This is a genomic window from Enterocloster citroniae, from assembly GCF_040545455.1.
In the GTDB taxonomy this organism is placed as follows: domain Bacteria; phylum Bacillota; class Clostridia; order Lachnospirales; family Lachnospiraceae; genus Enterocloster; species Enterocloster citroniae.
Genome location: NZ_JBEPLZ010000005.1, coordinates 1 through 57,671 on the forward strand (window position 1 = coordinate 1; position 57,671 = coordinate 57,671).

Here is a 57,671-nt window from a genome sequence, read left to right on the forward strand (position 1 = left end):
ATACCAAAAAAAGGGAGGTCATTGCTCTTTTTATTGCAAACTCCCATAAAATCAAGGTTTAAACAATAAAACAGGTAGTGAAACTTGACACTACCAGAATAAGTAAGGGGGTATACCATATGAAAAAAGCAATAAAAACCATGGTGATCGCAGCAATGCTTACGCTCATCTGCTTTATGACCGCGTTTGCACAGGATCCCAACAATCAGTCTCCCATGAATCTTGGACGCCGCATATCCTCGTCCAGCCAGATCACCTGGAACCAGGAAGGCTCCCAGTGGACCTGTACCCTAAACAGCACAGGAGAGCTTTTGAAAAACCGCTGGCTGGCCGTGTATGAAAAGAACGGCAGATACACCGCGGCTGAATTTTATCATTTTGATGAGAATGGGATCATGCAGACGGGTTGGCTGGATGACCAGGGCCAGACCTTCTATCTCAAGCCGGACGGACGCGTGGTCCAGGGCGAATGTGTGGAAACCATCGATGGGCAGGACTATGTGTTTGGCTATCAGAACTTTGTGCTGAAAAACAGGAACATCACCATTGACGGTAAAAACTATAACACGGATGAGAACGGCCGTGTGATCAGCAACATCGCGGACAAGACCCTGGAGAATCCCTTCCCCTCCGGCCAATCGGACCAGCTCACCTACCTGAACACCTACCGCAGGCAGAAAGGCGTGTCTGATCTGTCCTATGATTCGGATCTGACCGGCGTTGCCAAGGCTGCCTACGATTACGGCAGCGGCATCACTTTGTCAAAGGTGTACTCCCTGGCATCCGCCACCGGACATAACATCCGCCACGTTGCGTTTATCCGCGCCACGGCCACCGACAGGGAAAGCTATGTATATCTCACGGAGGATGCAGTTGCCGCTGTCCAGAACACCTGGTTTACACGGGTTGGATATTACAAAAGCAGCGGCACCATCATGATCATTATGGCCGCCTATGATCAGGAGGAAGCATCCATGCTCTCTGCGGATGAAGCCCAGGGCAGGTGGATCAATGACAACGGACACTATAAATACAGAAAAACAGACGGCTCCTATGCCGCCAATTGCTGGGTGAAAAATCCAGGCGATGGTAAATGGTATCATTTTGACGAAAACAGCTGTATGCAGACAGGATGGTTCCAGGACAGTGATGGAAAGTGGTACTATCTCAGCACGGACACCGGAGAAATGCTGACAAACACCACGGTAGACGGATATGTCATCGGAGGGGACGGGGTTATGGTGAGCGGTTCCTGAGTTTCAACAGCTGGAGCAAATTAGGGCGGGGCGGGATTCTAAAAAATCCCGCCCCGTGCTGCTTCGTCCGCACAATTGGCCAGCGCTCTCATATAGCCGTAGGCGTATCCCTGAGGGATCCTTCTTATGGGTCCGTCTACCATAATGGGGTGATGGTCCGGATTGATAAAACCCTGGTAGTCGTATTGCCTGAGAAGCTCAAAAAAAGGATACATATCAAAAAATCCATTGTCTAAAAATGTCTCGTCAAAATGGGGCAGCGGACCGGTTATGTTCCTCACATGAACGGTGGCTATCTTGCTATGCTCCAGCGCCCACCTGGCGTCTTCCATTATATCGCCGAATCTCTCCCCTCCTTCCAGCCAGCACCCGCAGCAAAAGGTCATGACCAGGGAATCGCTGTCAGCGATCCGGAACGCCTTTTTATAATCTTCAAAGCTGCGGATCAGATTGGGAACTCCTCCCACGGTTTCAACACAGGGCGGGTCGCTTGGGTGCAGGGAGATCCGGATGCCCAATTTACTGGCAGTGGGAAGGACACGCTCCATAAAGACTGCAAAGTTTTCCCACAATTCCTCCCTGGTATATCCTCTGGCCGCCGCCCTCTGGTATTCCTGTTCCAGCAGGAGATTTTCTTCCTCCTGCCCTTTGCGTATATAGGCAGACCTGGCCAGGGGCGCGGTCTTGCTGTCCAGAATGGTCTGCAGGTCCACGGTTCTGGTCACCGCCCCCCTGGTATAGGAGGTCAGGTTGGAGGAGTATACAAAAAACGGCATCATATTCAGCTCAATCATATTCAGCCCCAGACTTGCCATGATCTCCAAAAATTCCAGATATGCTTCCAATTCCCTTTCTCTGTTCTCAGTCCCCAGGGCAATGGCCGAATTAAAGGTAAAACGGTTGCTGTGAACATATGTAAATTTAATTCCTCCTGCCTCAATCTGCTCCTTGATCCTTTTCAGGGACTGATGGTCGTGCTGGTCACGGGGCAATGCAAGATACGCGTTCGGAATACCCAGCTGCCGGAGAAACAGGATATCCTCCTCCTTAAAATCCTCTGGCAGCCGCGCGATAAACTGATAATTCCAAGCCATAAAACATGGTCCTCCTACTAAGTTCATTTTTCTCCACAGGCAAAGTCCATCATTTGGATCATCCCCTGTATGTATCCGATCTCGTGTGACCGGGCGCGGTGGCCGTAGTCCGAGTCATAATCCATTTTCAACACATGGTCCTCCATAATGATCCCCTCATACCCCACCTTCCCCAACTCATACAGGATCTCCGCGGGATCATAGTTTCCCTCTCCCAGAAAACACTCCTGAAAGCAGGGCAATGTACCTTGCACATCCCGGAAATGCACGCTAAGTATCTTTTTTCTTACCCCCAGATAACGGATCATCTCCAGAGCACAATCCCTTCCCCCTTTTTCGGAACAGCAGCCAAGGCACAGGTTGACGCCCCATGCCGGACTGTTCCCGATCTCCATGGCCCTCTTATAATCTTCAAGGGAAGTCACCATACGCTGGATCCCCCCGAACCTTCTCAGGGGAGGATCATCCGGATGCAGGGCCAGCATGACCCCTGCCTTCTCTGCTGTGGGAAGGACTGCATCCATAAAATACCTGTAATTGTCAAACAGGTCATCAGCCGTCATTCCATCCACTGCCTCAAACACATCATAATCCAGAAGATGGCGTTTGCGGGCCATCTTCTCCCGGAACGCATTGTCCCCGGGCCGGAGCTGTCTTTCATCAAAGGCAGTGGCCCTTGCCCCGCCGCGGCCCGGCGCCTGTGTGGTGGTCCGCCACACAAAGGTAGGGGAAAAATGATGTCCCAGCATGGGGATCCCCAGTTTTCCCATGTTCCGTATGGTTTGGCAATAGTTCTCAATCTGCTCATCCCTCCCGGGAAGACCCAGGATCACCTTGTCATAAAATATAAGAGGAACATTTTCAATGGCTGTCCACTTAAGGCCGTAGCTCTCAATCCGCTCCTTAAGGTCCTTAAGAGCTTCAAAAGTCCAGATCTTTTCCCCGGGCAGAGCCGGTGTATTCATCTGGATCTCCGATATTCCCAGCTGAAGGGCAAACTTTGCCATCTCCTCATCAAACGTCTGGAACTGGCCCAGCACGACTCTCATTTTGCTATGCATATATCATACCTCCTGAAAATTACTTGTAGCCGCCCAGCATTAAATCAGGTAATCCCAGGGTAAGCACCGGAAAAAGATTTACCAACACAAGCACCAGGAGTAATGCCACATAGTAGGGTAATACGGCTTTAAAAGCTCTCTCAAAACTGATCTCTCCGATTTTCGATGTAATGAAAAGGACGACTGCCATGGGCGGGGTCAAGACCCCTATCATCAGATTCAGCACAAAGATAACCCCAAACTGCACCGGATTAAGCCCTATGGAGAGGGCAATGGGGAACAGGATGGGAGCTGCAATGGTAATGGCGGCAACAGACTCCATAAACGTCCCCAGAAACAGCAGGAACAGGTTGATCAGCAGCAGGATCAGCCAGGGATTGGTGGTCAGTGAAAACAGCCCTTTGGACACGATCTCAGCAACCTGCTGGTCCCCCAAGGCCCAGGCAAACACCTTTCCCGAGGAAACCAGCATCAGCACCAGGCCAATGCTGTTTATGGCCTGTGCCATGATGCCGTACAGATCTTTAAACTTAATGGTCTTGTAGATAAACATACTGATAAAAAGCGCATATACAAGGGCCACTGCCCCGGCCTCAGTGGGCGTGACATTTCCATTCTGGATGCAGAAGATCAGGATGACCGGAGTCATCAGTGCCCAGAAGCCTTTGCGGAACGCATGGCATATTTCCCTGACCGTGGCCCGCTTCCTCACCGGGTAATTGCGTTTGCGCGCAACCGCGTAGACCGTGATGCACATAAACAGCATCATCAATACTCCTACCACAATACCGCCCAGGAACAAGGCGCCGATGGATACTCCTGCCATAATCCCCACATACACCATTGGATTGGACGGCGGGAAAATGGGACCAATCACAGAGGATGCCGCCGTGATGCCCACGGCAAAATCCCGGTCAAAGCCCTTCTCTGTCATTGCCTTGATCTCAATATTCCCCAGACCGGCAGCATCCGCATTGGCAGAGCCGGACATGCCTGCAAAGATCAGGCTTGCAACCACATTCACATGTCCCAGTCCTCCCTTGATATGGCCCACCAGGCAATCTGCAAACTCAAATATCTCATCCGTAACACCTGCCTTATTCATCACACAGCCCACCACGATAAAAAACGGGGAGCACATCACGCTGTAGCTTGCAAGACCTGAGACCATTCCCTGGGGGATAAAGGACATGGGCATTCGGTGGGATAAGAGGATATACACCAGGCTGGTGAGCAGCATGGAATAGGATACCGGCACTCTTAGAGCGATCAGGACCAGAAAAAACAACAGTAAAAACGCTAACAGATCACCTGCCATACCCTTAATCCCCCTTATGTAATAAATCAATCCCCTGCCCGTCTTCCTCCGGCCAGCAGACTATCTTATAAATGTTATAGACCAGCGGCGCCGCCATCAAAGGCGAGCAGATCGGAAACCCTATATAGGATATTCCGTTGGGCCACCCCAACGCTGGTGTGACCACCTTCATCTGGCGCATGGCCAGCCCAAAGCTGTAATAACAGATGGCGCCGATAAGCAGCAGAAGCACCGCCTGGATCAGACAGAATATGACCCTGCGCACAGTCTTTGGCAGTTTTCCATAGATATACTCGATCTGCACGTGATTACCCCGGTAGAGCGTGTAGGTGGCACAGAAAAAACCAAACCAGGGCAGGATGATGATGGCAAGCTCCTCCAGCTGGGCAAAGGATTTTCCAAACAGGTTGCGAACCAGGATCTGAAAAAGCACAATTCCAAGCATCACAACAAAAAGAAGGATCGAGATATCCAAAACCAGTTTTTCAATCTTTTTTAATGTCCCCATATGAAACACCTCCCGGATGACTCTGAGGATCAGGACGCATCCTCTTGCAATTATCTAAGTGACTGAATGACATCCCATATAGACATATCCCACTCATCTTTATACTTTTCCAGGATCACCGGAGTTACCACATCCTTGATGCTCTGGGTATCGATCTCACTGTTCTCAATGACAGTCATTCCATTGTCACGCCATTTTTGAAGAATTGCCTCGTCACCATTGGATTCCAGCTCATTAAAGCGGTCAAATCCCACCTTGATGCCCTGCTGGATGATCTCCTGGTGCGCCGGTGAAAGGGAACTCCACCATTTCTCATTCACATGGGCTGCGCGGAACGAATAGGTGTGATCTGTCAGCATGGCGTAGTCACAGACCTCATAAATCGCGATGGAATCCAGTGTGGATATGGGGGATTCACACGCCTGGGCCGTGCCTGTCTGCAAAACCTGATATAACTCTCCCATAGAAGATGTCATGGGGCTCACCCCAAGGGCTTCAAAGGATGCCACACTGGCCGCAATAGAGGGAAGGCGCATCTTTAACCCCTTGTAATCCTCAGCCTTTATCAATGGACGGTTGGCCGCAACCACACGGGGTCCCCGCATGGCAAGGTGGTCAAAGAGAATGCGGCACCCATATTTTTCCAGCATCTTTTCATTGCACTGGTCCGCAACGGTCTTCCAGAACTCCTCACACTGCTCCTTGGAATCAAAAGCAAATGGGATCTGGGTAAATCCCGCGATCTCGGGGGCAGCGGCAGATACCATAAGGTCCCCCATGATAACCATGTCCAATGTGCCCTCGGACAATGCAATACTCCCGTCTGAATCAGCGGTGTACAGCTGTCCCTGAAGGTAACGCTCAATCTTAATAGCCCCTCCGGACAGACGCTCGATCTCATCACACATCAGATTGTGGGCCTCATCCGTGGCTGCCTGGGAGGAAATAAATCCAACCTTAAAGGTTATGGGTTCCAGTTCAGGCCCCGGCGCTTCTGATGCTTCCGGTTGATCTGATGCCTGGGAAGCCTGGGTGGTTGCAAGAGCAGAAGTCGGTGCGGACGTGGTGCTCTCAGGTGCGGAAAGCTGGCTGCATCCGCATATCATAGAAATGGAAAGTACACAGGTTAACAGGACTTTAAATTTTTTCATCTTACTCTCTCCTTTTATTTTATTTACAATTTTATAAAAGCAAATATGATGCCAAATGGAAAAGGCAGGTAAAGTACCGTTTACTGCACTTTATCCGCCTTTCTACATTGATAGCTTCTCATTTATGAGAATTTTATTTTATAATTGAGAATATGTCTCATCTATGATACGCTTTCCCATGATCAATTCCATCTGTTTCCCAGGAAATCACAAGCCATACTTCTTTATCCTGCGGTAAATAGTGGCCCGGCTGATTCCCATCTGGCTTGCCGCCTTTGCAGGATTTCCTCCGGCTTTATGCAGCTCTTCCTGGAGATAGCGCAGTTCAGCCTCCTCCAGGGGATTTCTTTTGCCCTCCATCACAGGAGGAATACTATGCTGTCCACTGTTTCTTTGCAGCAGGGCGTCTTCAATCTGCTGACCCATAATAATATTTTCAGACGCAACCACACAGACGCGCTCGCAGATATTGCGCAGTTCCCTTACATTTCCGCTCCACTCTGCCTGCTGCAGGCTGGCATAGGCAGACGGATCCACACTCATCTGTCTCTGATTTGTTTTCATGTATTCCCTGAAAAAGCTTTCTGCCAGAAGGGGAATATCTTCCTTTCTCTCACAAAGCTTTGGCAGCCTCAGGTGCAGTACATCCAGACGGTAATACAGATCCTCCCGGAATTTGCCCTGGGCGATCATCTCCTCCAGGTTTTTATTAGTTGCACATATGATCCTTACATCTACCGGAGTCACCTTGTCATCCCCCACACGTATGATCTCCCGCTCCTGCAGCACACGCAGCAGCTTTCCCTGTACCCTGAGAGGGATCTCAGATATCTCATCAAGGAAGATGGTACCCCCATGGGCCAGTTCAAAAAAACCGGCTTTCCCGTTTTTATTTGCCCCGGTAAAGGCCCCGCCTACATAGCCGAATAGTTCAGCCTCCAGCAGGCTTTCGGTCAGGGCTGCGCAATTCACAGCCACAAAAGGTCCCTGGCTGCACAGGCTTTCCTGGTGGATACTCTGGGCAAACACCTCCTTCCCCGTTCCTGTGGCTCCGCAGATCAGGATATTGGCCCTGGTTTTTGCGTATTCCCTGGCCCGTTTTATCACATCGCACATGGCAGGGCTTGTCCCCACAATATCGTCAAATGAGCGTTTTGCCACATGCCCGTGGGCATAGATCTGATTGCGGATCCGTCCTTCCAGCTGCTGGATGTGAGTCACATCCTGGATCATGATCATGCTTCCGTCAAATCTGCCCCCTGACTTCATCGGCACAATATTGACCGCGAAAAAGCGGTTTCCGCAGGAAATAATACTGTCCGTCTCGCTCTTTTTTGACTGCAGGCGCCCGATGATCCCGCTTTGTTCCAGCACCTTAAGCATCAGCTCTTCCACTTTGTCAGATGGAGGAATGTCCCCCAGCAGGATCTTGACCGCTGCATTGTTATAGGCACGAAAATGCAACTCCTTGTCAAGGGAGATGATCCCCTCAAAGGAATGATCCAGAATATTCTTATAGAACTCCGTTTTCAGCCTTTGCCGGCTATAGACCACCGCGCTGTGCTGAGCCTCCACAATGGCGTGCCATGCCTCCTCAAAACTGATATCCTGGAAGATCACGTTCAACCCTTTTCTTTTTCCATAAGAATATCCATAGTTGCCGCAGATAAAGGTATCACATCCATCCTCTGCCGCCTGGTCCATTGCCGCCTCCACCGCAGGCTTAATCTCCTCCGGATCATTGGGGATCGCAACATTGTAGATACTTAACTGTGCACCTCCTATCTTCTTAATGTCCGACAGATTAAACATGATAAAATTGTGGCCGATCAGACCGATCTTCCTTGAATGGAACATGCTGACCGCCCGCTTGACATCCCGTTCCAGGGAGTTAAAGCCAATATGGACCTGAACCACTGGTATCTCCACAATCTTTCGCAGCATGACCCCGGCGCTTCCCCTGGTTATCAGCACATCCGCGTCCATGGGCACATGAAAGTTCTGGAAATTTACATAATCCGGCCTGGCAATCGTCTCCAGGGAAAACGTATACTCCTCATAAGTCCTGGGATTATTGGTTTGATAAACTTTCAATACCTCCTGAAAAATAGAATCCCAGCCCGGAGTAGGCGCGATCAGCACGATCTTCAATTTTATCTTATCCTTTAACATATCTGCCCCCATTTTACCCCTTGATAAAATAATTGTAGCAGATTGTTATCATCATATCTAGTGTGGGGGATTATCTCCCAGAAGCCACTCGCTCCAGGCCATCATGCACGCACCCACTCCGTGCTGGTTGTCCTCCACCACCGGTTCACTCAGATAATATTTCACGCTGCCATCCCTGTCCCTTCGGTTATAGGGCCCCGGTCCCAGGCCCGCGCTTTCGCAGATGCCTCCCAGTGTCCAGGTCCCATTCCTGTTCCGAAGCCAAGTGTCCCCAATACCCTTAAGGATCTGCGCACCTGCTTCAAAGCTGCCGGACCGCAGCATTCCCAGGCGTTCCCCTTTCATACAGGCATATGCCGCCATAGCACTGCCGGATGTCTCCGGATAATTCCCCTTCTCCCCGGGCAGGTCCACCAGTTGGTAAAACATCCTTGTCCCTGGATCCTGGAATTTCATCAAGTGATCCAGCGCTTCCTGGAGCAGCTCAGCCAGACGTTCTTCCTGTTTTTGTTCCACCAGCTCATAACAGTCCGCCAGGCTCATGAGATACCATCCCATTGCCCGCAGCCATACATTGGGAGACAGGCCGGTTTCCGGGTCGGCCCACTCTCTCCTTCGTTCCTCATCCCATGCATGGACATAAAGCCCTTTTTCCGGTACAAACAGTATTCTTCTCACATTCTCATACTGGGACATTGCGTCTTCTGAATTAACGGGATCCTGAAGATAAACCGGCATGGCCATATAAAGTCCGTCCAGCCACACCTGGTTGGGGTAAATATCCTTGTGCCAGAAATTGCCGTTTCTGGTCCTGGGATATTCCTTAAACAACTCCATCTTCTTCAAAAATCGCTGGTGAAACCTATCCTCCCCAGTCAGTCGTTCAAAGACCATATCCGTCCTGGCTCCGCTGATCATGTCCAGATTATAGGGGCAGGGCGCATCATCCGGGAGCATCCTGCCCTCTGTTATTTTAAAAATAACGTCCCGGTAAAAGGAATCCCCTGTGACACAAAACAGGTCATAACACCCCTTAACTATGAGATCATCCTTATAATCCCAACGACTCCATGGTCCGCCCCCGGAAATACCTCGCTTTAAATACTGCCTGAAGTATGTCTCAAATCCTGTGGCCGTCTCTTTCATCGCAACCTCCGTTCTTTTGTATTGTACTCATTAACAAAAGGATGCAGTTGCAGGCAAGGAATATCCTTCTACCTGCAAATGCACCCTTATCCAGCTACTACTCTTCTGTCTCCCTGCTGCACATCTGAAGCCTGTGCTGATATTTCTCCCTGGTAGCCAGACCTCCCCGGATATGGCGCTCGGACTTATTTACGTCCAGTACAATCCTTGCCTGGGCAGCCAGGGTGGGATTGATGTGTTCCAGCCGATCGGTTACATCCTTATGTACTGTGGATTTGCTTATCCCAAATTTCTTCGCCGTCTGCCTTACCGTGGCATTGTGGTCTATGATGTAATTGGCGATGGCTACCGCACGTTCTTCAATATACTCCTTCAAAATGAGTCTCCTGAGGATTTTTTTATATCTTATGCGGGAGATGGTAGGAATAGCACACCCTGTACGGATTATTCTGTGATAAATATTGTAATTGTTCAGGACGGCTCATCTTCCTGAACTGTTACAATATATTAAAAAGCCTTGTAAAACATATGGGACAACAAAAATCCTTTCCGCCTGAGCCATTCCACATCCAAACGGAAAGGCAGTCCGGGCAGGTCGGGGATATGAAACCTTCCATCCCTGTTCTCAATGGTAACTTCCATGCAGTCCAGAACCGGCTGGTTACATACCTCCAGAAACTCCTCCATGGTATCCTCCCCTGCAGTGGCCATGAGAGGACAGGCAAACAGAGGAAGGCCGCCGGAGGAAAAATCCAGTCCGTTATCTGCCGCCATATCCCTTACCATCATCCATTCCTTTACCCCGGAAAAAGTGGAAGGCGTGGGCTGGAAGTGCCTGACGCCCGCTTCCAAATAAGGCTTAAACAGGTAGTGGTTTCTCACAGATTCCCCCGCTGCCACGATTATGGGAAGATCCCGGGCCAACTCACAGTAACCTGCAAAATCATATGCGTGGACAGGCTCCTCAAACCATGCAATGTTATAAGCCTCCACCCTGTCTGCAAACCGCCTGGCACCCTCCGGCGAAAACACATGGTTTCCGTCAATCGCCAAGGACACATCCGGACCAATGGTTGCCCGGACCAGTTTCACCCGCTCCACGTCATAATCCAAACGGGTCCCAAATTCTGTTCCCACTTTCATCTTAACAGTGCGGTAGCCGCATTCCAAAAAATGCTCCATCTCTGCTGCCAGGGCCCTGCCGCTCAGATGAGTGCTTCCCCCGCTGCCATACACGGCCACGCTGTCCCTTACAGCCCCCAGGAAACGGTGGAAGGGCATCCGGACCCGTTTTGCCAGAATGTCGATTAGTATATACTCCAGTCTTCCCACTTCCGCCGCTGTTTCTCCATCAAACCCGGAGTTCCTGCACGCCCAATAGACCTTGTGCATCCACTCCCTGAAAGTCTTTTTCTCTCCTGTAAGAATCAGGGGAAGTATAGTAAGCTCCATAATGCCGGAGCAGGGACATACGCCTATGATTCCGTCCTCTGTGTACAATTCCAGATACTTGTTTACCTTGGAATGGGTAAACGGCCCTCCTGTGGCGTCATAAAAATGCTCCTTTTGGGGAACCGGCGCTATATTTATGACGGCTGCTCCTGTAAAACACAGTATTTCATCTTGGTATTCCATGGATCATTTCCCCCTCCATCCATTCACTAATGATTAAAAATCCCTCTTCAAACACGCCCTGTCCATGCTCTGCAAACAGTCCCACCATGGTTCCCGTATATGACCGTTCCATCATGGCCTCCGTGCATAAACCAGCAATCGCTCCCCGGCCCAGCTCTGTCCAGTCCCTGCTGTTTAAGCTGTAGTCAAAATAATATCCTTCTCTGTCTGCCCGTATCCTGAGCCACAGCTTTTCCCTCTCCCGGTCCAGCCGGATCTCACCGGTGACAGCGCCCAGGTCATGTATGTGCTTATACAGGGTGAGCCTGCATCCTGTTTCATCTTTCACAACCGCCATATCGTAGTGGTTATAGCTGCTGTAATAGGCTGTCATCCCAAATCTCCCCTGCCCGCAGTCTTTTAGGTCCACACAGGAGCGCGCATCTATCACAAACTCCCTCTGTTCCCTGAGAATGCAGGCAGGGCTTCCCGTAGCGTTGTCAAGCCCGGTATCATTTCCCCTGAGCACAAGACGCCCGCCCCCGATTTCATAGCAGTGTGGGTGAGGATTGCGTATGTACCATAGATCCCCGGGCATCCTGTCCGCTCTGAAATCCAATTCCCATTGCTCCCGGACAATTTCCTCTGACTCTGTTTCCTCTGATTTTGTTTCCTCCGCTTTTGTTTCCTCCGCTTTTGTTTCCTCCGCTTTTGCAGTCCCGGTTCCGTCCCCTTCAGGTTCGGCCGCACACATTTCATCCCTCTCTGTTCCGGGCGGTCCATCCATCATTCGTTCCGTTTTGCTGTCCATCATTAGTTCCACGCGTCCGTCCTTTCCCATAACAGGCCATCCGTCCCTCCACACCACAGGGACCAGAAATGTCTCCCGGCCCAGGTTATGAAGCAGGTAATCCCCAAACATCCGGATTCCCAGACACACAGCCCACCAGTTTCCGTACTGGTCCTGAACCAGGTCCCCGTGTCCTACGGCCTGGACCACCCTCCAGTTCTCCTCCTGATGGGATAACAGCGGATTGTGGGGACAGGGCTCATATCCTGATATCAGGTTCCTGGACCTTTGTATCACTGCCCTGTGGCTGTACTGCGTGCCGCCCTCCGCGGTCAGCAGATAATACCATCCATCCCTTTTATAAATGTGGGGACCTTCCGCGCATTTTCCACCACAGCCTTTACTGATCACATATTTATCCGATAGGATCTCACCGGTCAGGGGATCCAGCACAAATGCAATAATCCCCCGTTTTCCTTCCAGACTCCCCTTCCCGCAGTACCAGCAGGTCCCGTCCTCATCCCAGAACAGGGACGGATCGATGCCGTTCTGGTCAATGACCACAGGGTCGGACCATGGCCCGCCAATGGATGGGGAATGCACAATAAAGTTTCCGATCCCGTCCACATCCGTGGTGATCATATAAAACCTGCCCTCATGATGGCGCAGAGTGGGTGCAAAGATTCCCCTGGAGCTGCGCCTCTCCTCCAGCCGTACCTGACTGTCCCTGGTCAGGCAGTGCCCGGCCAAAGACCAGTCCGTCAGATTCCTGCTATGGAACACTGGCACCCCCGGCCAATAGGTAAAGGAGGAGGTAGCCATATAAAAGTCCTCTTCCACCCTGCATATGCTGGGATCCGGGTGAAATCCACGCAGCACCGGATTACGATATCTCATGTTCCTCCCCTGTTCTCCGGGTCCACCTGGCAAAGGAATATTCTCCCCGGTAATTGGAGGAATTATAATGGGGATATTTTTCCGGGATATATTCCCGGTCTTTTATAGCGCATGGACGGTCCTGGGTGTAGATAAACATACGTCCGGCGTCCCATAGCACGATCTCATCCCTGGCATCACCGGTCATGTTGATCACCTCTGCGCACAGATCCGGATGGCCATCGTCCGGGAATGTAACCACCACGTCACCATCACCGTCCAGCATACCTCCGTACTTGATATTTCCGTTAAGGAGGATCAATTCCGTCCCGTCCCCCTGCCAGTTCACAGGCGCTATAATATTACCATTGGATCCCGGCTCCATATGCCACAGCTCATTTCCCTTACAGTCATGGAGATAGATGATACCCTGGTACTCCCAGTAGGTTGTGGTGCAGATCTCAAGTCCTCTCCTATCCGGGCAGTAATTGGCCGCGCTGATCCGCTGTCCGTGCCCGTTCAGGTCCCGGTGTCTGATATTTCCCTGCTTATCCACAATCATAAAGCCTTCCCAGCCGGAAACCATTGCGATCATCTCATCCTCGTCCGGGTCAAATTTTCCCACAATGATCTCGTCCGTGTGGTCAATCTCAATGGGAAGTGTCCAGATCAGGTTCCCGTCACTGCCTATCATATTATAGCAGCTGAAAATTTCATCCTTTCCATCCCCGTTAAAATCATAACCATATGGGAAGTGTCCTGTATTTTTGTAATTAAATTTCCACAAAAGCTCCAGATTGCTGTTATACACCCAGAGGCGCGAATACCGGTCCTTAATCAGGATGTCTGATGGGCGCTCATTGCCTGACACATTTACGATCCTGACAGCATCCACGTTAAGCCGGTCAAATCCGTGCTTTTGGAATTCGATTCCCAGAAGCTGGTCCCCGGGTATCTCATTCATTGGGGTGTGGATCCATTTTCTTACCTCTCCCGTACGGCCGTCCAGCACCATCAGTTTAAAGTCCCTGGCCATGATCACCTCATCATACCCATCCCCGTCAATATCATAGACCTGGAATGGAAGATCGGCTGTGACATTCTGGTTCTCCTTCAGGCCGGAGGGCTCGCCCACCTGCCAGAGGATCTCCCCTGTATCCATATTCACCGCAGTCAGGCAGCTGATATTGGAATAGCGATCCTTATGGACACGTTTCTGGTGCTGGGCCATAACAAAGTACCAGTCATCTCCCCCCATCAGGTGTCCGAAACGTATCTGCCTTGCTGCCCCATAATTCTTCAGGTCGATCACCTTATGAAGCTTTGGCTGCGCATATCTGCTCCGCTTTTCTGCCACCCGCAGTTCTTTTTCCCGTTTTTCCTTAAGAAAGGTTTCGTAGGATTCCTCACTTGTCCGGACCAGGACATCGGTGAACTGGGCCGGCATATAGCTGGAAATCGCAATCTTTCCATAGGCGTAGTCTGAATCCTCCATTGTGAGCACGGTCTCCCCGTTGATCCTGCCTGTGAAATGACTTCCTCTGCACTCTACTTCCAAAAGGTAATGTTCGTCAGACGTAAATGCGTACTCTGCCTCGGCTATCAGGTATCTGTTTTTTTTATGAATCTTCCAGAACTGTACTTTCTGGTCATTGAGATAGAATGCATAATTCATCAGGGATGTCTGGTATCTGAATACCAGCCCGGCTTCCTCCGTGGTACACAAAGGCCGCACCTTGACCTGTGCCGTGTAATCCCTCCATTCCACCTCTCCGGCAACCAGAAGAGGGCTGACATTCTTTGTCAGGGGATTACGCACCCTCATCTGTTCCATATACCTGTCCCCGTCCATTTCCGTGATCAGCCAGCTAGGTCCCCGGTAATTGGCATTTACGATCGGATCATACCACTGGCCCGTGTAGCCCTGAACCGGATAATAATGATATTCTCCCATGGCCGTATGGGCATGGTCGTAGGGAAATGAGCCGATTGGAAATGATGTAAAATCATCCTGTAATAATATGCAATCCATTGATGCATCCTCCTTTATATTGCCGGGGCGTGTCCCGTATGCCTCAGACCCCCCTCCGGCAACCTTTCATGTAAAAGGCGCAGCCAGTCCAGCTGCCTGCGCCTTGTGTCTTACTGTCCTGATTTGTAAGCGGCCTGCTCTTTTGTGAGGAAATCCGCCCACTTATCCAGGCAATCCTGAGAGGTCATCTCACCCAGCATAACGGCCTGGAAGTCAGTTGTCATATCTCCGTTGATAAAGGAGAAGTATGAGGTCAGCCAATACGGATTCTGGATCTGTACAAAATTCTCATCCTGCACGATCTCCATACAGGTCTGCATTGTGTGGTCTGCCTTAAACCAGTCTGTCTCGTAGCAGTCCGTGTTGGTGGGGACCTTAGCCATAAGCTCATCCATATGGTTCATGATATCTGCTGAACACAGATATTTGATCAGGTACATTGCGCCGCTGTAATCAGCGCCCTCGCCTTTGTCGCACACGGAGAAGATGTTGGGCTGCATGGCGGATGTAAAGTACCTGCCCTTGTCATTGGTCAAGGCTTTGGTGATCCCATAGTTTCCATCGCCCAGATTAGCCTTGTGGCTCTTCTCGGAGGATGAGTTGTGCATGATGTACAGGGCTGTGCCTGCGCCAAACTCAGCCACCATCTCATTAAATCCATTGTTGACACTATCCCCGGATACCCATCCGTTTTTATAAATGTCTACATATGCATCCATGGCCTCCGCAAACTCAGGCGCATTGATAATGCACTGCCCGTTCTCATCAAAGTAGGAGCCCTCATAACCCAGGCCGTCCGTGTAGGTAAACAGCCATCCAAGAAGGTTATCATAGGGCTTATTGCCCCGAAGGCTGAAAAAGTATGTTCCGCTGTCCTTATCCGCATATTTCTCGCAGTCTGCCAAAAACTCCTTTTGTGTCTGGGGAACCTGGATCCCCTTTTCATTAAATACCCCTGCGTTGTACCAGGAAAGGTCCTGATTGTATCCGTAGGGAACACCGTACAGGTCCTCTCCTCCTGCCAAGTCCTTTAATGTGGAAATAAGGGATGGGACGATCTTTCCCGAGTCCTCCCATGCCTCAAATTCGGTTTGGATGGGGTGTAATGCATCCATCGCAACATAGGTCATCACATTGGAGAAACCAAGGCTTACCACATCCGGCATGGTTCCGGTTGCCACCGCTGTTGCAAATGCGTCCGGGAAGTCCTTGTTGGCAAATCCGGTATACACAAACTCATACTGATCCTGTGACGCGTTCAGCTCATCAAATATCTCCTCAAACATAACGGATGACTGCTCGTCCGATGCGTGATACCAGAACTCGATCGTCTGCTTCTCACCAGCGGCCGCCGCCGTACCTGTCTCTGTTCCCGCTGCTGTTCCCGCTCCACTGTCAGGTGCTGCAGAAGATGAATCCTTTCCAGAACCGCCGCAGCCGGTCAGGCTTCCTGCTGCCACAGAGGCTGCCAGGATCAATGCTAATGTTTTTTTCATAGTATAGTTCCTCCTACTAATTTTTATTGTGATTTCCTCCATGCCCCGGTATTCTGTCCATAAAGCGGACGTTGTGGCCAAAACAGGTCCGGGACTGGAAAGTGACATTCCATTTCGGGCTGACTAACCCTTCACAGCGCCGCTGGTAGCTCCTCCTGCCAGATTCTTTTGTATAATGGAAAATAAAAGCAGCGCAGGGATCAGGGCAACCACGCAGGCTGCGGCAATTCCCCCATAGTTGGTGTTGGCCTCCCCCTGAAAGATGCTGAGTGCCAGGGGAATCGTATATTTTTCTTTTCTGGTGATAAATGCAGTGGCATACACATACACGTTCCATGAGTTAATAAACGCATAGGCTCCGGTGGCCACAATGCTTGGTTTCATGGCCGGAAGCAGGATCCGGAACACTGCCTGGAGAAGGCTACAGCCATCCACCTGGGCCGCTTCCTCCAATGTCCGGGGGATCGCATTGTAGTAACCCATCATCATAAACATACAGTAAGGAAGGTTTGTACAGGAACAGACAATGATCAGAGAGCGCAGGTCATTGATCAGCTTCAGATTGTTCATGCTCTGAAACAGAGGGATCATCAGCACCACTGCCGGAAACATCTGGGTACATAGAAGAAGCACGTATACAAATGACTTTCCCCTGAATTTGTACCTGGACATGGCATATCCTCCAATCAGTGCCATGACGCTGACCAGTGTGGTAACGGAGATGGATACGATAAAGCTGTTAATAAAATATTGTTCAAAGTGAAGCTTTTTGAATAGGTTCACAAAATTGTCAAAGGTGATATTGACAGGCCAGTAGGTGAGGGGTTTTGCAAACACCTCGGTGCTGGTTTTCAGCGCAGTTACCAGGATCCAGTAAAATGGTGCCAGGGTGATCAGCAGAAAGATTGCCAGAGGCACTGCCAGGAAGAAAAACCTGTTGAGTTTTTGTTTTCTTTTTGTTCCCATCAATACATCTCCTCCTTGCCCAGTTTACCGATTTTAATATAGGTGAACGCCACCACCATCATGATACAGCTTGCAATGGCTGCCAGGGCGGACGCATATCCGTAATTATACTCCAGCTTAAACTTCTGCATAATATACAGGGGCATGGTCATGGTCGCGTTATTGGGTCCGCCTCCTGTCAGGGTATTGATCAAATCCACCGCATTAAAGGTCCAGATGGAGCGCAGCAAGGTGGTGATGACAATGGTATCCTTGATCATGGGCAGGGTGATCTTAAACAGGGTCACCATTGTCCTGGCGCCATCAATTCTGGCGGATTCATAGATATCATCGGATATTCCCGCCAGTGCCGACAGGTAGCTGATGGTAAAGAAGGGAATCCCTCTCCACACATTGGCAATAATGACAGCTGTCATAGCCCTGGTGCTGTCTGAGAACCAGGATATATTCTGGTCGATCAGCCCCAGCTTTAACAGCAGGTCATTGAGGACCCCAAAGGTCTCTCCGTAGATCAGGGACCAGATAATGGCCACCATAACGCCTGCCACTGCCCAGGGGGACAGGACCAGGGCCCGGTACAGGCCTCTTCCCTTAAACTTTTGGTTCAGCAGATAAGCCAGCCAAAATCCCAGTATGGTCTGGGCCGCAACGCTGACAGCCACCCATACCACTGAATTCTTAATCGCTTTCATAAATACTTTGTCTTCCGTAAACACGGTCACAAAGTTCTGAAACCCTATAAAATGTCTCTCATCCGGCTTTAGCAGCCTGTATTCCTGAACGCTCATGACAAACACATTGATCATGGGCCAGAGCAGGAACAGTGACACAAAAAGCAATATGGGCGCAAGCAGTATGTAAGGTGTGGCCTGCCTTTTATAATAGAGATATTTCTCCCGTCTTCCTGTCCTCTTCATTCATAACCTCCTTTTCACCTTTCCCTCTGGTCAAGACTCCCGCATCTTCAGATCACGGGCTGCTGCCGTCAGTTCCAGTTCTTAATCCGGCAGATAAATTTCCCTGCTGAGTAAAAGACCGTCCTTTTCCAGCTTCTCTATATTCATGCGAAGGGGATTTCCCACAAAACCATCCTCCCAGTAAAAACGATTTCCTTTTTTGGTGGGCGGATACAATGTGTATGCCCCCACAGGCGCGCTGATGGGTTCGTGGTACTCAATCCGTTCGTCCTCATTATATAAGCATCCGAACAAAAGATTCAGGTACAAGCGTCCGCCGGAAGAAAATGTCTTTCCCTGGGCCCTGCACATATCCCTGATGGCCAACAGGTCATCCATTCTTGTCATCCTGCCCACGGAAGGCTGCAGATGATCCACTCCTTTTTCCAGATAAGTCTCATATGCATAGGAGATACGCATGGATTCCCCAAATGCCAGAGGCTGATTGACGCCCATCTCCTTCAGTGCCCTGATGCCGTTCATATCATGGGCGTGGATGGGTTCCTCAAACCATTCCAGGTCATATGACTCCGCCATCTTTGCAAACCGCACCGCATCCTCCACCCCAAATACCTGGTTCGCATCCACCGCTATTCCGACTTCACTGCCCACAGCTTCCCTGACCTTAGCGATCCGGCGGATGTCCCTCTCCATATCCCTGCCGCAGTCACTGCCCACTTTAAACTTTACTGTCTTATATCCCTCCGACACATATCTGGTCATATCATCCACCAGCTCATCATCGGTCAGGAGCAGGGAACCTCCCCCTTTATAACAGACAGCCCAGTCCTTATCAGCCCCCAGAAAACGGTGCAGGGGTTTTCCATGTCTCTGGGCAAGGATATCCAGCATCATCAGGTCCACCTGCCCCACATCCACTGCCTGGCTGCTCTGAAAACCGGCATTGCGTACCTGCCAGTACAGATCATGCCGCCAATCATTGTAACTTTTTTTTCCACCGCCGAACAGCTTTGGAAGCATGGTCTCCACAAACCCTCTTCCAATGGCCAGATGGTGTGCGCAGCATCCTTCATCATCATATAAATCCAGGAAACCCGTTTCCGGTGCAAACTTTCCCATCCCCCCTGTCCCGTCCTTAAACGGTTTGTAAAGAGGAATTTGTTTCATACTGTAATATACGGCCTTTGTAAAACATATTCTGTCTGCAAATTCAAACATTTTTCTTCCCCGTTTCATATGTTTTTAACTGAAAATCATTATATCAGAGCTTTGTTTTTGTGAGAATTGACATATTATACGATATCCGAGACATTTTTTAATCAATATATCTATTTTCTCATTTAGCCGTTCAATTTATTTCATTTAAAAACAAAACGCTTCATATCATCTCACCGCTGAAATCTATATGCAGATATAGAATAAAAATTTTTATTTATTAATCCCTTAAAAACAGCAAAACAGCCTAAAACAGCGCTGCATCCGCCAGTTGCCTGAGGTCTGCAACGCTGTTTTAGGCCGTACTATGGTCAGATCCCATACTTCTTCATGTATCTCCAAAGGGTGGAGGTGCTGATATTCAGATGCTTTGCCGTAAGCATCCTGTTCCCGTTATATCGCATCAAGGCATCCCGGATATCCTTTATCTTTGCCTCCTCCAGAAAACCTCTGTCTGATGATGTCTGGGGTATCTTTACCTCCTGCTCCGACAGATCGTACAGGGAGTCCAGAAGGTCCTGAACATATTCCCCTGAGATTTTCCTCCTGGTGGCTGTAAGGATCATACGCTCACAAAAGGATTCCAACTGGACGTCATTGTTATCCCACTGGAAACTGAGGATCTTTTCCCTGGCCTCCGGTGTCAGCACATGGTATCTGGTATGACGTTCCAGGTATTTCTTATAATATTCATCCAGCAGGATCTCCAGATCCATTCTGCGCTCCGAGGCTTTGGGAAGTGTGATCCCAAAGGCCTTTAGCAGGTAGTACAGGTCTTTGCGGAACCTTCCCTCATTGACCATTTTTTTCAGATCCTTGGAGGTGCACGCAATGATACGGGTATCCACCCGCTGCACGCTTTCATTTTCAATGTCCAGGAGACCAAACCTTTTTTTGCGGATCGCGCTGAGAAGATATCTCTGCACGGGCAGCTCCAGCTTATCCACAGCGCGTATCACCAGGGTTCCGTCATTTGCCTTAAGTAACGCACCTCTCTGCTTTTTATCAAAGCCGGCTTCCGAGATCCCAAATAAAGCGTGCATCTGGCGCTCCACCGGTATATTGCCCGCGTTCACCACCACAAAGGGACCGTTTTTGCGCAGGCTGTAATTGTGGATTCCCTGGCAGAACTGTTCCAGTTCTTCGTAGGAATATCCTTCCACCAGGATGGGGCTGCTGGACTGGGCGTAGATTTTGGCCAGGGCCACGGCATCCTTAAACCCCGGCCGTTTGAGCAGCATATGGTCCAGATTCTCATGGGCTACAAACCCGGCCAGAAGTTTTTCCTTCATTTTGTCCTCCGACCAGTCCAGCCTCATGGTCCGGTTGCAGGATATGATAGCGCCTGTAATCACCTGCTCTACCACAATAGGCTCCGCGATCACCACCATGGCGTTTTTCTCATTGCTGATAAAGGCGGAATAGGTTTCCTCTTCCCCTGCCAGCACTTTCCCGATCTTTTCCCCGTCCATGAATGGCATGATCTCTGATATGTGCTGGCCGGCAGCTGATTTGACGCTGGTTTTAAGCATTTCCTCCATCACCCGGTTCATGGTCTGGATCTGCCCGTCCGCCCCGATCTTTACAATACCGTTAAAGGAGCTGTCAAGTACTGTGGAGAACTGGGCGTAACTGTGCTTTTCAGACTCAGCCATTTCATACATGGTCTCTGCCTGGTTGATGGCAATTTCAATGGATTCTCCTGTGGTTGAGAGGAACACTGAGGGAAAATCCTTCTGCGTGGCGTAGCGCACACATTTTTCTCCTCCTATGAGCACATCGATTCCCTCCGCAATGCCGTGCTCCACCAATTCATACCAATCATCCTGATTCTCCAGATGATAGGTGGTGATCTTTACCTCGTAGAGCTGCTCAAAATAAGTGGTGTCACAGAGCATTCCCTCCCAGCAGAAGATCCCTATTTTGGGAAACGGTTTGTTTACCATCTTCTTTGCCTTAACGATAAGCAGTCCCAGCTCCTGGGCGGTCATCACCACCTCAACCGTGGGAATGCTGGTATAAAGCTTTACGTCACTGGCCTGATGTCCCCTGGCCACAACAATGTTCGCCCCCAGTTCAATGGCTTTCCTGGTTTCCTCCACCACATTGTCAATGGTGGTGGGCTTGTTGACAATCACATGGTTTTTCCGTTTGCTGAGAATGGCCTCCGCCTGACGGCACATGGTCTCATTGGGTAAAAATACAGCAATCCCTGACACGCTAATACCTCCTGGTTATTTCTTCTTCAGCTTCCCCTCCCATATCCCGGCAAACTCCTCAAACCGGAATTCCTGGGTATGTTTCATATAGCACAGCAGCCCGGCGCCCTTAAAGACAGCCTGCATTTCAAAAACAGCCATGTTTTCGCCCAGCATGTCTGATCTTATGTAAAGGGAGCAAAAATCCAGCCACTCCGCCTTTGTGACACAGGCATCATTGTACTGAGGGAAGCTTCCGGGCCGGGCGGTTTCCCATCCCACCGGCAGTTCATATACCTCATCCCCTGTGCAAAAACAGATCCTGTCGCTGAAAAACACTATCTTTTTCCAGACGCCTGCATCTTCGCACCAATACTCTTTTCCCCAAAGGTCGGAGCCTGCTTCCTTGGCATCCTTGCTTCTGGCATTGGCGGACAGGAAATCCCCGGGGCATTCCCCGGACCAGGTCATGCCGCCAGCCCCGGCATCCTCCGATGATCCCCTGCCCGCGCAGGACCGGCCGCGGTAACCGGCCAAGGTGTCCCCACAGGACAAACCGCCTGGACATGGTCCATCGCTCCCACGGGACGGATTTCCTGAATGTCCCCGGGAGGACAGTGCTGGAAAGATATTCCGGTACAAGCTGTCGTAGATCGCCTGGTTTCCCTCAGGCAGGCTGGTGGTATCCGCGGTGGTGATCACGGCCAGGTCATGATCCGGATAGCACAGGACCAGCTGTCCGCCCTTGCCGTAACAACCGAATCCGTGATGGGTCAGGCGCCAGAACTGGTAGCCGTATCCCTGGCGTTCTTCCTTCACAGCTCCCCTCATCCGGGTGGGAGTCTGAAAGGAGACAGCCTGTTTCATATATCCCTTTGGCAAGAGCTGCTTTCCCCGGAACACTCCCCCTTCCATCAGCAGCCTGGCAAATTTGATCATATCCCCTGTTTTAGCCATAAGGCCGCTGCCCCCCATGGCCTCATTAAACTCATTCCTTATGAAATATGCCTCCTTAGAAAATCCGATCTCGTCCAGGCACTTCTCCCTGAGATACTCCATGATCTCTTTTCCTGACAGCTTTTCCACCAGCGCACAGAGGGTATGGGAGGATGACGTGTCATACATAAAGACCATCCCTGGCTCATGATGGGGCTGTGTATGGAAAAAACTGGGCACCCATGGCTGTCCGGGGTCCCTTTTGTACGTGGTCTTATCATAGCAGGTCTGCATCCTCAGCATATCCCTGATGGTCATCCTGGCCAGCTGAGGAGGAATGATGTCCGGGGCATATTCCGGAAAATACTGCAGGATTGGATCAGACAGCCCGATCCTGCCCTCTTCACACAAAAGCCCCACTGCCACTGATACAAAGCTTTTGCTCACGGAGAACATGCGCTGCAGAGTATGCGGCCCAAAGGGTCCGAAATACCGCTCACCTATAACCTTCCCTCTATAAATAAGGGCCACGCTGTGCAGACAGACCTCCGCCTCCTCCAACTCCCTGATAAACCGTCCCATGATCTTGTCCATGCCAAGCCCTCCCCCATTCCTTATCTTCCGGTCATCCCCATTACATTTCCCTGTCTTCCGGGTATCCCGGTCCGCCCTTTTCGGCTCCGCCTATTCCTTAATCCCTAAATTATAGGTAACAGACCCATTTTTACATCGGATGTCCTAAACAGTTACAATTATAGCATGAATACCACAGGGTTGATAACCATGTTAACAATAAAATTCCCTATCTTTGTAATTCCCTTCTTTGTATGTTATAATTTTAGTCAAAAAACAAAGGACATGCTATTGCGGGGGGATAATAAATGCGGGAAAAACAGAAGATGGGATTCCAAAAAAAGCTGATGCTTCTTCTGCTGGGCATAATTTTGCTTTCAGGCAGCGTGTTTGCCGCCTTTTATGGAATATCCAGACAGGTGCTGAAAAAGAATATGATCGCATATTCCGAGGTCTATGTGGACAGCATTACCAGTTCCATCACCAATATGGTGCGGGAGATCGACCGCCTGAGCATGACCTTCCTGCTTCAGGAGGATATGATCAGAAAGCTGGGGGAACAGATCCCTGAGGACAGCCCCAGGTATGTGGATTACTACAATGAGGTTATGGCTTCCATTGAGCGGATCCTCAATGTAAGGATCGATGCGGACGGGATCCTCATAGCGGATTCCGGCGGCCGGGTGTTCACCGGGGGCCCCAATGTGCCTTACCGCCAGGGCGTCAACATTTCCCAGGAGGAATGGTACCGCACCTTTATGGATGACCCGGAAATGTTCTGTGTCATGCCCCTTCACAAGACCAATGCGGACGAGGTGTTTTCCATTGCAAGAAAGCTGAGAAGCTACAGCGAGATGAAGATCAACGGGGTGGTCCGGGTGGATATGAAGCGGCGGCTTCTGGACGAGATATGCCGCAAAAACAGACTGGACCAGAACAGCGTGGCCCTGTTTGACCGGAAGCAGAATTTGTTCTATCTTTCCGGGACTGACCCGGGCAGCCGGGTCATGGAGGAGATCCAACACAGGCTGGACAGGGAATCAGGCCCGTTCCAGGTAGTTCTGGGCGGTCAGGCATGGAATATCAGCATGGAACACTCCGACTATCTGGACATGTATGTGGCCTACATTGTTCCCCAGGATGTGCTGCTCAGGGATCTCAATGAACTCAGCCGCATTGCCGTCATGCTCCTGGTCCTGGGCGGCGGTCTGGCCGTTGCCCTGGCTGTGGGCTCCTCCAAGGTGATGAGCCGGGGCGTTTCCAGGGTGATGGAAGGCATCGAAGCCATTGAGCGGGGAAACCTGGATGTGGAGATTCAGGTGGACAGCAATGATGAGATCCGCACCATTGCCGCGGGCCTGAACCACATGGCGGGCCGGATCAAAGTACTGATGGAGGAGAAGGCCCAGATTGAGATCAAGAAAAAGGAAGCGGAGATCATGATGCTCCAGCGCCAGATACGCCCCCATTTTCTTTACAACACCCTGGACGGCATCCGTATGAAGGCATTGCTGAACCAGGACCACGAGGCGGCTGAAATGATCGAAAAGCTCAGCCTTCTGCTGCGGCGCACAACAGATATGAAAACCGAGTACGTAAAAGTACGGGAAGAGCTGGAGTATGTCACCTGTTACATAGAACTGCAGAATCTCAGGTTCAGGTACAAGTTCCAGTTGGATGTACAGATTCCGGAGGATGTCATGGACATGATCATCCCTAAATTTTCCCTGCAGCCTCTCATTGAAAATGCGGTCCATCACGGACTGGAAAAGCGGAGGATGAACCGGCAGATCCGCATCAGTTCCCAGTGCACGGATCAGACCGTGGATATCACGGTGGAGGACAACGGAAAAGGGATCAGCCCCCTGCGGCTGGAAGAAATACGGGCAACCCTGGACCAGCCGGACACGCTGGAAAGCGAGCACATCGGACTAAACAATATCAACACCCGCCTGAAGCTGTATTACGGAAAGGAATACGGACTGAGAATTGACAGCCAGGAGGGGATAGGAACAGCACTGAGCCTGCATCTGCCGCGGGCTTCACAGGATAAGGGGGAAGTATGAACATGTACAAAGTGGTTTTAGTGGATGATGAGGAGCTGATCATTGAAGGAATGAAGCAGCTGGTGGACTGGGAATCCCTGGGATGCCGGATCGAAGGGGCTGCCTATGATGGGGATGAGGCCCTTGACATCATCAATGAGACGGAACCGGATATCATTATTACGGACATCCGCATGCCGTCCATGAACGGACTGGAAATGATCGACCATGTAAAGGAACAGTTTCCTGATGTGGTGATCATGATCATGAGCGGTTACAGTGACTTTGAATACGCACAGAAAGCGCTGGAAAAAGGCGCTGCCTGCTATATGCTAAAGCCTGTGCTGGAAAAGGATCTGCGGGAGAGGATCCTTCAGGCGGTAAAAAAACTGGATGAAAAACGCCTGCAGAAACAAAAGGAGGAGGAGGCCACGGTCCGCCTCTACCACCTGAAACGCGGGGCCAAGGAGAATTTTCTGCGCAAGCTGCTGAGGGAAGACCTCTCCCCTTCCCATATCCTGCATATGTGGGAAAACATGGAACTGTGTCCTCCCAAATCCATGGCCATGGTGGCCCTGCTGGATACGGACATTCCCCTTCGGGACACGGAACAGGCCGTTATCAAGTTTGCTATTGACAATATGATCGAGGAGATCTGCCTGGAGGCGGGCAGCTGCGAGTGCGTTTCCCTGGGCAATGAAACTTCCGCCATCCTGTTTCTGTATACCCCCTCCATCCATCTCCCCTCCATCCATGATCCTTCCCTCCATGACCCTTATCCCCATGCGCCTTCCTCCCATGAGGTACAGAGCCATGGGCAGACACGGGAAAGGGCGGAGGATTCCTTTCAGTCCGTTATTTCCCGTCTCCTTGACACCGTAAAACAGTTCTGCCGCGTACCCATGTCAGCCGGGATCAGCAGCGGGGTTACATTTCCGGACAATGTGCGCACCGCCTATACAGAGGCTGAAAAAGCCCTGGAGCGCCGTTTTTATGAATCCGGGGAAACCGGTATTTACCAGGGAGGCATTCAAAGAGGCGGAAAAAGGGAGGATGTGGATTACAAGGAATTGCTGGAATGGAAAGAAAAACTGCTGGACGCGGTACAGCACCGGGAACAGAAAAATGCCATGGTCCGCTTGGGCCGTTTCTGTCACGGTATGTTTGACGGAATGGGCATGGAGAGGGAGGGCATCTACACGGAGATCATCCGGCTGCTTACGGATTACCAGGGTATCCTGCTCCAGCACCAGATTGAAAACGGAGCCTACGACACATCCCAGATCTTCCAGCCCGATTATCTGTATCAGTTTAAGACCTCGGGGGAACTGCGCCGCTGGCTGGAGACTGTCACGGAACAGATCATAGCGTTCCTGGGGCAGGAGTCCCTGGAAGCCTCCACCCGTCTCATTGACCGGATGAAGCATTACATTTCCCAGAATTACCAGACAGTGACCAGGCAAAAGGCCGCTGATTACTTTTTCCTGAACCCCTCCTACCTGAGCCAGCTGTTTAAATCCGAGACAGGAGAAGCGTTTACCGACTATGTGACCCAGGTACGCATGGAGGAAGCCAGACGGCTGCTGTCCACAACGGATCACAAGATACAGTACATAGCGGAACTGGTGGGTTATACATCCAACCAGCACTTTACCCGTACCTTTAAAAAGTACGCGGGCATGCTCCCGGTGGAATACCGGAAACACAAATAAGACCTAACAAAAAGTTAAAACCATATAATCTCAGGTTCACAAAAGGGTTTTTCAATCCGATATAATGTCACTATCAAATATAAGGAGAGGGAGTTATGAAAAACCTAAAAAGAATCACCATTCTTGCCATGGCCGGGGCAATGGCATTTACCACCGCCGGATGCGGCAGCACATCTTCCAACAGCACAAAATCAGGTTCCGAGGCAGGGACAGCCGGAAGTTCGGCAGGAAGCTCTGCAGCGTCTGGAGAGACCACGGAAATACGAATCTGGACCAAGGGAAGCGGCCCGGATGAGGGCATCCAGAAACTGATCGAATCCTTTAACGAGTCACAAAGTGAAGTCCATGCCACCTATGAATATTATGGAGAAAACTATTCCAGCGTGGTACAGATGGCCATCTCCGGGGATTCAGCCCCCGACATTCTGGAATGCAGCGGCGGCATCACGGTCCAGACCCTGGCAAAGCAGGGACAGATCATTCCCGTGGATGACTGCATCACGGATGAGATAAAGGAAAACTACAACCCCAGCGCATTTACACCAGAGGAGTTCTATCTCAACGGCGAACTCTACTCCGTACCGGTACGTGTCAGCGCCTACCGTCTGCTGTACAACAAAGACCTTTTTGAGAAGGCGGGTTTAAATCCTGAGGAACCGCCAAAAACCCTGGAGGAAATGCGGGAATATGCCAAGAAGATCACCGAGGCAGGCGGCGGGGAAGCATACGGCTTCGGGCTGCCTCTGGGCGTGGCCCAGATCTGGGAACGTGTGATCGACCCCATTCTCTACGCCACCAGCGATGTACAGCGTTACGGATGGAACAATGCCACCAAGTCCTATGACTTTGGCTCCAACAAGGATTACTTTAACTTCTATGTGGATATGATGAAGGACGGCTCCCTGTTCCCAGGATACCTGACACTGGGAATCGACACCCTGAGGGCCAACTTTGCAGCGGGGACCATTGGAATGTATATTGACGGAACCTGGATGCCCGGAAGCTACGCAACCCAGATGGATGCAAAATGCAACTGGGATTCAGCACCCCTTCCCGTATTTGAAAGCGATACTGCCGACAAGTACTGGGCAGAGGGCGGCGTAAACTGGGTTGTGGGCAACGGCAAAAACGTGGAGGCTGCCAAGAAGTTCTACACCTACTGGCTGTCCAACCAGACCATTGCCAACCAGTACATGCCGGTTCCCAGAAATGACAACCGCGCCAATGACCTGGATTCCCTGGGCATCGAGGATCTGAACCTGCAGGGTGTGGAGTACAGCTTTAAGACAGATGACCTGGATATCCCTAAATTTGAACCTCACAAATTCATCAGCCTGGAGGGTGATGACCGTAACACGGTATTCACCAACCTGTTTGCCAAGGCTGCTGAGGGAGCCGATATTTCGGCTGACCTGGATGCGGCCGTGGAAGACCTGAACCAGCGCTATACATTAGGCCTGGAGGACGCCATTGCCAGCGGATCCATTGATGAGAGCAGCGTGAAATAGGAGAAAGCAGGGCTGCTGTAAAATGTAATGTTTTGCAGCAGCTCTATTTTTGACCAAAATTCAGAAAGGATAGGTAAAAAAAGTGAAAACTGCCGGAACAAATAAGGGTTTCCTGGCCCGTCTGGGCAAATATAAACAGCCGTATCTGATGATGTCCCCCACCATCCTCATGGTAATACTGTTTGGAGTGTATCCGCTGCTGTACGTACTGTATTACAGCTTTTTCAAATATGACGGTTTTTCCCCCGCCGTGTTCGTGGGGCTAAGAAACTACACGCGCCTGTTTAAGGACGCGACCTACTGGAACTCGGTGATCAACACACTGCAGATGGGTGTTGCCATCCCGCTGGTGCAGATCCCCTGCTCACTGCTGCTGGCCGTGCTGTTAAACCAGCGGTTCAAAGGCCAGAGCCTGGCCAGGGCAATCATCTTTGTACCCAATATCACAAGTACTGCCATCATGGCAATCGTATTTTATTTTATGTTCGCCTCCTACAACGGAATTATCAACGGTGTGCTGATCAAAATGGGCCTGATCGAAAAAGCCATTGAATGGTTCGGCAACGGAACCATGGCCAAGATCGTCATTGTGCTCTTTTGTACCTGGAGCGGCGTGGGATTTTACATGGTATTGTTTTTATCAGCCCTTCAGAGCATCCCATCCGATGTATACGAAAGCGCCAGGGTGGACGGGGCCAACAAGATCCAGACCTTTTTCAGAATCACCATCCCAATGATGGGAAGCATGTTCCAGACCATCACGGCCCTGTGCATCATGAACGCGCTGAAGCTGTTTGACTCCGTAAAAGCCCTGACCAACGGAGGTCCGGGAAATTCCACGGAAGTCATGACCATGTACATCTACAGATACTTTTTTGAGACCATGGGCACTGCCCAGCAGGGTTATGCCTCTGCCATCAGTATCCTGTCCACGGTGCTGGTTATGTTCATTACGCTGCTCTATATCCGCGCCACCAAAAACATGAATTACTAGGAGGGATCTTCATGTCGAAAAAAGCAAACCACAGAAGAGATATGATCTTATTATACGCCCTGCTGGCAGTCATCATTTTCCTGCTGGTATTTCCGCTGGTATACGCAGTGGGCGGTTCCTTTAAATCCACAGAGGAATTCCTGTTAGGCGGTCTTAAGATATTTCCGGAAACATGGCGTCCCGAGAACTATATGAAAGCCTGGAAGCAGGCCAACTTTGCCAGATACACCTTAAACAGCGTGTTCTTTGCCGTGGCATCGGTGATCGGTATCATCATCACATCCTCCATGACAGGATATGCCATGTCCAGGTGCGATTTCCCGGGCAAAAAACTGCTCACCGGCACCTTTGGCTTTATGATGTTCCTGATCGGGGCAGTTACCCTATTCCCTATTTTCCAGCTCTGCCGCAAGCTCGGGCTTCTGGATTCCATCTGGGGAATGGTCATCACCCAGATCGCAACCGCCCAGCCCTTTTACTGTATCCTGGTCATGGGATACTGCAACGGGATCTCCAAGGAGATAGACGAGGCGGCTACCATTGACGGTGCCAGCTTCTTTAAGGTCTATACCACGATCCTGATGCCCATCATGAAACCCATCCTTGCAACCACCGGTATCCTGGCCTTCAGGGATACATGGAACAACTATATGATGCCCCTGGCATTTACCCTGTCCCGCTCCGAACTGCGTCCCCTGACAGTGGGCGTGGTACTGCTCAAGGACCAGGGTGACGGCGTGGCTGCATGGAGTACCATGCTGGCCGGAACCGTAATGTCCATTGTCCCCATACTGATCGTCTATCTGTTCCTGAACCGGTATTTTATCGAGGGGATCACCGCAGGGGCAATCAAGGGTTAATGCATAAAGGGTTATGACCCGGAAGGAGATAGCATAAATACATGAAAGAATACGGATATTTCAGAAACCAGGGCAGCGAGTTTGTCATCACTACCCCCCATACGCCCCGCCACTGGTACAACTACCTATATAATGACAGCTATATAACATTTACCTCCCAGGTGGGCTATGGCGAAAGCCTGATCCAGGGTCATCTGGGACGGCGGATCCTGCTGGCGGACAGCCGCCAGGTCTATATCCTGGACACGGAAAGCGGCCAATACTGGACAGCCAACGGACTGCCCGTAAAAAAGGAATACCAGGATTTTTCCTGTGTGCACGGAATCGGTTATACGGAGATATTCTCCCAATATATGGGTATTTCCAGCAGTTTCCGCATCTTTGTGCCTCAGGATGCTAATGAGGAGATATGGAGCATCAAAGTAAAAAATACATCCAACCGAATCCGTACCATCAAAGTCATCCCCTACGCCAAGACTGAGACCGATGGTGTGTACCGCCCCCAGGGCTACAACGTGGACACAGCCGGTTTCCGGCCTGAATTAAACGGGGTTGCCACCCGCTCCTATGCCAAGATCCAGTCGGAAAACTTCCAGGAAGTTTCCGCCTACTTCCTGGCAGACCGCGAGGTAAGCGGATATGATACAAGAAAGAACGCTTTTATCGGAACCTACGGCAATGAACAGGAGCCTGACGCCCTGGCAATGGGCGGATGTACGGGAAGCTGCTGCATTGGGGAAAAGATCTGCCTGGCCCTTGAACACACCGTTACCCTTAAGCCCGGAGAAGATGCCCAGTTCCATTACGCACTGGGCGTGGCCCTAGCCTCCGGTGAACTGGAGGAAGCCGCCCGCAGAAACAATGCCCGGACCGTGGAGCAGAGACTCATGGATGTCAGGGAGCAGTATGCCGCACAGGAAAATGGCGTAACCATCCGCACCCCTGACGAGTCCCTTAACTGCCTCATCAACTTCTGGACCAAGCACCAGACCAACATGGGCAGCCGCTGGGCCAGGGTGCGCCACAACGGATACAGGGACATGGTAAGCGACAGCGAATGCCTGGCTTCCTTTAACCCGCAGCTGGCCTGGGAACGTTTCAAGCGTGCTCTGACCTTTCAGTACAGCAATGGGTATGCTCCCAGAACCTGGCTGGACGGGGAGATACGTGACAACAACTTTGCAGACTGCGCGGTATGGATCCCCATGGCTGCGGCTTCCATCATTGAGGAACTGGGCGATGTCAAATGCCTGGAGGAATCCGTGCCCTTTAATGACGGTTCAGAAGCCAGCGTCTATGAGCATGTAAAACGCGCCGTGGATTTTCTCTGGGATTTCCGGGGAATCCATGGGCTGGTCAAATTATGGGGCGGTGACTGGAATGATATGATGAACCAGGCCGGATTAGAGGGAAAAGGCTCCAGCGTCTGGCTTTCCCTTGCGTGGTGCCGGGCCAATGAGAGATTCGGCGCCCTGGCCCTGGCCCTTGACAGGAAAGAAGACTTGTTCTTCTCCCGGCTCCGCGGCCAGGAAATGAAGGATATCATAAACGAGACAGGATGGGACGGTGAATACTACATCGATGCCTTTAATGACCAGGGCGAGCCTCTGGGCTCCATGTCCTGCCGGGAGGGAAAGATCTATCTGATCCCCCAGCTCTGGGCAGTCCTGGCCCAGGTTGCCGAGGGTGAGAGAAAGCAGAAGATAATGGATGCCGTGGACAAATACCTGGAAACCGATCTGGGGACCCTGGTATCCTGGCCCGCCTACCACAGCTATGTGGATACCATTGGCCAGATGACCCAGAAACCCGCAGGCGTCCATGAAAACGGGGGCGTTTACCTCCATCCCTGCTGCTGGAAGCTGGCTGTGGACAGTATGCAAAAGGACAACCAAAAGGTACAGATGGGTCTTCAAAAGATTCTTCCCTTCCACCATGAATACCATAAAAAATACTGTGAGCCCTACATTATGTGCAACTCCTATTTTACAGAGGAGACAGGCTACCGTCTGGGAACGGCGGGACAGACCTGGCGGAGCGCAACCGGAGCCTGGCTGACCAAGGCCCTGTTCCAATACGTCCTTGGCCTCAAAGCCGAAATCCCCGGCCTGCGCCTGGAGCCATGCCTGCCGCCGGACTGGAAGGAATGCTCTGTCACAAAGGAGTTCCGGGGAGCGGTTTACAACATCCGCTATACCCAGACCGAGGACCACGGATGCAACCGGATCGCTTCTGTTATGGTTAACGGGTCCCCCTGGACAGAGCCTTATCTTCCATGTGGATCCGGGATGGTATATGAGGTGAATGTAAGGTTGGTGAAGTAACGGCTGATCCCATGTGATCAAGACCACCAAAGCCTCCCCTGGCATCACCTGCACTACATGTTTTCCGGTCCGAATGGGATGAAATCTGACAACATACGGCGCTATGCTCTCAGCAAGGAGAATAGCGCCCATACATATTAAAAGCCGGCCTTCTTTAATTACATAAGCAATGTAAGCCGACATCTCTCTGTCCGGGTACATCCTTTTCAGAACGGTTTCATACTGATTCAGAGTATGGATAGAACCACAGTTTAGCACCTCCTCCAGAAACCTGTCATACATCTTCTCTTTCTCCAACAGAAAACAAACAAAACCCATCAGAGAAATCACGCTTCTCCAATGGGTTTTAACTTCTTTATATATCTTACTATCTTCCCATCAATTCCTCCACCGCTTCCCTCAGCGTCTCCGCCTCCCCCACATTTCCGGGGAAAATGACATAGGGCGTACCTGGGAACCGGCTCTCCGGGCCTGTTTTCCACACCGGTATCCCCGGGCGGATCTGTCCCAGGACAGTGGCCTGTCTGACCTTAAGGGCTTTGGTCCCCACATCGCTGGATGTGATCCCTCCCTTTGCCACCACAAACGCGGGAGTGACTTTTAACCGTCCTACCAGTGACTGTACCGCATCCGATATCCGGACCGACCTCAAAAGCGCTGCCTCGGGACTGTCACTTTCCAGGGAAAGCAGCTTCCGCTTTGTATATACCACTGCTGTCACGCCCTGCTCCAGCAATTCCTCCTCATGCATGAGGACAGTGTTTATTTCCTCCTGGAATTTAGCCTCATCCAGAACCAGGTCGGAGTTAAATTCGATCATCTCAATTCCAGGCACCTGCCTTAAGGCCTCCAGCTGGATGGTGGTCTTTTTTGTGTGGGAGCCTACCACAATGATCCCCCCGGTTTTCCGGTCCTCTTCCACCATCTCATCCCTGGTGAGCAGGGGCCGGTCACTGACCGCTCCAAACTCCTTTACAAAACCGGCGGCTGTGCGCAGCATAAACCTGTGTCCATGATCCATGGCATTGTAAAGAGCAATGCAGAATACCTTCAGGTCACATGCATCCGCAGCATTGACCACAATTTTCCCAAAATCCCTGAGAGACAGGAGTTTTTGGGTAATTCCATCGTAATCCAGGCTGCGCAGTTCCTCCAGGGAAACGCTCAACACATCAGCGGCCCTGTATCTGCCCTCTGTCTTTTCCTCCACATATTCCCTCAGATCAGAGGAATGGTATCCAAAGGTCTTATCGCCTGCAAACTCCGTCTCCCCTGCCGGTACCAGCTGCTCCCCATACTTTACATAGTGTATGTTGTCAATGGTAAAACGGCCGCCCTCCTTAAAATACGGGCAGATGATCTCACCGTCCACAGGTTTTCCCCTATGGCTCTCCTCCACCCGGGCAAGGAGCTCTGTCTCCAGGGGATAGTGTCCCCTCAGGGTGGAATCTCCCCTGCTGACAATCACATAATCGATTCCCGTCTCCTCAGACACCTTTGCCACGGTCTCCCCGATCTCCACATGGGCCCTGGTGGTCTGCTCCACTGTAAAGCCCCTGGAATTGGTCAGTATGTAAAAGAGTTTGTTCTCCTCCTCAAAGCCCTTTTTTACACTTTCATAGGACCAGTCCGTATACACGGAAATGCCGTGTACCGTCTGTACCCCGGTAGGGTCGTCATCCAACACTACAATCTTATGCCGGTCCTCCCGGCATCTGGTTTCCAGTAAAGCCTGGACAGCACCGCAGTCGATCTGAGGGTACTGTTTTAACACATCTGCATCCAGCATATTTGTCTTCCTCTCTTCCCCGGTATAGATTTCCTATCTTCCTATACCAAAAAACTCCCTGGCTTCACCAGGCGTCATGGGTTCCTTATCCATGGCCCGCAACATCCGCACCGTCTTTGCAACAAGGGGCGCATTGGTATCCGCCTGCGTTACGGCATTCAGATAATTGCTGTCCTCAAAGCCGATCCTCACCGTCTTGGCCCCCATTCCGACTGCTCCGGCCAAAAGGGAAAAATCCCTTCGGTTTGCCTGTGTGATGCCCCAGATCGTGCCTGCGGGGATCATCTGGATCATGGCTGCCAATGCCTGCGGGGTGGCGGGCGCTTCCCCCTCATGCCCCAGCACAACACTGAACAGTACCGGGTCCGCAAACTCATATTTTTTCATCAGCTGCGTCATGGCCCAGGTATGTCCGATCTCAAAGGTCTCCACCTCAGGCGTCTTTTTCTGTTTCAGCATTTCCCTGACGCAGTATTCCACATCATCCATGGGATTGCAGTAAACGGCCTTTCCCAGGTTGGTGGAGCCCACATTCAGGGAGCACGCCTCCACAAGGCCAGAGTACAGCGGGGCACACCGCTCCTCAATGGTCAGGTCAGAAACACCGCCTGTGGACACCTCGATCACAATATCCGAATCCCTTCTTATCATGGCCAGTGTCTCTTCCAGCAATGTCATATCCTTGGTCAGGTTCCCCTCCCTGTCCCTCACATGCAGGTGCACCATGGCGGCCCCTGCCTTATAGCATTCATATACATCTTCTGCAATCTTTTCCGGTATGATCACCTTGTCCGTGGCCGCCACCGGGGCAACGTTTACAAGGACCTTTTGTTCCATATCTTTCATGGTCATTCTCCCTATCCTTTTACATCATTTATAGCGTTCATGCCTTTCTCTATGCCCTCTGTTCTCTGGTCTAGGCGTAAAGGACCTGTGCAATGAGTACCAGAGGCTCCGTTCCCTCCTGGGCGATCCCATGGGTATCCCCCGGCTGGGCCGCGATCATATCCCCGGCCTCCAGATGCTGCTCCTGCCCGTTGACCGTGTGCACCGCCTTTCCGCTGATAATCACCATGGTCTCCATCTCGCCTTCATGGGTGTGCATCCCAATGGAAACACCCGGGTTTAAGGTGTGACGCACATAGGCCCTTCCCTTTCCCATCATTTCTTCCGGTGCGCAGAGAAGCTTTTCCATTTTGACGGTTCCCTTGCCGCCCATGCATCCCTCTATGGGGACTGTTTCCAGTTCACATTTTTTTCTGTATATCATATCCTGCCTCCAAGTTTCATTTTCATTTTGTTTCTATCCTGGTAAATAAAAAGCGGCTGCTGCATTACCGACCTTCACAGCGACTTTCACGCCCACAGTCATCCTTTGCAGCAACCGCCAGCCGGCGCCCCACTGTCTCAGACCCGGTGCATTGCCATGCTGTTACCATTCACGATCATTCACGATTCATCTTTTACTTTTGCCCAGTACTGGTAATGCTCCTCCACGATCCCGTAGATCCCCGCGGCATCCCTGTCCTGCAAAAGCTTTACGATCCTGCGGTGCATATCCAGAAAGTTCTCAACATCCCCTGCCTGGAATATCTGGTCTATGGTAGACATGCGGGAACGGCGTGTGATCTTATCCACGTAATTGCAGATGGACTGGAGCATCACATTCTCCGTAATCCCCACAATGGCCATATGGAACTGCACATCCGCCTCAAACAGGTTCTTCACCTGGGGCATATCCATATGGGCCTGGCGCTCCAGCTCCTCCATGGCATGTTCGATGGCTTCCATCTGGGACTTTTCCAGTTCCCTGGACTTTAATTTGTCCACGGCCAGCTGAAGAAGCCCCACGTCAATTACTTTGCGCAGCTCCACGATCTGCTTGGTGGAATCCTTTTGTAAAATGATCCCGTACAGTACGGGATAGATCATCTTACTGTCATACTCCTGGCTCACAAAAGTACCTTCCGCCCGCTTGATATGTACCACGCCGTAAGCCTCCAGCACCTTAATGGCTTCCCTGACCGAATTTCTTCCCACTCCCATGGACTCCGACAATTCTGCCTCTGTGGGGATCTTATCTCCCGGGTTAAGTTCCCCATTTATAATAGCATTGGTAATGTTATCTACAATCTTATTTACAACCGACTGTCCTCCGACAGCTTCCTTTAAAAAACTGGTTTTCTCCATGCTGAACCTCCTTTGCTGCAAACGCGTCAGCCTGCCTGCTGCGGCCGCTTACGCGGGATGTATACCGTCCTGGTCCGGTAAGCTTCCCTGCTAACCGGCCGGGCGGCCCACTTATCCATAAGTATACATCATATGTTGGTTCAGCGCAATCTTACGTTAAAATACTGTTATGAAGGAATCAGGCAGAGACTCAGCGCCGGTATGTATGTGATGGCAAACAGGGCGATCAGCGACATCAGCAGCAACGGCACCATTTTCCGGCAGATCACCTCGAATTTCACCTTTCCGATGTCCGCGGCCACATACAGGTTTGGCCCCACGGGAGGTGTCACCTGGCCGATGGACAGGTTCAGCACCAGGATCACGCCCAGCTGGATCATGTTGATATCCAGAGCCTTGGCAATGGGCATGATGATGGGGACCAGGATATAAAGGGCGCTGGTGTTGTCCATTACGCAGCCGGCACACAGGAACACAATATTGATGATAAACAGCATAATATACTTGTTATCCGTAAGGGCCAGGGCCATCTCCGTAAGGTTAGCGGCTATGCCCTGCTGGGTCAGTACCCAGGAGAAGATACCTGCGTTCATGATGATCAGAAGGATCATGCCCGTTGTCTTGGCGGTTGAGAACAGCGTCTCCTTCAGTTCCTTAAAGCGCAGTTCCTTATAGACAAAGATCCCCACGATCAGGCTGTACACAACGGCAACGGCCGCTGCCTCGGTGGGTGTAAACAGCCCTGAATAGATGCCTCCCAGTACAATGACCGGGCTTAACAGCCCCCACACCGTGTCTAAAAACAGCCTTCCGATCTCCTTGGCGGACGCCCTCTTTGTCTCGCCCTTCCACCCATGCTTTTTGGACTGGATAAAGACCATGATACAGAGTACAAATCCGAATATCAGTCCCGGAACAATACCGGAAAGGAACAGATCCCCTATGGATTCACCGGTGATCATGCCATAGATGATAAAAGTGATGCTGGGCGGGATCACGGTTCCCAGGGAGCCGGATATGGCGGAAAGGGCGCTGGAAAATCCTGCGTCATACCCCTGCTTTACCATGGCCGGTATCAGGATGGAACCCATGGCAGCAACCGTGGCCGTACCGGAGCCGGATATGGCTGCAAAGAACAGGGCTGCCACCACTGCCACGTACCCAAGTCCACCGTGAACCGGCCCGATGATGCTGTCTGCCAGGTTGATCAGGCGCTTGGAAATGCCGCCTTTATCCATGATCGCCCCCGCAAGCACAAACAAAGGGATGGTAAGGAGGGAAAACTTCTGCACTGTGGCCTGCATCATGGACGGAATCACCCCCAAGGGCGCTCCCGAGAACAGGAGGGTGAGGGCGCTGGATACTCCCAGCACAATGGCAATGGGAATGCCAAGGACGATCATCACTGCCATGGAACCAAAAAGAATTGCTGCTGACATACTATTCTCCCTCCTTTGCTAACCTGATCTCATACTGTACCATACGGATAATGGAACACACGGCCGACAGGGGAATGGCGATCCCGATGGTCCACTGGGGCATCTCCAGGACGCCGGTCAGCAGATTGTAATGATACTGCCTGTAAACCATCTGGATTCCCCATATGATCCAAATCCCATAATTGGCCGTACACAGCAAAAGCCGGCACATACGGTAAGTTCTTCGGGCCGCGCCCTGAAACTTATCTGTGAGATAATTAAACCCCATATGGGAATCTGTCTTAAACACACTGGCAGCTGCCAGGCAGCACACCCACACAAACATGGTGGTCACCAGTTCCTGGGTAAATGACATGTTAAACCAGGAGATCTTTCTGGAAAATACATTCATAAACGTAACCAGGGTCATGATAAGCAGTGCAGCGGAGCACAGGTATTCCTCAAAGTTCTCCCAGAAATCCTTTAATAAGCCTTTTTCCTTCATAACGTTCCTCCTCGTTATTCTTTGTAACCGCCGGTGAACAGATCGATCACATCCTGTCCCACTGACTGGGCGTAATCATCATAAATGCCGGCGCAGGCTTTCTGGAACTCCGCCTTCTGTTCATCCGTCAGCGCTGTGATGGTTGTCCCGCCGTCCCTCAGTTTCTGGATAATGGCCTCCTCGTTTTGCGCCAGGTACTCATTCCCCCAGTCCAGGGCCTCTGTTGCACACTCTTTTACCAGGGCCTGGTCCTCCGGCGACAGCTTCTCCATGGTCCTCTGGCTCATCACCCAGATGGTGGTATCCCTGACACCGTCCCACAAAGTTACATACTGCTGAACTTCCGCAAACTTGGAGGAATCAAACACGGCAATGGGATTCTCCTGTCCGTCAATGGTCTTTTGCTGAAGGGAGGTATATACTTCTGAGAAATCCATGGCCGTGGGGTTTGCCCCAAAATAATTCCTGTAAAGATCAATGAAAATATTGGCGCCCGGCACACGGATGTTCATCCCCTTTAAATCTTCCGGTTTTGTGATCTCTTTTTTGCTGTTGGAAATCTGTCTGGAACCTGCGTTGTTGATCCCCAGCATCTCCATCTCCAGGTCGTTGCACCACCCGTTTACCACCTGATAGACCTTCTCACTGTGGCAGAAAGCCAGCAGGTCATCTGAGTTGGGAAACAGGAAGGGGAGCCAGAAGGAGTAAAACTTCTTATCATAGTTGGCAATATTAGGCGGCGCGCAGGAATGGATGTCGATATTGCCCGCCTGTACCAGTTCAATGGCCTTTGTCAGGTCGCCGCCTGAAAGGCCGCAGTTGGAATATATGTTAACCTCGATCCGTCCGTTGCTTTTCTCCTGCACCAACCGCTTAAACTCCTGGGCTGTCAGGTCGCTGATGGATCCCGGGCTTTGGGTGTGTGTAAAATGAAGTACCACTTTCTTGTCCTGGGCCGAGCCGCAGGCTGTCATGGAGCAGATCAGGGCTGCGGCGCATATGACTGCAGCTGTCCTTTTTAACCTTTTAAACATGCTTCCCTCTCCTTTCGTTACGAGCACTTAAAGACCGCATTCCGGCCCCTTACAGCAATCCCTTTCTCACAAGCGCATCTTTTAAAGCGGCCGCCCCAAACCTGGGACTGGATAGTACTACTTTACCATACTTTTCATGAATATACTCTTCACAGTATGCCATGGACCCCTGGGCAAAGAGGATCACATCCACCTGGTCCGCGATCTCCCCTGCATACCGGCTCATCAGGGTCTTAAACTGCTCCTGGTCAAGGCCGAACGCCCCGTCCACCAGTGCATCCACCAGCTCCACCCGGCGGTTCATCTCCCTGGCAACCCGCAGTATGGTATTCTTGGTTGGGTTTAATGTGGTTGGAAGGGTGGCCATAACGCCGATCCTTCTGCCCTGCCTCACCGCCTCCCTGCACATCTCCTCATCCACTCGGACAATGGGGATACCTGTAAACCTGCCGATATCCTGGGCCGCATCCGCCACTTCTCCCACGGATGAACACAGGTTCAGGACCGCGTCCGCTCCCTCCGTAACCGCCTTCATATACATCCCCACCAGCCGGGCTGCGGGAGGGGCCGTCACATAACCCGCATCCCTGACTTCCGCCAGAATGGAGGGGTCTTGATAGCTTGCAACCTCCGTATCCGCCGGGAGCGCTGCCCCTACTTCCTTTTCCACCAGCTCAATCAGTTCAGGTGTTGTACTTGTGTAAACCAATGCCACTTTCATGATGATCCTCCTTTGATCCCTGTCCTTTTTTCTATATATCCTACATCCTACGTTCTATGTTTCATGTCATTAATATACTACATCCTACGTTGGTTGTAAACAGTGATTCTGCACATCATTACAAAAAGAAAATTGTGCAGTTTTTCCAAACGAACTCCCTGTAACCCCATTGACTTCCGAGGCCATTTGTGCTACGCTAAAATAAGCAAATGAATAAGTTCTTCGGGGCAGGGTGTGATTCCCTACCGGCGGTATAGTCCGCGACCCGCTTAGGCGGTTGATTTGGTGAGATTCCAAAACCGACAGTATAGTCTGGATGAGAGAAGGCGATTGAATTCATATGGATAATGAAGCATATGCCGTTATTTATATTGAATTGTTTATGACTCCCAGGCCCCTATGGCTCTGGGTTTTTTTGATGTAAAGACGTGCCGCGCAGCTTTATGATCCAACGGTTTAACAAGGTTTTACCAAAGGACTTGTTTCATTGCAAAACATCTGATATTGAATTTAAGGAGGTTATGTTATGAAATCAAAGTGGAGTATTCAGAAACTGATCTACACCGGCATGCTGGCAGCCATAGCAGGCGCCCTCATGTCCCTGGAATTTTCCGTTCCCCTGATGCCGCCTTTTTACAAGGTGGATTTCAGCGATGTCCCATCCATCATGGCCCTGTTCATGTTCGGCCCTGCTTCCGCCGCCTGGGTGGAGATCATCAAGATCCTTATTAAGCTTATAACCGTGGGAACAAATTCCATGTACGTGGGCGAACTGTCCAACCTGATCGGAGTGGCCCTGTTTGTCCTTCCATTATGGGTGGTATACAACAAGATGGGCAAAAGCCGCAAAGCTGCCGTCACAGGACTGGCTGCCAGTATTGTTGTGAGGACCGCCTTTGCCTGTTTCTGCAACGCATTCATCACCCTGCCCCTGTACGCAAAGGCAATGGGTGTATCCCTTGACAGCGTGGTTTCCATGGTGGCTTCCGTAAACCCGGCCATCACCAACCTGACCACCTTCATTGTCATGGCCACCATCCCCTTTAATATCCTGAAGCTGGGGTTAAATTATTTTGTGGGATATCTGCTGTATAACCGTCTGAAGGCTGTCTATCCGGCCCTGAAACCGGCGAACCAGCACTAGAGCGAATGGGAATGGATGTTCAGGAGGATGTTGCAGAATATGATTAGAAATTACAGTGAACTTACAAGACTTGAGATGGAACAAATTGACAGGGAGGAGACCATTGTCCTCATCCCCCTGGGCGCCCTGGAACAGCACGGGAACCAGGCTCCCCTGGGCACGGATGACATCATTGCCCAGGCAATGACGGAGTATCTGAAAAAGGCGTTGGAAGCCCAGGACCCGGACTTCCCCATGCTCATATTCCCGGTCATCCCCGTGGGGCTCAGCACTGAGCACAGGAATTTCTGCGGTTCCGTCACCTTAAAGCCGGATACCTACTACCACATGCTGTATGACATATGCGCCAGCCTGGCCCACCATGGCTTCAAAAAACTGGCCCTCCTTGTCTGCCATGGAGGAAATGCCCCCATTGCACAGGTTCTGAGCCGCGAGCTGAGAAGTGAACTGGGAATCTCCCCCTTTATCCTGTCCTCCGGTGCCTTCAGCCATCCTGACGTAAAGGCCACCGTTTCGGAAGGAAATATATGGGATTTCCATGGCGGCGAGATGGAGACTTCCATGGTCATGGCCGTGGACCCGTCCCTTGTAAAGCTTGAGACCTCAGAACCAGGCATTCCGGCAGCCTTTAAAGACAATCAGTCCCTGCAGCCCTATGGCCCCGTATCCATCGGCTGGGTATCGGAGGACTGGAAAACAGCGGAGGGAAAACCCATCGGCATTGGGGGCGATCCCTCCGGTGCCACAGCTGAAAAAGGAAGGATCATCCTGCAGACCAGCGCCAATGTTCTGGTGCCCGGCCTGCTGGAGATCCGAAACTGGAAAAACTGATCTGTTATTTGTATAATGGCCCGTAAGCGGCGCAGGCCCTGAAATCCTGCCCCTCTTTATCCATCCCGTATGCGTTCCAGCATGCGGGACGGAATATGGTTTCCTCCGGCACATTGTGCATGCATACAGGAATGCGCAGCATGGAGCAGAGGGAAATGACGTCCGCTCCCACATGGCCATAGCTGATGGCGCCATGGTTGGCTCCCCAGTTATTCATCACATCATAGGCGCTTTTAAAGACGCCCGCCGGTGTTGTCCTGGGTGCAAACCAGGTACAGGGCCAGGTGTAATCCGTCCGTTTCCATATCACATCCGAAACCTCTTTTGGAAGCTCCACGCTCCATCCTTCTGCAATCTGTACCACCGGACCGATCCCTTTTATTATGTTCAGCCGGATCATGGTCATAGGCATCTCGCATTTAGTCTCAAAGCGTGAAGAATAGCCTCCTCCCCGGAAGTATCCCAGATCCGCCTCACACCAGGTTGTGGCCTTCAGGCAGGCATCCACGTCCTCCTTTGACATTTCCCAGAAAGGTTTGATCACCGGTTTTCCCGATCCATCCCTTGCCTCTGCGCATGCATCCAGACAGCAGGCCCCGGAATTGATCAGATGGATGAAACCGTCAGCCTCCTTTGCATGTCCTTCCAGTTCATATCCCGTAACCCGTCTGACCCCATCCCCCGACCAGCAGGTGCGCACATCGGCAAACATCTGGGCGCGGTTTGTCAGAAGTTTTAAGAACAGCATACTGGCCCCGTTTAACGTATCATTTTCTGTGGCCAGGATATACGGTTCGCGGGCTCCGTTCCAGTCAAAGGAGGAGTTGAGGATCGCTTCCGGGAAATCCGTATTGGGAAGATAATCCGTCCACTGCCTCTGCCCCTGAAAACCGGCTGCCAGTGCATTGTGGCCCAGCATCTCCTCTGAACAGCCCTGTGCAAGTCTTTTGTTTCCGTTCATCAGATCCTTGATCACCAGGGCGCATTTCACTGTAAATTCCCAGTTTTTCTCCTTCTGCTCCCTGGTATGCCTTGCATGTTCCGGATTCTTGTCAAACCCTTCCGGGCACTTTTCCTTGGTCCATGCCAGGGCCTTCTCATATTCCTTCTGATCGTAGATCTCCAGTTCGATCCGGCGCAGCACCTCTACCTCATCCACGGATTCCACCCTCATACCCAGATATTCCTCAAAAAAGTCAGGGTCAATGGCGGAACCGGAAATACCCATGCAGGCAGCGCCGATCTGCAGGTAGGATTTTCCTCTCATGGTGGCTGCGGCCACTGCGGCACGTCCGAAACGCAGAAGCTTCTCCTGCACGTCCCTTGGGATCTCTGTGTCATCCGCGTCCTGTACATCCTTCCCATAGATTCCAAAAGCGGGCAGCCCCTTTCTCCCGTATCCGGCCAGCACAGAGGCCAGATAAACGGCCCCGGGGCGCTCTGTGGCATTCAGGCCCCACACACCTTTGATCGTCATGGGGTCCATATCCATGGTCTCGGACCCGTAACACCAGCAGGGGGTTACGGAAAGGGTAATATCCACCCCTTCCTTTTTGAACTTCTCCGCACATGCAGCGCTCTCCGCCACACGTCCAATGGTCTGGTCCGCAATGATCACTCTCACCGGACTGCCGTCCGTATATTTTAAATTCGTTTCCAGCAGCTGCTTTGCCGCCTGGGCCATTGCCATGGTCTGTCCCTCAAGGGAGCCCCTCACATCCAGAATCCCCTTTCTGGCATCTATGATGGGACGGATGCCGATCACCGGGTAATCTCCTATCAATCTCTTTTCCGACATTACATATCCTCCTTTAGATCATTTTAATTTTAAATACCACCTTTACCACATCACAGCTGTTCAGATACGTTATGCAGGGCATATGGGCGTCCTGGGGTTCGTAGTATCCGAACATTCCGCTTTTTAAGACATCCGCACCGCTGTCCCTTCTGGGTTCATAAAAGAGGATGTCTTCCTCCGGAGTACGGTCCTCCGCAAGCACCAGCTCCTCCACACGGTCCGTATAGATCATCTCTTCCCCTTTGTGGATATACTGCAGGTCCGCGTATTTTTTATGTGATTCCATGCGTGAAGAATCCTTGTCCCTGGTATGGTACTTCTGGATAAGGGCAATGAGTGTGTCCTCCCTCAGCACATACCGTCCTTCCTCCAACTCCTGCATATCCAGCGCTTTGATAAACTCCTCAATTTCCTTTTGGTATTTTTCAAGCTGCGGATAGCTTCCCAGGTTTTCAATCTTATCAGTCACCATCTTACACCTCATATAATGTTATTTGTTCCATCAGCCCGTAGGGTTCCAGCACATAGCCGCTGCAGTGGTACATTCCTTCTGTCCGGAAATCCTTCCAGCTGATCCTGGTGCAGCCGGTGTATGCCTGATGGAAAGGACCAAACATGTTTCTGGGGCTTCCCACCACCTCAATATCCAGATGGTTTTCCTTTTCCTCCAGATGATCCGTGATATCCAGATCCCTGTAGCACTTGCCCATGAGATATCCTGCCTTTTTACCGTTTACCAATATTCCTGCCAGTGTTCCCCTGTATTGGCCCAGATGGAGTATGATCCGTTTGCTGTCTTTCATTTTCCCCGGCAGGTCAAAATGGTAGACCATGCTGCCTGCATAATGGTAATATCCCTGGAAACACCAGTCTCCAAAATGGATCCGTTCCGGTTCTGCGGTAATGGCTCTCTGTGGATTCACACCAAAATCACCTATGATATAGCTGTCCTCCAGTTCCACCTTCCGGCTGTATTTCCCGGTTATCTCAAGGATGTTTTTTCCGGTTTTTAATCCATTCAGCCGAATCTTTTTCATATCACGGTCCATAAAATATCCGTCTGCCAATTCACATCCCATACCGTTGCAGGTTACCAAATAGCCCTCCGGCTTTTCGATCACCCCATAACATACCGTTTCCGGCAGGGCTTCCACTGAAAACTCAAACCGCAGGGCAAATGCAGTACCGTCCGTTTTGCAGGGATCATTGATCCACATGTATCTTTGGGGCGCTCCGTTGTAATATACCTGCTGCATGTTAAGCTGTTCCCTGATCCGGCGCTGGGCCTGCCACACCTCCATTTCATCCGACCACTCTCCATGGTCCAGGCAATAGCGGCAACGGTCCAGGGTCAGTACATTGGGAGCGGTCCGGGAAAACGCCGCCTCCGGCCCCAGTGCGGCAAAAACAGGATCCGTATAATGGGGATGGCGGTATGGAAATGCCTGTTTCCCCTCTTTGGGCGCTTCTTTGGTATGGATCAGATAGATCCTGCTCAAGGCGGGGCGGAATGTATCCACAAACGCCATGCCGGCGCCGGATCGTTCCACCTCTTTTTCCCACTTTTCCCCGGTCCATAAATCTAACACTTCCACTTTCCCCCGGACTGATAAGGAAAACGTGACGGGATGTTCCCCCTCCCGGTCATGATTGACCGCAAACACCAGGTATCCGTCCTCTGTTTTCCTCAGCATGGTAAGGATCTGCGTATCCTCCCCGCCCTCCTTTTTTTCCACCCGCACTTCCCTGGGCTGTACCTGTTCCAGTACTCCTAACAGTTCTTCAAAGGATGTGCACCTGAAAATGGGCGCGTTTCCAAATACATGTTCCGCCAGACAGCCGGGCCTTCCCTCAATCATGCGCGGAAATGCTCCCACCCAGATGAGACGGCCTCCCGCCTTTACAAATTCTTCCAAAAGATCCACTGTGGTCTTAAACAGGGACAAAACCCCGGGCACCACCACTGTGTCATACCTGCGGATGCCCACCCGCAGCATTTTGTTGTCAACCGATGCATTTTCCCCCAGGATGATCTCATCTCCAAAATCAAAATCCCAGTGGGCTCCCAACAGCATGTTTGCCAGCCGGTTATACTCCTCACCCAAGCGGTTCAGATCCGTAATATGGCTGTCCAGCCATCCCATATTCATCTCTATGTGGTCCAGATCCTCCTCCGGGCTGCTTTTACACATGGTCCACAGCGAGGTAATGGGATGAACTACCAAAACATGCCTTACCACCTCCCCCGTGGTGACACATGCGGACAGGCGGGCAAAATATGTTTCCATCAGATGGTTGTGCTCCCACCAGGTTGTCTGGTAGTTAAACACAGGAGGATAATCCCTTTTCCTGCATCCTGTGATGGAATACTGGGCCAGATGCTGGCACCTTCTGGTCACTCCCATTACAAACTGCCAGTCTCCCAGCCACTTCTGACCCTCGAAGGTGAACTCCCACCCCGTACAGCCATAAGTCTCTGAGAGAACCATGGTGCGTCCATATTGGTTCGCCACACTGGTGCACTGCTTTACGGTGAGATACTCCCGGGTCTGTTCCCCCAGGATATCGATCCCCGGGCAATGCATGAACCGGTACAAAGGCATGGCCGCGCCGCAGACCCGGATGTTATAGCCCAGATCATTTTCATACAGCACATGCCCTGTCATGGACAGGCTGTTTTCATCGCACCACTGATACAGCTGCTTCATGTAACTCTCGGAGAAAAGCTCCGTGACCGTGCGCCAGTAATCGTGGCGGATCCTGCTGCTCTCCTTGCCTTCTATAAACAGATAGGGCAGATATTCCATGGGGCTGTAACCCCTTTTTTCCTCAAATACCCGGGGGAAATCTTCCGTCCACACAAGCCAGGGCCGTCCCTTTGTAAATACACTGAAAAAATCACAGCAGTTGGGCTCGTCTGTGAAAAAACCTTTGATCCGTTTTCCAAATTCTGCTCCAAACCGCTGCTTATACCGGCCGTGGGTCATTTGCATAAATTCACTCACCGCCTGGGGGTTCAGGTTATCCGTGGGGGCGTATCCGTTGTACCATTCGCTGGCGCCGGAACGCTCCATCCTCAGGACCAGGACCATCCCCTCCACCACGTTGTCATAGATTCCCAGGATCTTCCCGTCCACAGCTGCTTCTTCCCCGGAAAGCCCCAGGCTTCCGGCCTCTTTACAGGGCAGGATCTCCGGGGGCAGGATCTCCAGGGTAAGTCCCTTGGCGGCGTATTGGTCCGGATTCCTGCGGCTGACCATTCCCCCGGCAGAACCGGAGGGCCACTTATCCTCATCATAGATCCAGACCTCCAGATCCTCCTCCGATGCCTTGTCCACGCACAGTGCCAGCGCATCCATCCATTCCCCGGAGAGGTATGGGGTCTCCAGCCCCTCTCTGGAATGGACAAAGAAACCGCCCATTCCTTCTTTCTTCATCTCACCGATCTGAAACTCCAGATTCTCCCGGTCAAGGAAGGCGTTCCACCCCCAAAAGGGGGCGCTCCTGAACTCTTTGTCCGGATGTTCCCATTGAGCCAGGAGCGTATGTAAGTCTGCTATCTTCATCTGCGTTATGCCTCCCAGGCTTTATTTCCAAACATCTGTCCATTTACATAAATGTATTTGGAATAAACAGTATGATATCGGGTACATAGGTCACAAGGAACAGCAATCCGATCATGATCAGCACCATGGGCAGGATCTCCCTTATGACACCGGCGATCCTGGTTTTCCCCAGTCCGGCTACAATAAACAGCAGCATGCCAAAGGGCGGGGTGGATAGCCCGATCATCATATTCAGGCAGATCACAACGCCAAAGTGGACCAGGTCGATCCCAAACGCCTTGACCAGCGGAAGCACCATGGGGACAAATACCAGCTGGATCGTACTCACATCCAGCACACAGCCCAGGAGCAAAAATACAATGTTGACCACAAACAGGAAAATGTATTTGTTGTCCGTGATTCCTGTAACAACCGTTGCCACAGCTGCCGGAACCTGCTCCAGTGAAATGATATAGGAGAACAGCATGGAGGTTCCGCACAAAAGCGCCAGGGCAGCTGTATTGGCAGCGGATTTCCTGATGATACCAATCAGTTTCTTAAGACCAAGGGTACGGTAGATCAGCAGGGAGATAAGAAGGGCGTAGGCGGAGGCGATGGCGCCGGCTTCCGTGGGTGTGCACACGCCTGTATAGATGCCTCCCAGAAGAAGGATAACTGTAAACAGGGCCGGAAACGCAATAATGGTGGCTTTCCCAAACTGGCGCAGGGTCATCACCACACCGGCAGGATAATTGCGCTTGTGGGAAATGTATGCCACATAGATCATCAGTAAAACTGCCAGCAGTACCCCCGGAACCATGCCTCCCATAAAAAGCTTGCCCACCGATGCCCCGGACAGCATGGCGTAAATGACCATGGGAATGGACGGCGGGAAAATGGGTCCGATGGTGGCGGACGCCGCGGTAATGGCGCAGCTGAACTCCGGGTCATACCCCTCTTTTTTCATCTGCTCGATCTCCATCAGGCCGATGCCGGAAGCATCCGCTATGGCCGATCCTGTCATTCCCGAGAAGATAAGGGAGATAAATACGTTGACCTGGGCCGTACCGCCCTTCAGGCGCCCCAGCAGGCCGTTGCAGAATGAAAACAGTTTGTCGGTGACCTCCCCCTCGTTAAGCACATTGGCCATAAAGATAAACAGGGGAGCCGCCAGCATGGTATAATTGGAAAACATATTTCCGGTTATGACGGTAAATACCTGCCCCACCTTATCAGGCGCCGCAAGCAGATAATAGGTAATTGACGCTGCAAGCATGGAAAATGATACCGGCATACGGATAATGAAACAAACTGCAAGTACAACAAATAACATGATAATAGGAATATTCATTTTATGCCGCCCCTTCCTTGATCTGCTTATAATCCTTTACGGTTTTTACGATATTGATGACAGTGCGCACGATCACCTCTGCCAGCATGTACACAAAGGGAGCGAATACCACCGTGTAGGGCAGTTTAAGCACTCCTGTCACCATCTGCCTGCCCAGCAGGGCCTGTACGCACGGGACAAAACAAAACAGCAGAAGGGCCAGCAGGAAAATGTTATAGACCATTTTGCACATGAATTGCCCAAAAGGCTTTAATGTATCGTAGACCAGTCCAAACACTACGTGTTCGTCCGCTTCAATTGCCTTACCCACGCCGAAAAACATGGTCCACATATATCCCAGAACGGACACTTCATAACTCCAGGTCACCGCGCTTCTGAAAAAATACCTGGAACAGATGGAGATCATAAATGTGATGAATATCATTATAAACGATATGCTGGGCACAACGATCCCCATGAAATCCACCACGGCTTTTCCCGCCTTTTTCAAGTTATCCAAAATAAATCCTCCTTTCACAAACAGGGAATAGGTATGGCCTACTCCCTGCCTATCAGCACATGGTCAGAAATCAGCACAGCTTCCTAGTTGGCCATTGCCTGGATCCTGTCATACAGATCCATATCCCATGTTTCCGTCTGTTCCGGATGGTTTGTATAGTAAGCCTGAACCTTTTCCTTAAACTCCACCAGGTCAGGGTATGTGATGGTACAGCCCTTTTCCTCAAGGAAGGCAATGTCCTTTTCCTCCTCCTCAATCCTGGCATCATCATTTACGCTTCTTGCGTATTCCATGGCCTCTGTCACCGCTGCCTTCTGTGCATCGGTCATGCTGTTCCAGGTATCCGTATTGATACAGGGAAGAATGGAATCGATCACATGATTGGTGATGGCTATATAGGGCGCCACCTCATAGAACGCGGCGCTGACATCCGTGGGAAGGGGATTCTCCTGGGCATCCACTGCGCCTGTCTGCAGCGCGGTATACAGTTCGGAAAAGGAAAGAGGGGTGGGGTTGGCTCCCAGGGCCTCGCCCAGGTTCAGCCAAGTCTCGGAGTTGGGCATCCTGAGCAGTATCCCGCTCATATCCTCGTAGGTGTTGATCTCTTTATTTCTTGTATTCACCACACGGCTTCCCAGATAAAAAGCGGACATTGGGATACAGTTGATCTGGCTCTGGATGTTTCCAAAGACCTCCTCCCCAAGCTCTCCGTTCAGCGTATTGGTCATATGGTCATAGGAGCTCCAGAAATACCCTGACGCCACCATGGAGCACCATTCCAGTCCCGACTGTGTGGCCAGTGTGGGGAAGGATATGTAGGCCAGATCCGCATCCCCGGACAGCAGGGCATCAAATTCATTCTCAGATGAGAACAGAGTACCGTCTGAGTATGTTTTACAGGTGACGGAGCCTCCGGACAGTTCCTTTACCTTTTCTGCAAATGCCGTCATGGCAATGGTATGGGAATCGCCTGTCACGGACACTGAGGTAAAGATCAGATCCACGGACGGATCCGCCGAGGCGTCCGCCGTCCCCTGGGAACCGGCTTGTCCCTCTGATTCCTTTGACGCATCAGCCGCCGGCGCCTGGGCCGGTGCTGTCTCTTTTCCTGAACTGCCTGAGCAGCCTGTTAAAGCGCCTGCTGCCAGTGATGCTGAAAGTACCATTGCTATCAATCTCTTCTTCATAAATGTAATCCTCCTATACATTTCCATTGTTAACGTGACTTATACTCCAAAAAACCTGTTCCTGTACACCTGTGTAATGGCATGAAACTGTTCAATCTCCATCCTCTTGCTCTCTGTCAGAAGGGATGCATCCTTTGATCGGGTCACCAGGCTCATATCCACGCCCTCCAGCTGCATGTGATACTTACAGTTGACAGGGTAAACCTGGCACTCCACCATGGAGGCGGCTCCCAGGAAATCCATGAGCTCCTTTGCCCGCTCCGGTTCCTTATGGTAATTGCTGCACATCCATGCATACAGATCCCCATGGAAGTTGGCCATGACTCCAGAATATCCTGCGCACCCCATTTTCAGGCTTTCCAACAGGGTTGCCGCATTGGCGTTAAAGATCTTAAGAGCGGTTCCCTTTACTGCCTCACACTTTGCCTTCAGCTGTTTCAGGTCACAGCATGTATCCTTTAAGAACGCAAATTTTCCTGTCTGAGCGCACCACCTTAATAATTCAGGGGAGAGCAGGCGCTTATAGGGGGCCGGGCATTCGTAAACCCCAAAGCTGTCAGCCTCAACATGGTCCAGCAGATATTCAATGTTCTTTTTTGCTATGTCCTCACTCTCCCCCTCCTTTGCAAACTGGTTTGAGATAAACACATAAGACTCCGCCCCCGCATCAATGATCGCCTGGGCTTCCCGAACCTGATCCTCCATCTTTTCAGCCACATGTCCGGAGGCAATGACACCCATATGCTTTGGTGTATTACGGATCACAAACCTTGCCAGCTCTAACCGCTCCTCCTTATCCAGGAAAAACATCTCGCTGGACTGGCAAACCGCGAAAATTCCTGTTACATTCATCCTCTCATACCACTGGATGATCCTCAGGACCGCATCATAATCAACCTTGTTGTCGGCAGTGAAAGGCGTGATCATGACCGGCCATACGCCACTTGCTATTTCTTTCATCTCATTCCTCCATTTTGATTTTTTATGTCAGACATAGTATAATGTTTTTAGGTTTGAATTGCATCCAATATAATATCTAGTACTATTTCATACTTTTTGTGAACTGGATCAAACTCTTATTGTGTTTTCAGAAATAGTCTCACTAAAGCAAAGGAGGGTCCCAACAATGCCTGAAATTTTTGATGATTACTGCTGGCAGAAGCATAAGCAGGTCATAACACGGGAAAAGCATCATATTCCAGGCCTGGCGAACTTTGCCCACTGGCGTATGAATTCATCCATCCCCCCAAGCCCCACCCATTACCACTCGGATATATGGGAAATCCACTGTATGATCAAAGGAAAGAGGATTTCCTTTTTAGAACAGATGGATGGACGTGTCTCCTACACCATCACCGGAAACGAAGCCTTTATCACCTTCCCCTATGAACTCCATGGGAACGGCAACCTGCCCCAGATGCCCTGTGAGTTCTACGCGTTCCAGATCGATATGAAGGAGCGCAATAACCTTCTCTGTCTGAACAAGGAGTACAGCAACGCTCTCTGTGACTATCTGCTTTCCATCAAGCACCGCCATCTGCAGATGTCAACCACCGAAATCCAGCTCATACGCATGGCCTTCAACTTATTTTCCAGTGAAAATATACAGGATGTGAGAAACGGGGTTTTATTTTTAAGCTGTTTCCTCTCCAATCTGTGCTATATGCTTCCAGTGGAAAAAGGAGCGATCCATCCCTTTAACCCTAACATCCAGCAATCCATTGATTACATCCGGGAAAACATCAGCAGGTCCCTGTCCCTTCAGGAACTGGCTGAAGCCTCAGGCTATTCCCTGTCCAGGTTTAAGACAAAATTTAAGGAGGAGGTGGGCATCACCCCCAATGAATATATCCTGCTCCAGAAAATGGAACAGGCCAAGCACATGCTGGAAACCAGCGATATCCAGATCACAAAGCTGGCTTACGAACTGGGCTTTTCCTCCAGCAATTATTTTTCCTCAGTTTTCAAAAAGCTGTTAAACTGTAATCCAATGGAATATAGAAAGAATTTTAACTCTTATCTGCAAAACTATGCCTCCAAACATACACTGTAAAACGTGGTATGGAAAGTGCAGCAATAATATAAAAGGAAGAAACGGCAAAAAAACGGCCCGGCAGAACGCCCGGACCGCAGAATGCAGACAAACTAATTTTTGTTTTAGGGTTCGAGGGGCAAGCCCCTCGGACTGATTTCCTTATGGTGTATGCCTATAATATTTCCCTATGGTATCTGAAACTATCCAACATACTTCTTAAGTGTGGCTCTCACAGCCCCCGGGCCTGCAATCTCCTCCTGGAACATTGCCTCCACCGTCTCGCCGATGCCGGCCTCATAAAGGTCGATTCCAAAGATATTGGCATTGGAAAGGATGGGCTTTAACTGTCCCGTGTAGGACTCAGGCGTTCCAACCTGGATTCCCTTTAACGCAGCTGTCAGCTCAGGCACCATGGGATCGGCTGAAAGCTCAAATGCATTGCCCTCATCATCCACTGCCAGCAGATACCTGCACCAGCCCGCAAGGGCCAGGGGAATGGCCTTCAGCTTCTTTGCATCGCCATACTTTTCAACATAAGCCTTGATGGTCTCGCCATAGCGGATCCCAACCTTTTGTGAGGTGTCAGTGGCGATCCTCTGTGGCGTATCAGGCATAAAGGGGTTGGGGATCCTCACATTGATGACTTCATTTACAAAGTCTTCAGGGGACAGGATGCCGGGGTCTGTCACAACAGGCATTCCCTCCACCGGACCGATCTCATGGACCAGCCTGTTCAGCTGCTCATCCTTCATCTCATCCGCGATCAAGGTATATCCCAGCACGCAGCCGTATACGGCCAGAGCTGTGTGAAGAGGGTTCAGGCAGGTGGTTACCTTCATCCGCTCCACCTTGTTGACCGTATCCCTGTCAGTCATATATACGCCGGCCTTTTCCAGGGCAGGCCTGCCATTGGGGAACTTGTCCTCGATCACCAGGTACTGAGGTCCCTCTGCGTTTACAAATGGAGCAATATAAGTCTTCTTGGAGGTGATGACCGGGGCCATATCCTCCACACCGGCCTTCTCCAACTCAGCGCATACGGAATCCGCGGGGCGTGGGGTGATCTTATCGATCATGGACCAGGGGAAGGAAACCTGGTTCTCATCAGAGAGATAGGCAATGAATCCGTCCTCCACATATCCCTTCTGGTTCCATTCCTTTGCCATGGTAAGGATGGAGCTTTGAAGCTTCTCACCATTGTGGGAGCAGTTATCCATGGATACCACTGCCAGCGGAGCCTTGCATGCCTTATATCTCTCATATAAGAGAGCGCATACAACTGCCATGGCAGATACGGCCTTGTCCGGACCATTGTCAATGTCCGCCTGTATAAATGGGAAATAAGTTCCGTCCGATCCCTTCAGGGCATAGCCCTTTTCCGTTATGGTAAAGGAGATCATCTGAAGCACCGGATTGATAAAAATCTCCTTTAAACGGTCCCACTCCTCTTTCACCCCTGACTGGGCCTTCAGGGCCTCGGTAAGAGATCCGATGACCTTCTTGTCCGTGGAACCGTCAGCCTTTAAGGTAACTGCCAGCACCAGGTTGTCGTAGGGCTTATATATCTGATCAATCACATCAAAATCAAAGGTTTCCACGCAGGTGATGCCCTTGCTGCTCTCCCCGCTCTCGATCAGCCTGTCCGCCAGTCCGCCGATAAATATACGGAAAATGTTCCCTGCTCCAAAGTGCACCCACACAGGCGCCTGCTTTGTCTCTTCCGCCACTGCACGGGTATCGTATTTAGGAAGTCCGATACCGGCTGCTTCCCACAAACTCTTGTCTTTTAATCCTTCCAATGTTAGTTTCATCTGATTACCCTTTCCTTTTGAAATAAGAATATTGATAGATTACAAATAAAGCAAGTCTCACTAGTATGGTAGTATATGGAAGCTTTATTTTCAATATGTAATTTTTCACAATATTTATTATGTATTTTTATGAAAAACGCTCATATTTTTCCATTTTATTTTCCGCCATTGACAATTCCGTCAAGGGGTATTAGTATACTTGTATGGTAGTTGATGTGATACAATAACACAGAAAATCAATGAATTAAAGGAGAATGATTATGAAAGCCGTACAGATTGTGAAACCCAATGAATTAAAGCTGATCGACATTGAAAAGCCCGTGATCACAGAAAAGGACAATGTTCTTGTTAAGATGACCGCTGCAGGGATCTGCGGTTCCGATGTGGGTATTTATCACGGGACCAACGCGGCAGCCACTTACCCCAGGATCATTGGTCATGAGATGGTGGGCAGGGTCGAGGAAGCGGGCCCTGGCGTAGCCAACCTGAAAGTAGGCGACAGGGTTATCATCAATCAGGTCACCAGCTGCGGGCACTGCTACCCCTGTAAGATCGGCAGAGGAAATGTATGTGACAGCCTGGCTGTACGGGGCGTGCATATTGACGGCGGTTACAGGGAATATATTGCTGTTCCGGAATCAGACTGTTATATCCTTCCTGAATCCCTGTCCGACCAGGATGCTGTCATGATCGAGCCCACCACCATCGGTATCCAGTCCTGCACCAGAGCGGATCTTGAAAAGGACGACCTGCTGCTGATCTATGGTTCCGGCGCCCTGGGCAGCTCTATCTTAAAGATCGCACGCCTTCTCTGCGACCACATCATTGTTGCCGATGTGGTGGATGATAAGCTGGAAGCGGCAAAGGCCAACGGAGCCACCCACACCATCAACGTGCTGAAGGAAAACCTGATCGAAAAAGTAAAGGAATACACCTATGGCCACGGCGCCACTGTATCCATCGATGCGGTGTGCAACAAGGATTCCCTGATCAATCTGCTCCAGGCCACAGGCAATGCGGGCCGCGTTATGACCATGGGCTTTTCCACTGCTCCCACAGAGATCAACCAGTTCCTGGTCACCTCCAAAGAGCTGGACGTTAGGGGCTCCAGGCTTCAGAACAAAATGTTCGGCAAAGCCATTGAGCTGGTAAATGAGGGCAAGCTGGACCTTACAAACTCCATCTCCCACACCTTCCCCCTGACCAAAGCCCAGGAAGCGTTTGACTTTGTGGACAGCCACGACCCATCCATCCGCAAGATCGTACTGACCTTTGATTTTTAAAATAATGGAAATGAACCAGAATATGTAATAGATCAGCGAGGATATGATATGGAACTATTAGACAGGCAGCCATCTGAAAACGCGCGCTCCTATGCGCTGCGTGTTCTTCTGTACAACATCATCACCCTTGAACTGGCGCCGGGCAGCGCTGTCAGCGAAAACGAGCTCTCCCTTTTGTTAAAGCTTTCCCGCACTCCGGTGCGGGAGGCCCTTATTGAGCTGAGTAAAATGGGCCTGGTGGACATACAGCCCCAGCGCGGCAGCTACATTGCCAAAATTGACTACGAACTCATTGAGGAGTCCCGTTTCATGCGCCTGGTGTTGGAGAACGCGGTGTTAAAGCTTGTGTGCGAAGGCATTTCCCAGGAATATGAGACATTGCTGAAAGCAAACCTGGAGGATGAGATACGGTATCTGAACGCAGCCGACTATACCCGGCTGTTTGAACTGGACACGGACTTTCACAGGCTGTTATTCCTGTCCGTGGGCAAGGGACGCACCTACGAGGTCATCCATTCCCAGATGGTGCATTTTGACCGGCTCAGGGCCTTGTCCCTGAAATCCCTTAAGCCGGATAAGATCGTGGAGGACCATGAAAATATCCTGTATGCCATTGGCCGCCGCGACAGCGAACTGGCCGAAATGCTCATGACCCGGCACCTTACAAGGCACCGGGTGGAAAAATCAGAACTGGTGAAGCGTTATCCCGGCTACTTTGCGTGAACCGGAACGTTGCCGCGATCCATATTCGGGATCTCAGTGTGTGAAATCCAGATACTTTACCGTATCCGGCAGATCCATCTGTATGACTTCCTTCATTCTTTTTGCAAAGGGACACGGATATCCAATGGGTGTCCCTTTTTGTATGCAGGATGCAAATACAATGGTATCCGCTCCCCGCTTCACAAGCTCCCGCGCCCTGAGCACGGCCTTTTTCCCCGGACATCCGCCGCAATTGATAAAACCAATGACCTCAATCTCCTCGTCAATTCCCTCAAACGCCCCCTTTTTCTCCCGTATCATCCTGAAATCCGTGGTTCCCGGGCAGTAATCCTCGGTCTGCATACATCTTATGATTCCCGCTTTCATTCCCTTTTCTCCCCCTTACGCGTTTTAGATAACCTTCCCCTTGAGGCCCTTTTCTCTTGGATCTTGGCCAGCTTTGCAAGGATCCTGGTCGTATCAGCCACATCCAGGTCCCCTGTTTTAAGGAGCTCCGTGTTTTTCAGATACTCCATAAACTGCTTCTGGGTAAAGACAGAATCAGAAGGGCCGTACAAAAGGTTCACACGTGGATTGGTAAACACGGTTACAATGTTCAGATCCCCGTTGATCCCCTCCTCATCCATGGCAGCGCGCACCAGGTCATACTGCTCCTGGCAGAACACCCGCGGATTGGTGAACATCAGGTCCTTTCCGTTCATATGCTGGTTCCAGGGTTTGGATCCCTCCCCAGGGGTAATGGTGCCTCCGAATCCCACGCAGTGGATGCCCGTCACACCGTGAGGCGCCACCAGGAGAGCCACCAGAAGGGCCGTCTTTCCCTGGTATTCCACCATACCTGGCGCCACAACACTCATACCGTTCTTGCCTGCAAACTTCAAAAGCTGGGAAACAAATATGGTGAGGTCGCCTTGGGTGCCATTCTTCTGTTTTGGCTCCCGGCCCCTGCTTTTCTCCGCAGTCCGTCCCTCTTCCCCCTGCTTTTCCTTCTTCTTGTTAATGCCCAATAACAGCTCCGACATACTCTTTCCTGTCCGTGACTGTA

At 51.1% G+C, this 57,671-nt stretch carries 47 protein-coding genes and 1 riboswitch (1 of these 48 running past the window's edge); of the genes, 12 read left to right on the forward strand and 35 right to left on the reverse strand.

Annotated elements, in window-relative coordinates; translation table 11 throughout:
• Nucleotides 1–119 precede the first annotated feature (119 nt).
• Entirely contained in the window at nt 120–1,256 is a 1,137-nt protein-coding gene (locus tag ABID13_RS07820) for a hypothetical protein (RefSeq protein WP_048929048.1), read from the forward strand.
• A gap of 38 nt (nt 1,257–1,294) precedes the next feature.
• Here the strand turns inward: ABID13_RS07820 and ABID13_RS07825 are convergent, their stop codons facing one another.
• The 17 genes from ABID13_RS07825 to ABID13_RS07905 all read right to left on the reverse strand — a co-directional run bounded on the left by ABID13_RS07825 (nt 1,295) and on the right by ABID13_RS07905 (nt 23,340).
• Nucleotides 1,295–2,350: a mannonate dehydratase gene (locus ABID13_RS07825; RefSeq protein ID WP_048929049.1), complete on the reverse strand. Its 1,056-nt coding sequence runs from the start codon at nt 2,348–2,350 to the stop codon at nt 1,295–1,297.
• A gap of 23 nt (nt 2,351–2,373) precedes the next feature.
• Nucleotides 2,374–3,411: a mannonate dehydratase gene (locus ABID13_RS07830; protein WP_048929050.1), complete on the reverse strand. Its 1,038-nt coding sequence runs from the start codon at nt 3,409–3,411 to the stop codon at nt 2,374–2,376.
• A gap of 19 nt (nt 3,412–3,430) precedes the next feature.
• Entirely contained in the window at nt 3,431–4,729 is a 1,299-nt protein-coding gene (locus ABID13_RS07835) for a TRAP transporter large permease (protein WP_007861713.1), read from the reverse strand.
• A gap of 4 nt (nt 4,730–4,733) precedes the next feature.
• Nucleotides 4,734–5,237 (reverse strand): TRAP transporter small permease, encoded by a 504-nt coding sequence (locus tag ABID13_RS07840; protein ID WP_007861714.1) that lies wholly within the window; start codon nt 5,235–5,237, stop codon nt 4,734–4,736.
• Between the two features lie 50 nt (nt 5,238–5,287).
• Nucleotides 5,288–6,388, reverse strand: a complete 1,101-nt coding sequence (locus tag ABID13_RS07845; RefSeq protein ID WP_048929051.1) for a TRAP transporter substrate-binding protein — start codon at nt 6,386–6,388, stop codon at nt 5,288–5,290.
• A gap of 207 nt (nt 6,389–6,595) precedes the next feature.
• Entirely contained in the window at nt 6,596–8,560 is a 1,965-nt protein-coding gene (locus ABID13_RS07850; protein WP_007861716.1) for a sigma 54-interacting transcriptional regulator, read from the reverse strand.
• A 57-nt stretch (nt 8,561–8,617) separates the two neighbouring features.
• Entirely contained in the window at nt 8,618–9,706 is a 1,089-nt protein-coding gene (locus ABID13_RS07855; RefSeq protein WP_048929053.1) for a glycoside hydrolase family 88/105 protein, read from the reverse strand.
• Nucleotides 9,707–9,803: 97 nt separating this feature from the next.
• On the reverse strand, nt 9,804–10,082 hold the full coding sequence (gene spoIIID / locus ABID13_RS07860; RefSeq protein ID WP_007861720.1) for a sporulation transcriptional regulator SpoIIID: 279 nt from the start codon (nt 10,080–10,082) through the stop codon (nt 9,804–9,806).
• Nucleotides 10,083–10,213: 131 nt separating this feature from the next.
• Nucleotides 10,214–11,341 carry a mandelate racemase/muconate lactonizing enzyme family protein gene (locus ABID13_RS07865; protein WP_007861722.1) on the reverse strand — a complete coding sequence of 376 codons (1,128 nt, stop codon included), beginning with the start codon at nt 11,339–11,341 and terminating at the stop codon, nt 10,214–10,216.
• The gene (locus tag ABID13_RS07870; RefSeq protein WP_007861724.1) at nt 11,325–13,007 is read right to left on the reverse strand and encodes a glycoside hydrolase family 43 protein; all 1,683 of its coding nucleotides are present in this window, start codon (nt 13,005–13,007) and stop codon (nt 11,325–11,327) included. Before ABID13_RS07870 ends, ABID13_RS07865 begins: the two co-directional genes overlap by 17 nt.
• A complete protein-coding gene (locus tag ABID13_RS07875; protein WP_007861726.1) occupies nt 12,994–15,018 on the reverse strand; it encodes a hypothetical protein in 2,025 nt (674 codons plus the stop codon). Before ABID13_RS07875 ends, ABID13_RS07870 begins: the two co-directional genes overlap by 14 nt.
• 110 nt (nt 15,019–15,128) lie before the next feature.
• Entirely contained in the window at nt 15,129–16,514 is a 1,386-nt protein-coding gene (locus ABID13_RS07880) for an ABC transporter substrate-binding protein (RefSeq protein WP_007861728.1), read from the reverse strand.
• A gap of 123 nt (nt 16,515–16,637) precedes the next feature.
• Nucleotides 16,638–17,480: a carbohydrate ABC transporter permease gene (locus tag ABID13_RS07885; RefSeq protein ID WP_007861730.1), complete on the reverse strand. Its 843-nt coding sequence runs from the start codon at nt 17,478–17,480 to the stop codon at nt 16,638–16,640.
• Complete coding sequence (locus ABID13_RS07890; RefSeq protein WP_007861731.1) at nt 17,480–18,397, reverse strand: carbohydrate ABC transporter permease; 918 nt, start codon at nt 18,395–18,397, stop codon at nt 17,480–17,482. Before ABID13_RS07890 ends, ABID13_RS07885 begins: the two co-directional genes overlap by 1 nt.
• A gap of 81 nt (nt 18,398–18,478) precedes the next feature.
• Nucleotides 18,479–19,615: an enolase C-terminal domain-like protein gene (locus tag ABID13_RS07895; protein ID WP_048929054.1), complete on the reverse strand. Its 1,137-nt coding sequence runs from the start codon at nt 19,613–19,615 to the stop codon at nt 18,479–18,481.
• Between the two features lie 308 nt (nt 19,616–19,923).
• Nucleotides 19,924–21,831 (reverse strand): sigma 54-interacting transcriptional regulator, encoded by a 1,908-nt coding sequence (locus tag ABID13_RS07900; RefSeq protein WP_007861734.1) that lies wholly within the window; start codon nt 21,829–21,831, stop codon nt 19,924–19,926.
• Nucleotides 21,832–21,846: 15 nt separating this feature from the next.
• Nucleotides 21,847–23,340: a serine hydrolase domain-containing protein gene (locus ABID13_RS07905; protein ID WP_007861736.1), complete on the reverse strand. Its 1,494-nt coding sequence runs from the start codon at nt 23,338–23,340 to the stop codon at nt 21,847–21,849.
• 287 nt (nt 23,341–23,627) lie between these two features.
• Here ABID13_RS07905 and ABID13_RS07910 point away from each other — a divergent pair, with 287 nt between their 5' ends.
• The 6 genes from ABID13_RS07910 (at nt 23,628) to ABID13_RS07935 (ending at nt 32,762) form a co-directional block, all read left to right on the forward strand.
• On the forward strand, nt 23,628–25,385 hold the full coding sequence (locus ABID13_RS07910) for a sensor histidine kinase (RefSeq protein ID WP_048929055.1): 1,758 nt from the start codon (nt 23,628–23,630) through the stop codon (nt 25,383–25,385).
• Complete coding sequence (locus ABID13_RS07915) at nt 25,382–27,076, forward strand: response regulator transcription factor (protein ID WP_048929056.1); 1,695 nt, start codon at nt 25,382–25,384, stop codon at nt 27,074–27,076. Before ABID13_RS07910 ends, ABID13_RS07915 begins: the two co-directional genes overlap by 4 nt.
• A gap of 95 nt (nt 27,077–27,171) precedes the next feature.
• Nucleotides 27,172–28,584 carry an ABC transporter substrate-binding protein gene (locus ABID13_RS07920; RefSeq protein WP_048929057.1) on the forward strand — a complete coding sequence of 471 codons (1,413 nt, stop codon included), beginning with the start codon at nt 27,172–27,174 and terminating at the stop codon, nt 28,582–28,584.
• 82 nt (nt 28,585–28,666) lie between these two features.
• Complete coding sequence (locus ABID13_RS07925) at nt 28,667–29,578, forward strand: carbohydrate ABC transporter permease (protein ID WP_007861745.1); 912 nt, start codon at nt 28,667–28,669, stop codon at nt 29,576–29,578.
• 11 nt (nt 29,579–29,589) lie between these two features.
• Nucleotides 29,590–30,438, forward strand: coding sequence for a carbohydrate ABC transporter permease (locus tag ABID13_RS07930; protein WP_007861746.1), 849 nt, complete (start codon nt 29,590–29,592; stop codon nt 30,436–30,438).
• Nucleotides 30,439–30,479: 41 nt separating this feature from the next.
• Nucleotides 30,480–32,762: a GH36-type glycosyl hydrolase domain-containing protein gene (locus ABID13_RS07935; protein WP_048929058.1), complete on the forward strand. Its 2,283-nt coding sequence runs from the start codon at nt 30,480–30,482 to the stop codon at nt 32,760–32,762.
• Between the two features lie 367 nt (nt 32,763–33,129).
• Here the strand turns inward: ABID13_RS07935 and ABID13_RS07940 are convergent, their stop codons facing one another.
• The 8 genes from ABID13_RS07940 to ABID13_RS07975 all read right to left on the reverse strand — a co-directional run bounded on the left by ABID13_RS07940 (nt 33,130) and on the right by ABID13_RS07975 (nt 40,419).
• Nucleotides 33,130–34,551 carry a four-carbon acid sugar kinase family protein gene (locus ABID13_RS07940; protein ID WP_007861750.1) on the reverse strand — a complete coding sequence of 474 codons (1,422 nt, stop codon included), beginning with the start codon at nt 34,549–34,551 and terminating at the stop codon, nt 33,130–33,132.
• 33 nt (nt 34,552–34,584) lie between these two features.
• Nucleotides 34,585–35,397 carry a beta-keto acid cleavage family enzyme gene (locus ABID13_RS07945; protein WP_045092988.1) on the reverse strand — a complete coding sequence of 271 codons (813 nt, stop codon included), beginning with the start codon at nt 35,395–35,397 and terminating at the stop codon, nt 34,585–34,587.
• Nucleotides 35,398–35,467: 70 nt separating this feature from the next.
• Nucleotides 35,468–35,821: a cupin domain-containing protein gene (locus ABID13_RS07950; RefSeq protein WP_007861752.1), complete on the reverse strand. Its 354-nt coding sequence runs from the start codon at nt 35,819–35,821 to the stop codon at nt 35,468–35,470.
• 179 nt (nt 35,822–36,000) lie between these two features.
• Nucleotides 36,001–36,741: a FadR/GntR family transcriptional regulator gene (locus tag ABID13_RS07955; protein ID WP_007861753.1), complete on the reverse strand. Its 741-nt coding sequence runs from the start codon at nt 36,739–36,741 to the stop codon at nt 36,001–36,003.
• Nucleotides 36,742–36,908: 167 nt separating this feature from the next.
• The gene (locus ABID13_RS07960) at nt 36,909–38,180 is read right to left on the reverse strand and encodes a TRAP transporter large permease (RefSeq protein WP_048929059.1); all 1,272 of its coding nucleotides are present in this window, start codon (nt 38,178–38,180) and stop codon (nt 36,909–36,911) included.
• A gap of 1 nt (nt 38,181) precedes the next feature.
• Complete coding sequence (locus ABID13_RS07965) at nt 38,182–38,664, reverse strand: TRAP transporter small permease (protein ID WP_007861755.1); 483 nt, start codon at nt 38,662–38,664, stop codon at nt 38,182–38,184.
• Between the two features lie 14 nt (nt 38,665–38,678).
• Entirely contained in the window at nt 38,679–39,698 is a 1,020-nt protein-coding gene (locus tag ABID13_RS07970) for a DctP family TRAP transporter solute-binding subunit (RefSeq protein ID WP_007861756.1), read from the reverse strand.
• A gap of 49 nt (nt 39,699–39,747) precedes the next feature.
• A complete protein-coding gene (locus ABID13_RS07975) occupies nt 39,748–40,419 on the reverse strand; it encodes an aspartate/glutamate racemase family protein (protein ID WP_048929060.1) in 672 nt (223 codons plus the stop codon).
• A 214-nt stretch (nt 40,420–40,633) separates the two neighbouring features.
• Nucleotides 40,634–40,751: riboswitch (FMN riboswitch) on the forward strand.
• Nucleotides 40,752–40,945: 194 nt separating this feature from the next.
• On the opposite strand from ABID13_RS07975, the gene ABID13_RS07980 reads away from it, so the two are divergent.
• Nucleotides 40,946–41,563 carry an ECF transporter S component gene (locus ABID13_RS07980; RefSeq protein WP_048929061.1) on the forward strand — a complete coding sequence of 206 codons (618 nt, stop codon included), beginning with the start codon at nt 40,946–40,948 and terminating at the stop codon, nt 41,561–41,563.
• A gap of 39 nt (nt 41,564–41,602) precedes the next feature.
• On the forward strand, nt 41,603–42,394 hold the full coding sequence (locus ABID13_RS07985; protein WP_007861773.1) for a creatininase family protein: 792 nt from the start codon (nt 41,603–41,605) through the stop codon (nt 42,392–42,394).
• Between the two features lie 4 nt (nt 42,395–42,398).
• Here the strand turns inward: ABID13_RS07985 and ABID13_RS07990 are convergent, their stop codons facing one another.
• The 7 genes from ABID13_RS07990 to ABID13_RS08020 form a co-directional block, all read right to left on the reverse strand.
• Nucleotides 42,399–44,192 carry an L-fucose isomerase gene (locus ABID13_RS07990; RefSeq protein WP_045092991.1) on the reverse strand — a complete coding sequence of 598 codons (1,794 nt, stop codon included), beginning with the start codon at nt 44,190–44,192 and terminating at the stop codon, nt 42,399–42,401.
• Nucleotides 44,193–44,205: 13 nt separating this feature from the next.
• On the reverse strand, nt 44,206–44,664 hold the full coding sequence (locus ABID13_RS07995; protein ID WP_048929062.1) for a NanQ anomerase/TabA/YiaL family protein: 459 nt from the start codon (nt 44,662–44,664) through the stop codon (nt 44,206–44,208).
• Between the two features lies 1 nt (nt 44,665).
• The gene (locus tag ABID13_RS08000; RefSeq protein WP_082173771.1) at nt 44,666–47,758 is read right to left on the reverse strand and encodes a glycosyl hydrolase; all 3,093 of its coding nucleotides are present in this window, start codon (nt 47,756–47,758) and stop codon (nt 44,666–44,668) included.
• A 43-nt stretch (nt 47,759–47,801) separates the two neighbouring features.
• The gene (locus ABID13_RS08005) at nt 47,802–49,088 is read right to left on the reverse strand and encodes a TRAP transporter large permease (protein WP_048929063.1); all 1,287 of its coding nucleotides are present in this window, start codon (nt 49,086–49,088) and stop codon (nt 47,802–47,804) included.
• Nucleotide 49,089: 1 nt separating this feature from the next.
• On the reverse strand, nt 49,090–49,587 hold the full coding sequence (locus ABID13_RS08010; RefSeq protein WP_007861784.1) for a TRAP transporter small permease: 498 nt from the start codon (nt 49,585–49,587) through the stop codon (nt 49,090–49,092).
• 83 nt (nt 49,588–49,670) lie between these two features.
• Nucleotides 49,671–50,774, reverse strand: a complete 1,104-nt coding sequence (locus ABID13_RS08015) for a sialic acid TRAP transporter substrate-binding protein SiaP (RefSeq protein WP_048929064.1) — start codon at nt 50,772–50,774, stop codon at nt 49,671–49,673.
• A gap of 39 nt (nt 50,775–50,813) precedes the next feature.
• Nucleotides 50,814–51,734: a dihydrodipicolinate synthase family protein gene (locus ABID13_RS08020; RefSeq protein WP_007861788.1), complete on the reverse strand. Its 921-nt coding sequence runs from the start codon at nt 51,732–51,734 to the stop codon at nt 50,814–50,816.
• 166 nt (nt 51,735–51,900) lie between these two features.
• Here ABID13_RS08020 and ABID13_RS08025 point away from each other — a divergent pair, with 166 nt between their 5' ends.
• Complete coding sequence (locus ABID13_RS08025; protein ID WP_007861790.1) at nt 51,901–52,827, forward strand: helix-turn-helix domain-containing protein; 927 nt, start codon at nt 51,901–51,903, stop codon at nt 52,825–52,827.
• A gap of 182 nt (nt 52,828–53,009) precedes the next feature.
• Here ABID13_RS08025 and ABID13_RS08030 read toward each other — a convergent pair whose 3' ends face one another.
• A complete protein-coding gene (locus tag ABID13_RS08030) occupies nt 53,010–54,620 on the reverse strand; it encodes a mannitol dehydrogenase family protein (protein WP_007861792.1) in 1,611 nt (536 codons plus the stop codon).
• Between the two features lie 260 nt (nt 54,621–54,880).
• Between ABID13_RS08030 and ABID13_RS08035 the strand changes: the two genes are divergently transcribed.
• Complete coding sequence (locus tag ABID13_RS08035) at nt 54,881–55,903, forward strand: zinc-binding alcohol dehydrogenase family protein (protein ID WP_048929065.1); 1,023 nt, start codon at nt 54,881–54,883, stop codon at nt 55,901–55,903.
• Nucleotides 55,904–55,951: 48 nt separating this feature from the next.
• Nucleotides 55,952–56,626 carry a GntR family transcriptional regulator gene (locus ABID13_RS08040; protein ID WP_007861794.1) on the forward strand — a complete coding sequence of 225 codons (675 nt, stop codon included), beginning with the start codon at nt 55,952–55,954 and terminating at the stop codon, nt 56,624–56,626.
• A 33-nt stretch (nt 56,627–56,659) separates the two neighbouring features.
• On the opposite strand, the gene ABID13_RS08045 is transcribed toward ABID13_RS08040, so the two are convergent.
• Nucleotides 56,660–56,992 (reverse strand): CGGC domain-containing protein, encoded by a 333-nt coding sequence (locus tag ABID13_RS08045; RefSeq protein WP_007861796.1) that lies wholly within the window; start codon nt 56,990–56,992, stop codon nt 56,660–56,662.
• Nucleotides 56,989–57,671, reverse strand: the 3' portion of a protein-coding gene (locus ABID13_RS08050) for a hypothetical protein (protein ID WP_007861798.1). 76 nt of this gene lie beyond the right edge of the window; the window shows 683 of its 759 coding nt (coding positions 77–759); the start codon falls outside the window, past its right edge; its stop codon occupies nt 56,989–56,991. Before ABID13_RS08050 ends, ABID13_RS08045 begins: the two co-directional genes overlap by 4 nt.

What these genes read in the sequence shown, in the direction of transcription:
- ABID13_RS07820 (WP_048929048.1), top strand. Translation starts at nt 120, where the DNA reads ATGAAAAAAGCAATAAAAACCATGGTGATCGCAGCAATGCTTACGCTC.
- ABID13_RS07825 (WP_048929049.1), bottom strand. Translation starts at nt 2,350, where the DNA reads ATGGCTTGGAATTATCAGTTTATCGCGCGGCTGCCAGAGGATTTTAAG.
- ABID13_RS07830 (WP_048929050.1), bottom strand. Translation starts at nt 3,411, where the DNA reads ATGCATAGCAAAATGAGAGTCGTGCTGGGCCAGTTCCAGACGTTTGAT.
- ABID13_RS07835 (WP_007861713.1), bottom strand. Translation starts at nt 4,729, where the DNA reads ATGGCAGGTGATCTGTTAGCGTTTTTACTGTTGTTTTTTCTGGTCCTG.
- ABID13_RS07840 (WP_007861714.1), bottom strand. Translation starts at nt 5,237, where the DNA reads ATGGGGACATTAAAAAAGATTGAAAAACTGGTTTTGGATATCTCGATC.
- ABID13_RS07845 (WP_048929051.1), bottom strand. Translation starts at nt 6,388, where the DNA reads ATGAAAAAATTTAAAGTCCTGTTAACCTGTGTACTTTCCATTTCTATG.
- ABID13_RS07850 (WP_007861716.1), bottom strand. Translation starts at nt 8,560, where the DNA reads ATGTTAAAGGATAAGATAAAATTGAAGATCGTGCTGATCGCGCCTACT.
- ABID13_RS07855 (WP_048929053.1), bottom strand. Translation starts at nt 9,706, where the DNA reads ATGAAAGAGACGGCCACAGGATTTGAGACATACTTCAGGCAGTATTTA.
- ABID13_RS07865 (WP_007861722.1), bottom strand. Translation starts at nt 11,341, where the DNA reads ATGGAATACCAAGATGAAATACTGTGTTTTACAGGAGCAGCCGTCATA.
- ABID13_RS07870 (WP_007861724.1), bottom strand. Translation starts at nt 13,007, where the DNA reads ATGAGATATCGTAATCCGGTGCTGCGTGGATTTCACCCGGATCCCAGC.
- ABID13_RS07875 (WP_007861726.1), bottom strand. Translation starts at nt 15,018, where the DNA reads ATGGATTGCATATTATTACAGGATGATTTTACATCATTTCCAATCGGC.
- ABID13_RS07880 (WP_007861728.1), bottom strand. Translation starts at nt 16,514, where the DNA reads ATGAAAAAAACATTAGCATTGATCCTGGCAGCCTCTGTGGCAGCAGGA.
- ABID13_RS07885 (WP_007861730.1), bottom strand. Translation starts at nt 17,480, where the DNA reads ATGGGAACAAAAAGAAAACAAAAACTCAACAGGTTTTTCTTCCTGGCA.
- ABID13_RS07890 (WP_007861731.1), bottom strand. Translation starts at nt 18,397, where the DNA reads ATGAAGAGGACAGGAAGACGGGAGAAATATCTCTATTATAAAAGGCAG.
- ABID13_RS07895 (WP_048929054.1), bottom strand. Translation starts at nt 19,615, where the DNA reads ATGTTTGAATTTGCAGACAGAATATGTTTTACAAAGGCCGTATATTAC.
- ABID13_RS07905 (WP_007861736.1), bottom strand. Translation starts at nt 23,340, where the DNA reads ATGGACAAGATCATGGGACGGTTTATCAGGGAGTTGGAGGAGGCGGAG.
- ABID13_RS07910 (WP_048929055.1), top strand. Translation starts at nt 23,628, where the DNA reads ATGCGGGAAAAACAGAAGATGGGATTCCAAAAAAAGCTGATGCTTCTT.
- ABID13_RS07915 (WP_048929056.1), top strand. Translation starts at nt 25,382, where the DNA reads ATGAACATGTACAAAGTGGTTTTAGTGGATGATGAGGAGCTGATCATT.
- ABID13_RS07920 (WP_048929057.1), top strand. Translation starts at nt 27,172, where the DNA reads ATGAAAAACCTAAAAAGAATCACCATTCTTGCCATGGCCGGGGCAATG.
- ABID13_RS07930 (WP_007861746.1), top strand. Translation starts at nt 29,590, where the DNA reads ATGTCGAAAAAAGCAAACCACAGAAGAGATATGATCTTATTATACGCC.
- ABID13_RS07935 (WP_048929058.1), top strand. Translation starts at nt 30,480, where the DNA reads ATGAAAGAATACGGATATTTCAGAAACCAGGGCAGCGAGTTTGTCATC.
- ABID13_RS07940 (WP_007861750.1), bottom strand. Translation starts at nt 34,551, where the DNA reads ATGCTGGATGCAGATGTGTTAAAACAGTACCCTCAGATCGACTGCGGT.
- ABID13_RS07945 (WP_045092988.1), bottom strand. Translation starts at nt 35,397, where the DNA reads ATGAAAGATATGGAACAAAAGGTCCTTGTAAACGTTGCCCCGGTGGCG.
- ABID13_RS07950 (WP_007861752.1), bottom strand. Translation starts at nt 35,821, where the DNA reads ATGATATACAGAAAAAAATGTGAACTGGAAACAGTCCCCATAGAGGGA.
- ABID13_RS07955 (WP_007861753.1), bottom strand. Translation starts at nt 36,741, where the DNA reads ATGGAGAAAACCAGTTTTTTAAAGGAAGCTGTCGGAGGACAGTCGGTT.
- ABID13_RS07960 (WP_048929059.1), bottom strand. Translation starts at nt 38,180, where the DNA reads ATGTCAGCAGCAATTCTTTTTGGTTCCATGGCAGTGATGATCGTCCTT.
- ABID13_RS07965 (WP_007861755.1), bottom strand. Translation starts at nt 38,664, where the DNA reads ATGAAGGAAAAAGGCTTATTAAAGGATTTCTGGGAGAACTTTGAGGAA.
- ABID13_RS07970 (WP_007861756.1), bottom strand. Translation starts at nt 39,698, where the DNA reads ATGTTTAAAAGGTTAAAAAGGACAGCTGCAGTCATATGCGCCGCAGCC.
- ABID13_RS07975 (WP_048929060.1), bottom strand. Translation starts at nt 40,419, where the DNA reads ATGAAAGTGGCATTGGTTTACACAAGTACAACACCTGAACTGATTGAG.
- ABID13_RS07980 (WP_048929061.1), top strand. Translation starts at nt 40,946, where the DNA reads ATGAAATCAAAGTGGAGTATTCAGAAACTGATCTACACCGGCATGCTG.
- ABID13_RS07985 (WP_007861773.1), top strand. Translation starts at nt 41,603, where the DNA reads ATGATTAGAAATTACAGTGAACTTACAAGACTTGAGATGGAACAAATT.
- ABID13_RS07990 (WP_045092991.1), bottom strand. Translation starts at nt 44,192, where the DNA reads ATGTCGGAAAAGAGATTGATAGGAGATTACCCGGTGATCGGCATCCGT.
- ABID13_RS07995 (WP_048929062.1), bottom strand. Translation starts at nt 44,664, where the DNA reads ATGGTGACTGATAAGATTGAAAACCTGGGAAGCTATCCGCAGCTTGAA.
- ABID13_RS08000 (WP_082173771.1), bottom strand. Translation starts at nt 47,758, where the DNA reads ATGAAGATAGCAGACTTACATACGCTCCTGGCTCAATGGGAACATCCG.
- ABID13_RS08005 (WP_048929063.1), bottom strand. Translation starts at nt 49,088, where the DNA reads ATGAATATTCCTATTATCATGTTATTTGTTGTACTTGCAGTTTGTTTC.
- ABID13_RS08015 (WP_048929064.1), bottom strand. Translation starts at nt 50,774, where the DNA reads ATGAAGAAGAGATTGATAGCAATGGTACTTTCAGCATCACTGGCAGCA.
- ABID13_RS08020 (WP_007861788.1), bottom strand. Translation starts at nt 51,734, where the DNA reads ATGAAAGAAATAGCAAGTGGCGTATGGCCGGTCATGATCACGCCTTTC.
- ABID13_RS08025 (WP_007861790.1), top strand. Translation starts at nt 51,901, where the DNA reads ATGCCTGAAATTTTTGATGATTACTGCTGGCAGAAGCATAAGCAGGTC.
- ABID13_RS08030 (WP_007861792.1), bottom strand. Translation starts at nt 54,620, where the DNA reads ATGAAACTAACATTGGAAGGATTAAAAGACAAGAGTTTGTGGGAAGCA.
- ABID13_RS08035 (WP_048929065.1), top strand. Translation starts at nt 54,881, where the DNA reads ATGAAAGCCGTACAGATTGTGAAACCCAATGAATTAAAGCTGATCGAC.
- ABID13_RS08040 (WP_007861794.1), top strand. Translation starts at nt 55,952, where the DNA reads ATGGAACTATTAGACAGGCAGCCATCTGAAAACGCGCGCTCCTATGCG.
- ABID13_RS08045 (WP_007861796.1), bottom strand. Translation starts at nt 56,992, where the DNA reads ATGAAAGCGGGAATCATAAGATGTATGCAGACCGAGGATTACTGCCCG.